Source organism: Pseudomonas grandcourensis, assembly GCF_039909015.1.
GTDB lineage: Bacteria > Pseudomonadota > Gammaproteobacteria > Pseudomonadales > Pseudomonadaceae > Aquipseudomonas > Aquipseudomonas grandcourensis.
Genome location: NZ_CP150919.1, coordinates 2,621,272 through 2,677,947 on the forward strand (window position 1 = coordinate 2,621,272; position 56,676 = coordinate 2,677,947).

Below are 56,676 nucleotides of genomic sequence, written 5' to 3' on the forward strand. Positions count from 1 at the left end.
GCGACATCGGCCCCCAGGGCGGGGATCGGGCAGCCTTCGGTCCAGTTGCTCAAGTGGCTTTGGGTCAGGTAACCCTTGAGCAGTTCGGGGATGGATTTGGCGGCTCGCCAGTCTTCGATGTTGGTTTCGAACGTGCGGCTGACCGCCTCCGACGCCAGCTGCTCCTTGCCACCGGGGAACTGTCCGTAAAAGCCGCCATGGGTCAGGCCCACCGAGCGGGACAGTTCGCCGATACCGATGCCGTCGATGCCTTTTTCCCGGTACATCTTCGAGGCTGCGCCGAGGATCGCTTCCTTGTTGGCTGCTGCCTGGTCTTTCGTCACTTTCATGAGTGGGGTCCTGTCATCCGATGAGCGCCCTGGCAATTTTTTGCTGGGGGGCTGGTATTGATGATGATCATAATATAAATTCGCGGCAATGGCTTTGCAGGCCGACGAGCCCATGGCTCAAGTCAGAACACCTCACAGGGTGCCGCCCCATGAAACGTCATGATCTGCGCAGTATCGACCTCAATCTGCTGGTGATTTTCGAGGCGCTCATTCAGGAGCGCAATGTCTCCCGCGCCGCAGAAAAGCTTGCCCTGGGTCAGCCGGCAGTCAGCGGCGCATTGAACCGATTGCGTACGCTGTTCAACGACCCTCTGTTTAAACGCATTGGCCACAAAATGGAACCGACCACCCGGGCCTTGCAGGTGGCGCAAACCCTTGGGCCCGCACTGGACTGTATCTGCGCTGTCGTCAGTCTTACGTCCTCTAGTAAAAATCCTGTTGATTCAAAGGCTTGATCTGAGCATTCATTTTTTTGCCCTTAAACATGATAGTCATCATTAATGATGATAGCCAAGTTCACTCGGTTCAATTCGTCGCTGCCTCCTGTGCGGCCGAGAATTCTCCAACCCCTAACCCGTCAGGCGGACACTACCCATGCAACAGTCACTCAAACCTTTGCGTTATCCCCTTGCTGCATTGGCGTTGGCGACCCTCACTGCTTGCGGCCACGCACCCGATGCCGCCAAGGCGCCGGGTGCGCCACCTGTCACGGTCGCCAAAGTGCTCGAGCAACCCATTACCGAATGGGATGAAGTCACCGCCCGCCTGGAAGCGCCGGAAACCGTCGTGGTTCGACCGCGGGTGTCGGGGCAGATCGATCGTGTCGCCTTCACCGATGGTGAGTCGGTGAAGAAAGGGGATTTACTGTTCCAGATCGATCCACGGCCGTTCGAACACGAAGTGCATCGCCTCGAAGCGCAGTTGCAACAGGCTCGCGCCACGCTGGTTCGAACTGGCAATGAAGCACAGCGGGGCCAGCGCCTGCTGAGCAGCAATGCGATTTCGGCGGAACTGGCTGACACGCGCAACACCACCGCCCAGGAAGCCCGCGCCGCCGTCGATGCCGTGCAGGCGCAGCTCGATCTGGCACGCCTGAACCTGAGCTTCACCCGTGTCACCGCGCCGATCAGCGGCCGGGTCAGCCGTGCTGAAATCACCGCCGGCAACATCGTCACCGCCGACACCTCGGCGCTGACCAGCGTGGTCTCCACCGACAGGGTCTACGCCTATTTCGACGCCGACGAGCGCCTGTTCCTCAAGTACGGCCAGCTCTCCCGCCAGGGCCGACGCAGCCAGTCCACGCCGGTGTACATGGGCTTGTCGAACGAGGAGGGCAATAGCCACCTGGGGCAGATGAACTTCGTCGACAACCAGGTCAATCCCAAGACCGGCACCATCCGTGGTCGCGCGGTGTTCGACAACACCGACGGCCAATACACCCCGGGGCTGTACGCCCGATTGAAACTGGTGGGCAGCGCGGCCTATGCCGGCCTGCTGATCAAGGACGAGGCGGTGGGCACTGACTTGGGCAAGAAGTTCGTGCTGGTGATCGACCAGGACAACAAGGCCGTGTACCGGAGCGTCGACCTGGGGCCGAAGCTCGAAGGCTTGCGCATCGTGCGCAGCGGTTTGCATAAAGAAGACCGGATCGTCATCAACGGTCTGCAACGGGTTCGTCCCGGCGCGGTGGTCGCGCCTCAGGACGCGCCGATGGCCGACGCGCAAACCGTCGCCACCCTGGCTCGTCAACGCCAGGCCATCGAGGCGGGTAATCAGCCTGCCGCTCCGTCCCCGGCACTGGTGAAAACGGATACATCCGTTTCGCCTCGCGGATAAAGGAACACTGTCATGAAGTTCTCCCGGTTCTTTATCACGCGGCCGATCTTCGCCGCCGTCCTGTCGCTGCTGATCCTGATCGCCGGCCTCATCTCGCTGTTCCAGCTGCCGATCAGCGAATACCCGGAAGTGGTACCACCCACCGTGGTCGTCCACGCCAACTACCCCGGCGCCAACCCCAAGGTGATTGGCGAAACCGTGGCCGCGCCGCTCGAACAAGCCATCACCGGCGTCGAGAACATGCTGTACATGTCCTCGCAGTCCACGGCGGATGGCCGGCTCACGCTGACCGTGACCTTCGCCCTGGGCACCGACCTGGACAACGCCCAGGTCCAGGTGCAGAACCGTGTGACCCGCACCGAACCCAAGCTGCCGGAGGAAGTGACGCGCATCGGCATCACCGTCGACAAGGCCTCGCCCGAGCTGACGCTGCTGGTGCACCTGGTGTCGCCGGACAAACGCTACGACATGCTCTACCTGTCCAACTACGCGATCCTCAACGTCAAGGATGAGCTGTCGCGTCTGGAAGGCATTGGTGATGTGAAGATGTTCGGCATCGGTGACTACTCGCTGCGCATCTGGCTCGACCCGAACAAGACCGCGTCACGCAACCTGACCGCCACCGACGTGGTCAATGCGGTGCGTGAACAAAACCGTCAGGTGGCGGCCGGCCAACTGGGTTCACCGCCTGCACCCAACGCCACCAGCTTCCAGATGTCGATCAACTCCCAGGGACGGCTGGTCACCGAAGAAGAGTTCGAGAACGTGATAGTCCGCAGTGGTGCGGATGGCGAGATCACCCGCCTCAAGGACATTGCGCGGATTGAACTCGGCTCCAACCAGTACGCCCTGCGCGCACTGCTCAATAACCAGGAAGCGGTGGCGATGCCGATCTTCCAGCGCCCGGGTTCGAATGCGATCGACGTTTCCGACCAGGTGCGGGCGAAGATGGCCGAGCTCAAGAAGAGGTTCCCCGAAGGCATGGACTACGAGATCGTCTACGACCCGACCATCTTCGTGCGCAGTTCGATTGAAGCAGTGGTTCACACGCTGTTCGAAGCGCTGATCCTCGTGGTGCTGGTGGTGATCCTGTTCCTGCAAACCTGGCGCGCCTCGATCATTCCGCTGGTCGCCGTGCCGGTGTCGCTGATCGGCACCTTTGCCGTGATGCATTTGCTCGGGTTCTCGCTCAATGCGCTGTCGCTGTTCGGTCTGGTGTTGGCCATCGGTATCGTGGTCGATGACGCCATCGTGGTGGTGGAGAACGTCGAGCGAAACATCGAGTCGGGACTTGAGCCGGCCGAGGCCACCCAAAAGGCCATGGGCGAGGTGACCGGGCCGATCATCGCCACGGCATTGGTGCTGTGCGCGGTCTTCGTGCCAGCAGCGTTCATTTCCGGCCTGACCGGGCAGTTCTACAAGCAGTTCGCCCTGACCATCGCCATCTCCACGGTGATCTCGGCGTTCAACTCGCTGACCTTGTCGCCGGCATTGGCGGCGGTGTTGCTCAAGGCCCACGGCGCGCCGAAAGACCGTTTCTCCAAAGTGCTGGATCGGTTGTTCGCGGGCTGGCTGTTCAAGCCCTTCAACCGGATGTTCGAAAAGGCCGGCAATGGCTACGTGGTGGCGGTGGCCAGGGTCATTCGCGGCAGCAGCGTGGCCCTGCTGGTTTACGCTGGCCTGATCGCCATGACGTACATGGGTTTCAGCACCACGCCGACCGGTTTTGTGCCGACCCAGGACAAGAAGTACCTGGTGACCTTTGCGCAATTGCCCGATGCGGCCAGCCTTGACCGCACCGAGTCGGTGATCCGGCGCATGAGCACCATCGCCATGAACGAACCGGGCTTCGACAGTGCCGTGGCGTTCCCCGGCCTGTCGATCAATGGTTTCACCAACAGCCCGAATGCCGGCATCGCGTTCATCGGCTTGCGTCCTTTCGATGAGCGCAAGGATCCAGGCCTGTCCGCCGGGGCGATTTCCGCTTCGCTGAATGCCAAGTTCGGCGGTATCCAGGATGCCTACATCGCGGTGTTCCCGCCGCCACCTGTGCAAGGCCTGGGCACCATCGGCGGGTTCCGCCTGCAGATCGAAGACCGGGGCAACCTGGGCTACGAAGAGCTGTACAAGGAAACCATGAACATCATCGGCAAGGGGCGCAGTGTTCCGGAACTGGCCAACCTGTTCACCAGCTACACGGTCAACGTGCCGCAAGTCGAAGCCGCCATCGACCGCGAAAAAGCCAAGACCCATGGCGTGGCGATCAACGATATCTTCGACACCTTGCAGGTGTACCTCGGTTCGCTGTACGCCAACGACTTCAACCGTTTTGGCCGTACCTATCAGGTCAACGTCCAGGCCGAGCAGCAGTTCCGCCAGGAGCCGGAGCAGATCGGCCAGTTGAAGGTCCGCAACGACCGTGGAGAGATGATTCCACTGGCCACGTTCGTCAAGGTCGGCCCGACGTCGGGGCCTGACCGGGTCTCGCACTACAACGGCTTCGTCACCGCGGAAATCAACGGCAGTGCAGCCCCCGGCTACAGCTCCGGCCAGGCACAAAAAGCCATCGAGAAACTGCTCAAGGAAGAACTGCCCAACGGCATGACCTACGAGTGGACCGACCTGACCTACCAACAGATCCTCTCCGGCAACACCGCGTTGCTGGTGTTCCCGCTCTGCGTCCTGCTGGCGTTCCTGGTACTGGCCGCGTTGTATGAAAGCTGGAGCCTGCCGCTGGCGGTGATCCTGATCGTACCGATGACCCTGTTGTCGGCGATTGCCGGGGTGATCATCTCCAGGGGCGACAACAACATCTTCACCCAGATCGGCTTGATCGTGCTGGTGGGCCTGGCGTGCAAGAACGCGATCCTGATCGTCGAGTTCGCCAAGGACAAACAGGACCAGGGCCTGTCGCCGCTGGACGCTGTACTGGAGGCTTGCCGCATGCGTCTGCGGCCGATCCTGATGACGTCGTTCGCCTTCATCATGGGGGTGATTCCACTGGTGACTTCCACCGGGGCCGGTTCGGAAATGCGCCGGGCCATGGGGGTCGCCGTGTTCTCCGGGATGCTCGGGGTGACCTTCTTCGGGTTGCTGCTGACGCCGGTGTTCTTTGTCCTGATTCGTCGCTACATCGAACGTAAAGCCGCGCGCAAGGCGGCCCGGGTTCAAGCGCTTAACGTTATTGATTCGGAGGCACATTGATGAACGCTTTCAAGCTCTTCCTTCCCAGTCTCCTGGTCGCGGCATTGGCCGCCTGCACTGTAGGGCCTGATTACAAGACCCCCGATACGGCGCCGGCGAAAGTCGTCTCGGCACAAGGCGCCAACTATGATCAGTCGCGTTTCGAAACAGTGTGGTGGCAGCAATTCGACGACCCCACGCTGAATCAGCTGGTCGGCAAAGCGCTCAATGGCAACCGCGATCTGCGCGTGGCCTTCGCCCGCTGGAAAGCCGCCCGGGCCATCCGCGATGACGTCAGCAACGACAACCTGCCGGTGGTCACCAGTCGGGTCAGCAGCCAGCAGGGCAAGTCGCAAGTGCCGGGGCAGAGCGTGAATCGGGTCAACACCGAGCGCTACGATCTGGGCCTGGACATGGCCTGGGAGATCGACCTGTTCGGGCGCATCCAGCGTGAACTGGAATCCAGCGATGCCCGGGAAGACGCCACGGCGGCAGACCTGTATCAACTGCGGGTGACCATGATCGCCGAGTTGGTGGACGCCTATGGTCAGCTGCGCGGTGCGCAACTGCGGGAAAAGATCGCCCTGGCCAACCTCAAGAACCAAAGTGAATCGCGCGCCGTGACGGTGAGCCTGCGTGATGCTGGCGTGGGCAACGAACTCGACGTGGTGCGTGCCGATGCGCGGTTGGCGGCGGTCGAGGCGAGTGTGCCGCAGTTGCAGGCGGAGCAGGTGCACCACAAGAACCGCATCGCCACGCTGCTGGGCGAACGCCCGGACACCCTGAGCATCGACCTGAGTCCGAAGGACCTGCCGGCCATCGCCAAGGCATTGCCGATTGGCGATCCCGGCGAACTGTTGCATCGGCGTCCGGATGTGCTCGCGGCAGAGCGCCGGTTGGCGGCGTCAACGGCGGATGTCGGCGTGGCCACCGCCGACCTCTTTCCACGGGTGAGCTTGAGTGGGTTCCTCGGGTTCACGGCGGGGCGTGGTTCACAAATCGGTTCCAGTGCCGCCCGCGCCTGGAGCCTGGGGCCGAGCATTACCTGGGCCGCGTTTGACCTGGGCAGTGTGCGGGCGCGCATTCGCGGCGCAAACGCCGACGCCGAGGGTGCATTGGCAACCTATGAGCAACAGGTTTTGCTCGCACTGGAGGAATCGGAAAACGCCTTTAGCGACTATGGCAAACGCCAGCAACGCCTGCTGTCGTTGATCAGGCAAAGCGAGTCGAGTCGCGCAGCGGCCGATCTGGCGGCGACGCAATACAAGGAAGGGGTGGTGGACTACCTGGTGTTGCTGGACGCGCAACGTGAGCGGCTGAACGCCGAGGATGCCCAGGCACTGGGGGAGACCGATCAGTACCGCGCCATTGTGGCGATCTACAAATCCCTGGGCGGTGGTTGGGACAGCGGCGATACCAGGCTGGCGAAAAACAACTGATCGAGCAATAGATGACCTGTGGCGAGGGAGCAAGCTCCCTCGCCACAGAGATTTTCGTTCAATGACCATCCACAAGGCGCGGCAACCCCAACGGATTACCCTCGCGCAGAGGCTCCGGCAGCAGGGCATCGGGAAAGCCCTGGTAAGCCACCGGGCGCAGGAAACGCTCGATGGCGGTCATGCCCACCGAAGTAAAACGACTGTCCGAGGTGGCCGGAAACGGCCCGCCATGCACGGTGGCGAAACACACCTCCTGCGGATGGGCAAAGGCATTGACTACGATGCGCCCGGTGCGTCGCTCCAGGGTTGGCAGCAAGCGACGGGCCAGCGGCAAATCGTCCTGTTCAAGATGCAGGGTCGCGCTGAGTTGCCCCTTGAGTGAGCGCGCGACCCGCAACAGTTCATCTTCATCCCGGACCTTCACCAACAGCGCGGACGGGCCGAATACCTCCTGCGAAAGCAACGTCTCGGCGAGAAAGTGTTGGCCATCGACCTCGAACAGCGCCGAGCGGCCATCGACTTCTGCAGTGGATGCCGAGCCAACGGCGACGAGGCTCGCGCCGGCGCTTTCCATTGCGCACAGACCCTTCAGGTACGCCCCATGGATGCCCGGTGTCAGCATCGTGCGTGCCGGTGCTTCGCTCACGCGCTTGCTCATGGCGTGGCGCAGTGCTTCAAACCCCGCACCTTCGACGGCAACCAGAATCGCCGGTTTGAGGCAGGCTTGCCCGACGTTGACCAGCATGCGCTCGACAAAGCCATCGCCGATCTGCGCGCCCCGTTCGGCGAGGGCCCGGGGCAGGATGAAGGTCGGGTTGACGCTGGTCATTTCGGCGAAGACCGGAATCGGATCGGGCCGCAACTGCGCACGCCGATACAACGCCATTCCGCCTTGTTCGGAACCGGTGAAGGTCACGGCCTTGATCAGTGGATGATCCACCAGTGCTTCGCCGATGGCATTGCCGGAGCCGCGCACCATGGAGAACACGCCTTCGGGCAATCCGCTGTCTTGCACCGCTTGGCGAATGGCGCGGGCCTGGATTTCCGAGGCACCGGGATGCGCATTGTGCGCCTTGAGAATGACGGTCGAACCCGCCGCCAGCGCCGAGGCGGTATCGCCGCCGGCCACCGAGTAGGCGATGGGGAAATTGCTCGCGCCGAAAATCGCCACCGGGCCGATGGCGATTTTTTGCAGGCGATGGTCCATGCGCGGGCGTGGCTGACGCTCCGGTTGTGCAGGATCTATGGCCAGTTGCAGGAAGCGCCCCTTGCGCACCACATCGGCGAACTGGCGGAACTGGGTGGCCGCCTTGATTGCCTCGCCTTCCAGTTGTGCCTCGGGTACGCCGGTTTCCAGGGCGGCCCGTGCAGCCAGTGCTCCACGAACGCTATCGAGATTGTCGGCGATGCGTTCGAGAAACGCCGCACGCACGGCGAGCGGGGTATGGCTGTAGACATCGAATGCTTCATCGGCCAGGGTCGCGGCCCGGTCGACGTCGGCCACACCACCCAGTGCGAACGCCGGTTCAAGCGGCTGGTTGGTCGCGGGATTGAGCGCTTTCAGGGTGCCTTCGCTGGCGGCGACATCGTGGTTGCCGATCAGCAGCTTGCCGGTCAACTGCATTACGCACCTGCCTGTGCCAGCGCGGCAACCAGTTCGTCGGTGGTCAGGATGGCGTGAGCGAAGGTCGGGCCGTTCAGCTCATGGGCCGAATGCATCATCTCCGGCTTGAAGGCGGCGGTCGCATCCCGTACCAGAGTGACGTGATAGCCAAGTTCCTGAGCGTAACGGGCGGTTGCCTCGATGCAGGTATTGGCCAGCAGGCCGACGATGATCACGTGGGTGATACCCTTTTGCTTGAGACGAAAATCGAGGTCGGTATTGGCAAAACCGCTGGAGCCCCAATGTTCCTGCACGACGATGTCGCCGTCCTTCGGCGCGAAATCGGGGTGCCATTCACCGCCCCATTCGCCCCGTGCGAAGTGGTGCATGTGCATGACCTTGCACTGGGTGGGACTCGGGTGATCCCAGTTTTCGTAGTCGCCTTTTTCCCAGCGGCGGTGCGGTACGATGACCACCGGGATGTTGAGCGCGCGAATGGTGCGATCAAGCGTGCGCAGGTTGTCGAGCAGGCCGACTTGCTTGGCAATGGGCTCGATCAAGGGGTAGATCTTGCCGCCATCCGACAGAAAGTCGTTGTAGGGGTCGACCAACAGATAGGCAGTCCGGTCAAGAGGGTAGGTGGCTTTGGACATGACGGTTCTCCGCAAAATAATCCGTGGATGGTGAAGTGTAGTTGCTCGAAATTTACGTTGATATGATAATCATAGTAACTAGGAAAGAGGCAATACCGCATGTCGGTGAAAACAACCGTTTCTGAAACCCTGTGTCCGATTTCCCGGGCCGAAGCCGTCGTGGGCGACCGCTGGACGGTGCTGGTCTTGCGTGAGTTGTTCATGGGCAGCCATCGTTTTGACGACATCCAGGCGCAGACCGGCGGCACGCCGCAAATGGTCGCGGCGCGCTTGAAAAGCATGGAGGCCGACGGGCTCGTAGAGCGCCGCGCTTACAGCGAACGGCCAAAACGCTACGAATATCACCTCACGGAAAAAGGCGACGCGTTCTACTCGGTGGTCCTGGCGTTGCGCGCCTGGGGCGAAACCTGGTGCAAGTCGCCCGAGGAAGGCCTGGCGGTGGTCTATACACACCGCAGTTGCGGCGGGCCCGCCGGGCTCGGTCCGCTTTGCGCCCATTGCGGGCAGCCCTTGCGCCGCGCCGACCTGATCAGTGAGCCGAGTGCCGCCTATGTCGCCGAACGCAGCGCCCGGCGCGAAGTGTTCAAGGGCAGTCGCGGAGCGGCGGGGGAATAAGGCCAACGAGGTGCCCGCAGTTGCGGGTTTGTATCCGCAGGTATCCGCAACGCCCGCCGTTACCCAGGCATACAAAACCGCCGTTTCCCGACACCCGGGCGATACACGGCGGCCTTCCAATGGAACCACCGGCATCGCGCCACTTTCGGCGCGGCCCGGCGTGGTTCAACTGGAGGAAAGACAATGTTGCGTACCCACACCCGTCACACCCTCGGCAAGCTTGGTCTGGTCCTGGCCGCCGCAGGGCTCGCCACCGTAGCGAGCCTCTCTCAAGCCCAGGAAACACAGCCGGCCCCGGCGATGAAAAGCTGGCAGCAGGGCCTGCATCGCACCGACCTGGTACACGAAGACCTGGGCGCCGCTAATCGCGAAGTCCTTCAGGTGCTCGTGGATTTCGATCCGGGTGTGACGTCACCCAAACATGCTCACCCCGGTGTCGAGGTGGCGCACGTGATCAGCGGCACCTTCGAGTATCAACTGGAAGGGCGGGCACCGGTGACGCTCAAGGCCGGTGATTCGTTGTACATCCCCGAAGGCGTCGCCCATGTGGCGAAGAACGTGGGCCAGGGCAAGGCCTCGGAGCTGGCGACCTACATCGTGAACAAAGGCGAGCCGCTGCTGATCCTCAAGCCGTAGGCGAGTGTTTGTAGGAGCGAACTCGCTCGCGATGGTCTTGAGAGCGTCGCGTTTAGCCATTAAACACGCGTTATCGTTAACGACCATCGCCGGTGCGTAATTACATTACTACTGACCAGGCATTTGCGTTCGTGGTGATCACCGTTTGCATTCGGTTGACCAATGCCCGCACAAGAGACGAGCGGCAGAGAGCGGCCAGCAGGAGTCATTCAAACAAAACCGCTCGGTGGGGGAGCCTACTTCTAACTCAGAGGAAGTAAGCCCCCAAAGTACCCACAGCAACGAGCCAAACTAATACAACGATCACTGCAGAAAACCTGTTCACTGGCCGCTTAACATGGCTTTTCTCCCACTCACTCGCTTTGAGCTGACATTCCTCGAGCACCTGCGCAGGCATCAGCCGAATAGCGAGCAGAATGCCAAGCGGCAAAATGATCACGTCGTCCAGGTATCCAAGCACAGGAATGAAATCAGGAATGAGGTCGATTGGACTCAGCGCATACGCCACGACAAAAATCGAAATCCATTTGGGTAACCAGGGTGTTTGTGGATGCTGATAGCAAAACCAGAGAACCATGGTTTGCCGTTTTAGCTTTCTGGCCCAGCCACGTAAACGATCAAGTATGCGTTTCATGTCGTAATTGTCAGCACCTGAAGGAGTGTGCCTGCGAGCGTAGCGCCTTAGGTGATTGACTGCTATGGGTCCAGGCTGTGTGAAAACGCCAGTGTTTGTCTAACCTTCTGATCGTCTAGATCGTATTGGGGGCGATCATGAAGCGATTCATTGAAGGTGAGGCTCGGACGCAAGTCACGTTGCTGCCTGAGTGCTTGGACGATTACGTAGCCGAAGAAAATCCAGTGCGAGTGGTCGACGTTTTCGTCGATGAACTCGACCTGGGTGCACTTGGGTTTGAAGGTGTTGATCCTGCTGCAACGGGGCGTCCGGCCTACCATCCAGCGATCTTGCTGAAGATCTATATCTACGGCTACCTGAATCGGATTCAGTCCAGCCGCCGGCTGGAACGGGAGGCCGAGCGCAATGTCGAGTTGATGTGGCTGACGGGACGTTTGGCTCCGGACTTCAAAACCATTGCCGACTTTCGCAAAAACAACGGCAAAGCCATTCGCAGCGTCTGCCGGCAATTCGTAGTGCTTTGTCGCAACCTCAATCTCTTCTCCCAATCAATCATCGCCATCGATGGCAGCAAATTCAAAGCCGTCAATAATCGCGACCGTAACTTCACCCAGGGCAAAGTGAAGGCACGCATGCAGCAGATCGAACAGAGCATTGACCGTTATCTAACGGCGATGGATTCGGCGGATCGGGCAACACCCGAAGTAGCCGAGGCCAAGGCCGAGCGGTTGAAAGAAAAGATAGAAACGCTGAAAAAGCAGATGCAGAAACTCAAGGACATCGAGGCGCAGCTCCACGACAGTCCAGACCAGCAAATCTCTCTTACCGATCCAGATGCACGCTCAATGGCCACGAGCGGCCGAGGCACCGGAACGGTTGGTTACAACGTCCAAACAGCTGTCGACGACAAACACCATCTGATCATTGCCCATGAGGTGACCAATGTTGGTAATGATCGTGGGCAACTGAGCAATATGGCGAACCAGGCGCGTGAAGAAATCGAGGCTGAATCGCTAACGGTGGTGGCCGACCGAGGCTATTACAAAGGTCTGGAAATCCTTGCTTGCGAGCAAGCCGGCATCACTACCTTCGTACCGAAACCCCTGACATCGGGCAGCAAAGCCGAAGGCCGATTTGGCAAGCAGGACTTCATCTACGTTGCTGCATCGGACGAGTATCGATGCCCTGCGGGACAGTTACTGACCCGGCGGTATTCGTCGGTGGAAGACGGCATGTTATTGCATTGTTACTACTTCTCGGGCTGCCAGTCCTGCGCAATGCAAAAGCAATGCACCACGGGTAAAGAGCGCCGGGTAAAGCGCTGGGAACATGAAGCCGTAGTCGATGCAATGCAGGCTCGGCTGGATCATGATCCAACGATGATGAGGCGTCGCCGCCAGACCGTTGAACATCCTTTTGGAACGCTCAAATACTGGATGGGAAGTACCCACTTCCTGACCAAAACCCTGCCGAGGGTAAGCACCGAGATGAGCCTTCATGTGCTCGCCTACAACCTCAAGCGAATGATGAGCATCTTCGGCATCGCAGGATTGCTTGAAGCGATCAGGGCGTGAGTCTAGCCGCTTGCTCGCCCGTTAGTAGCGATTTGGGCCGCTGGCGCGACCCAAACCGCATTTACGAACACCTATGTAGCTGACTAAGGTAATTCGCGCTTCCGTCTGCTGTTTCGCAGGCAACGCACGCAACTCTCCGTTATCGACGTACTCAGTGCGTTTTCACACAGCCTGGGTCGACTTCTGCCCTTCGTGACAGGCAGAAATCGGCCAAAAGCGGCCCTTACGCGTCCATGTTCAGGCCGTTTTGCACGTCAACCAGGCTCCCCAGAAAAGGCTACTGAAGAAACGGGTAGCGTTCCCGAATCCTGCTTCATTCAGCAGCTTTTGAACCGCTGCCTCGGAATGTGGAGGGTCGGCGCCTTGAAGGATTTTCCCAAGTTTGACCTTCACTTCGTCCGGGCTGGCTCCATGCTGCCGCCACCGTTGCCCCCAGGCAGCGAGGAGTAACGGCTGGCTGGCATACGCATATTGATTCCCTGCGACAATCAGCGGCGCCCCCGGCTTTAGATGAGCCTGAATGGATCGTAATATTCTTCGCTTGGCATCATCCCCATCGAGATGATGGAGTACACCGATCAAAGTGGCTGCGTCGTATGCCTCACCTGCTGCCAAGTCTTCAACATGCCCAAGATGCATGGCCGTTCTTCCGAGCAAATTATTTGCGTCTAACTGCTGTTTCGCTGCTTCCAGCATAGGCCCGGATGGATCAACGGCAGTGAAACGCCAGCCCGGCTCAAGCTTGGCCATTGCAACGATCTCCTGCGCGGTACCGCCAGCGCCCACCACAAGTATTTTTGCCGATCCCACATTGCCAAGGCTTGCCGCCAGCATGCACGCCGCCAAGTCTTGGCAAGCGTCGTATCCTGCTAGTGCAATGCGGCTCTGACGGCCGTACTCATTGGCCCGTGAGGTATCAAATTTTTCAGCTGAGTTGAGAGAGGATGATTTCAAGGCGGTTCTCCATGTCCTCAAATCAAGCTACGCCACCTTCAGAAATAATAAAAATTCATTAATTTTATATATTGCATTCCTACAAGGAATGCAGGGTTCAAATCAACTCACCTCTCTCAGACTGGTTCCGCCTTGTAATGACAGTCAGCTAAGGGTCGTTCTCTGCCGGTCATGGCCATGCGGCTTGCTGGTCAAATCCGATGCAAATAAGTGGTCAGGTGGAATGCAAATGGATGGGGCCGTCAGTGCCGTTACCCAGTCGAAACGCCGCCCGGAACAAGCTCGCTCCCACAGCAATTGCGGTGTTTAAAAAGCCTGGCCTGACCGGAATCAAGACGTCAGGCCAGGCTTTTTTGCATCGGTCAAACCAGATTGATCTCGACGTCGATGTTGCCGCGGGTCGCCTTGGAGTACGGGCACGTCTGATGCGCCATTTCCACCACGGAGCGTGCGATGGTCGGGTCCAGGCCCGGCAGGCTGACATTGAGACGGGCTTGAAGGAAGAAAGCGTTTTCGGATTTGCCCAGATCGATTTCGGCATCCACCGCAACGTCGCTCGGCAAGGCCACTTTCAGCGCGACGCACGCTTTGCCCATCGCCCCGATGAAACAAGCCGACCAACCCGCCGCCAGCAGTTGCTCAGGGTTGGTGCCGGCACCCGAAGAGCCGGGAGGCGAAAGCTTGATGTCCAGACGTCCATCGGTGCTGCGCGCCTGACCGTCGCGGCCGCCGGTGGTGTGGGTCTTGCCGGTGTACAGCACGGTATCGATTGCATTGATCATGGTGTTTTTCCTGTCAGTGGGTCGCTGGAATGCTCGGAAAACCTGCGCTTTCCGATGTGCCCCACTTTTTCATTTCCATGTACTGCACATATGTCCTGAACCTGGCAGTTGTGTATCGCTGTGTAAGGTGGTCGGAGGGGAATACAGTGCGATACAAACCGTTTGAATGCCTTCGACCGGGGAGGATGTGGCGGTCAAGCCGGGCGTTCCATACTCGGTTTTCCGGTGGCGTTATTGACTGCAAACCTCCCACACACAACCGCGCAGCCAGCGATGGGCCGGGTCGGCGTCCATGCGCGGGTGCCACAGCATCGAAACCGTGATCGCCGGCGTGGGGAAGGGCAGGGCAAAGCAGTGCATCCCCTGGCACAGGTTGCCGACGTGCCGCTGCGGTACGCTGGCGACCAGGTCTGAAGCCCGTGCCAATGCAATCGCCGAAGAGAAACCGGCGACGATGGTGGCGATGTCCCGCTTCAGCCCCAACTCATTCAAGGCGTCGTCCATGACGCCTTTTTCGTGGCCCCGGCGCGAGACCAGGATGTGCCGGGCGTCGGCATAACGAACAGCTGTCATCTCGCCACGAGCCAGTGGATGGCCCTTGCGCACGACGCCCACGAACCGGTCGCGAAACAGCATCCGGGTCCGCACTTCCGGGCTGGTGGATTCGCCGATCACACCGGTTTCCAGATCCACAGAACCGTCGCGCAGCAGGGTGCTGTCCTTGTTCAGCTTCTGCACGAAATTCAGGCGGACGCCGGGTGCCTCTTCGTTGATGCGGGCGATCAGTGGCGGGCCGAAATTCTCCACGAAGCCATCGCTGGTGCGCAGGGTGAAGGTGCGCACCAGTTGACTGAGGTCCAGTGCCTCGGCGGGGCGCAGGACGGCTTCGGCGTCCTGCACCAGCGCGCCGACCCGTTCACGCAATTCCAGCGCCCGGGGCGTGGGAACCAGCCCACGCCCGGCCCGTACCAAAAGTGGATCGCCCGTGGTTTCGCGCAACCGCGCCAGCGCCCGGCTCATGGCCGACGGGCTCAGGCGCAAACGCTTTGCCGCGCGGGCCACGCTGCCTTCTTCGAGCAACACGTTCAGGGTGATCAGCAAGTTCAGGTCGGGCATGGAATCAATTCCTGTGGGAGCGAGCCCTGTGGCGAGGGGGCTTGCCCCCGTTGGGTTGCGAAGCAGCCCCAAAATCTCTGATGCACCAAAGATCTTGTGAGTGCTACGCACTCAAACGGGGCGGTGCGGCGTTCCGACAAGCCCCCTCGCCACAGGCTCCCACACTGGTTTGTGGATTAGATGGCGTTGTATGCACGTATAAAGTGCAAATGCTGCGTCTTCCGCCATGTTATGGCCAGGCTTAGTCTCGGGACAACTATTTGCGGAGTCGCGAGAAAATGAAGTCCATATCGATTCGGGGCGCCTTGGCCAGCCTGTCGTTATCCATGCTGCTGTCGTCCCTGGGCACCAGCATTGCCAACGTGGGTTTACCGACACTGGCCGAGGCGTTTTCAGCGTCGTTCCAGGCCGTGCAGTGGGTGGTGCTCGCCTATTTGCTGAGCATCACGGCGCTGATCGTCAGCGTCGGCCGGCTCGGCGACCTCATGGGGCGGCGGCGATTGCTGCTGATCGGCATTGCGCTGTTCACCGTTGCCTCGCTCCTGTGTGCCCTGGCGCCGAATCTGTGGCTGCTGGTTGCCGCCCGTGCCTTACAGGGCGTCGGCGCGGCGACCATGATGGCACTGACCATGGCGCTGGTGAGCGGGGCGGTGCCCAAGGAAAAAATGGGCAGCGCGATGGGCGTGCTCGGCACGATGTCGGCGATTGGCACTTCGCTGGGGCCGACGCTTGGCGGCGTGTTGATCGCCCAGGTGGGCTGGCAGGGGATTTTTCTGCTGAACCTACCCTTGGGTGTTTTGGCGATCGGACTGGCCTGGCGTTTTTTGCCGGTGGATCGCCACGAGATGACCTCCACTCGACCCGATTTCGACGCGCTTGGCACCCTGGTCTTGGTCCTGACCCTGTTGGCTTACGCACTGGCAATGACCCTTGGACGCGGCAGCTTCGGCCCGCTCAATACGGCGCTGCTGCTGGTCGCGATAATCGGCTTGATGGTGTTCGTATTCGTCGAGCAAACCGCCGCGTCGCCGCTGGTCAAACTGGCGATGTTGCGCAATCCGCTGCTCAGCGCGGGGTTCGCCATGAGTAGCCTGGTGACCACGGTGGTCATGGCCACCCTGGTGGTCGGGCCGTTCTATCTGTCGGCTGCGCTGGGTTTGAGCGCGGTGAGTGTCGGGCTGGTGATGTCGGCCGGACCGCTGGTCGCGGCATTTGCCGGCGTACCCGCCGGGCGGCTGGTCGACCGATGGGGTGCACAACGTTCGAGCACGGTCGGGCTGATTGCCATGTTGACCGGCACTTGCATCCTTCCCGTCGTGCCGATGAGCGTCGGCGTACTCGGCTACCTCGTTCCGCTGGTGGTCCTCACAGCCGGATATGCGCTGTTCCAGGCGGCGAACAATACCGCCGTGATGGCAGATATTGAGTCGCAGCAGCGTGGTGTGGTTTCCGGATTGCTCGGCCTGTCTCGCAACCTGGGGCTGATCACCGGCGCCTCGGTCATGGGCGCTGTGTTCGCCTTCGGCACGGCCAGTGACGATATTTTGCAGGCGCAACCTGAGGCCATCGCGCAGGGGATGCGATTGACGTTTGCGGTTGCTGCGGGGCTGATTCTCCTGGCTCTGGTGCTGGGAACCGTCAGCAAAATCGTTTCACGTCGCTTGATTGCGCCGTGCTGAAAAACGGCGCGACTGTCGTGAAAACGACCTGTTTGCGCTGAACGCGAAGCCTCGCGAGTTTTCTGTTGAACGAGTGTTCAGTCTGGACTATGTTGGGGGCCACCTTCCCCCGGCTGGTTGCGGGCTTGCGTTTCTTCAATTCGAACGAGGCACTGGCATGCGGTTTTCACCCTTTGTAGAGCGGATCAGTGGCCAAGGCGTTGCCGCCTGGGATATTCACTACGCGGCCAGCGCGGCACAGCGCAAAGGCGAGGACGTGATCATCCTCAGCGTCGGCGACCCGGATTTCCCCACCCCCGATTTCATTACCGATGCCGCCATCCACGCCCTGCGCGAAGGGGACACCCACTACACCGAGATCGCCGGCCGCCAGGCTTTGCGCGAGGCCATTGCCGGTCGTTACAGTCAACTGATCGACCGTGAACTGCAGGCGTCCAACGTCATTCTCACGGCCGGTGCGCAGAACGCCTTGTTCGCCACCTCGATGTGCCTGCTCGGTGCCGGCGACGAGGTGATTTCCTTCGATCCGATGTACGTCACCTACGAAGCGACGCTCAAGGCGTCCGGCGCCACGCTGGTGCGGGTGCCCTGCGCGGCGGACTCGGGTTTCCGCCTCGATGCCGCCGTGTTGGCCAAGGCCATCACCCCGCGCACCCGGGCGATTTTCTTCTCCAACCCGAACAACCCCACCGGCGTGGTGCTGGGTCGCGAAGAGCTGCAAGCCATCGCCGACCTCGCCATCGCCCATGACCTGTGGGTGGTGGTGGACGAGGTCTACGAGAGCCTCGCCTACGAGCGTGAACACCTGAGCCTGGCGGCGTTGCCGGGCATGGCCGAGCGCTGCGTGGTGATCGGCAGCCTGTCCAAATCCCATGCCATGACCGGTTGGCGCATCGGCTGGGTCGTGGCCAATGAAGCCCTGGTCAATCATGTCGAAACCCTGGTGCTGAGCATGCTGTACGGCTTGCCCGGGTTTGTCATGGAAGCGGCGCTCAAGGCCGTGCAGTCCCATGACGAAGTCACCCACGGCATGCGCGAGATCTATCGTCGGCGCCGCGATCTGGTGGTGTCCGGCCTGGCGGATTGCCCGGGCATCAGCGTGCTCAACCCCGATGCCGGCATGTTCGTGCTGGTGGACGTGCGCGGCACCGGCCTGACCTCGCTGGAGTTCGCCTGGCGCCTGCTGCGCGAAGCCGGTGTCTCGGTGCTGGATGCGGCGGCATTCGGTGAACCGGCCCAGGGGTTTGTACGACTGTCGTTCACCCTGAGCGACGAGCGTCTGGCCCAGGCCTGCCAGCGCATTCGCGGTTTTGTCCAGGTACTCAATGGTGAAGCGCCGAGGCCGGTGATCGGCACGGTGACCAGCACCGCGGCCGTCGAACCGGTTGCGGCCAAGACCATGATCGAGGTCGATGGCCTGCACAAACGCTTCGGCAATATCGAAGTGCTCAAGGGCGTATCCCTGACCGCCCGCGAGGGCGAAGTGATCTCCCTGATCGGTGCCAGCGGCTCGGGCAAAAGTACCTTGCTGCGCTGCATCAACATGCTCGAAGTGCCGGACCAGGGACGCATCCTGGTCGATGGCGAAAGCATTCACCTCAACCAGAATCGTCCCGGCGCACCGCTGGTGTCGGACGCCAAACAGCTTGTGCGCATCCGTTCCAGCCTGGGCATGGTGTTCCAGAACTTCAACCTCTGGCCCCATCGCACGGTGCTGGAAAACCTCATCGAAGCGCCGACCCAGGTCCTGCGTGAAAGCCGTGCGGAGGCCACTGAACGGGCCGAAGCCCTGCTCGAACGTGTAGGCCTTGCGGCCAAGCGCAACGAGTACCCGGCGTTTCTCTCCGGGGGACAGCAACAACGGGTGGCCATCGCCCGGGCCCTGGCCATGCGGCCCAAGGTCATGCTGTTCGATGAACCCACCTCGGCACTCGACCCGGAACTGGTCGGGGAAGTGCTGCGGGTGATCCGCTCCCTCGCCGAAGAAGGCCGGACCATGATCCTGGTGACTCATGAAATGGCCTTCGCACGCGATGTCTCTTCCAAAGTCGCCTTCCTGCATCAAGGGCTGATCGAGGAAACCGGTTCGCCGGACGAAGTGTTCGTACACCCACGCAGCGAGCGTTGCCGACAATTCGTCAACGCTCATCAGACTCGCTAACTCATCATAAAAAGACGGGAAAACAACATGGGAAATCGACGTTTTGCAAACTGGTTGACCGGTGCGGCCTGCGTAATGCTGGCCGGCATGAGTGCCGCCCAAGCGCAACCGATCCGCTTCGCGGTGGCAGCGGAACCCTATCCGCCGTACACCGAAAAGCAGGCCAATGGTGAGTGGAAGGGCTTCGAAGTCGACCTGATCCACAAACTGTGCAGCGAAATGAAAGCCGATTGCGAGATCAAGGAAGTGGCGTGGGACGGCATTATTCCGTCGCTGTTGGCGAAGAAGATCGACGTGATCTTTTCCTCGATGTCGGTGACCGAAGAGCGGGAAAAACAGATCGCCTTCAGCAAGGCTTACTACGACTCGGCGATTGCCGTCGTCGGCCCGAAAGAGGCGTCGGTGAAGAAGTACCCGGATGACCTCAAGGGCAAGATCATCGGCGTGCAGAACTCGACCGTGAGCGCCAGCTACCTGAAGACCTACTACGAAAAAATCGCCGACGTTAAGTACTACGACACCCAGGACTCGGCCAACGCTGACCTGATTGCCGGGCGCATCGACCTGATGATGGCCGACGGCACCGCCATGGCCGCGTTCATCAAGACCCCGGACGCCAAGGACCTGGCCTACCTCGGCACCGTGCCTTATGACCCGATCTTCGGCAAAGGCGTGGGGGCCGGTATGCGCAAGGACGACACCGAACTCAAGGCCAAACTGGACAAGGCCATCCAGGAATTGCTGGCGAGCAAAGACTACGACGAACTGTCCCAGAGCTACTTCGGCACCAGCGTGAAGCCTGCGTTCTGACTGAAAGGGCGAAGCGCAAGTCCTGAGGAAAAGCAGATCCCTGTGGGAGCGAGCTTGCTCGCGATAGCGGTGGTTCAGTCAGCATTGATATTGACTGGCATGGCCTCATCGCGAGCAAGCTCGCTCCCACAGGATCCGGCGGTGTGTTCACGACCGCATACTGGAGACTGAAATGCCGGCAATGTTCGATCTGATCAATTTCACCGAGCAGGGATGGGGCAGTGCGCTGTTGAAGGGGCTCTGGATGACCCTGCAGATTTCCGCCGGGGCCTTTGTGCTCGGGCTGGCCATCGGGTTGGTGGTGGCGTGCCTCAAGCTGGGCGCGCCGAAGCCGATTGCAGCGCTGATGCGCGGCTACACCACCTTGTTCCGGGCGGTGCCGGAATTGCTGCTGATTCTGTTGCTGTACTACGTCGGCTCCATGCTCCTCAATTCGCTGATGACCGAACTCGGCTACGGTGTAGTCAATGTCAGCGGACCGCTGGCGGCCATCGTGGTGCTGGGGCTGGTGCAGGGTGCCTACGCCTCGGAGATTTTCCGCGCGGCGATCCAGGCGATTCCCTTCGGCCAGATCGAAGCGGCCAAGGCGTTCGGCCTGAGCGGTTTCGGGCTGTTCCGCCGGGTCACGCTGCCGATCATGGCGCCTTACGCCATGGCCGGGATGGCCAACCTTTGGATCAACCTGATCAAGGACAGTGCGCTGATCAGCGTGGTCGGCACCAACGAGTTGCTGTACACCGCCAAGCAAGGCGCGGGATCGACGCGCCACTATCTGTTGTTCTACCTCACGGCTGCCGCGTTGTATTACGCAGTGACCTTGGCGTCGAACTATCTTTCGGGACGGTTGGAGCGACGCATTCGTCGCTGGATGCCTCTTGTTGACTGAACCGGCAGAGTGAATGAAATGATTCCAGCGTGGATAGTTGAATACGCGGCACTGTTGGGCCGGGGGCTGCAAACCACCCTCGTTATTCTGTTGGTATCGAGTGTGTTCGGTTATCTGCTGGCGGTACTGGTGGCGCTGGCGCGGATCTCGAAAAACAAGGTGATTGCCAAGGTCAGCCTGTTCTACACCAGCGTCACGCGCGGTACGCCGTTGCTGATCCAGATCTACATCTACTACTACGGATTGGGCAGCCTGTTTGCCCAGTTCCCGCTGATTCGTGGCAGTTTCCTCTGGCCGTATCTGCGCGACGGCTACTGGTACATCGTGTTCGCCCTGGTGGTGTCGATGGGGGCCTATGTTGGCGAAGTGATTCGTGGTGGCCTGCTGGCGGTGCCCAAGGGTGAGATGGAAGCCGCGTCAGCGTTTGGCATGACCGCGCGCCAGTCGTTGTTGCGGGTGCGCTTGCCCCGAGCCTTGCGCCTGCTGTTGCCGACGCTTGCGGGGGAAACCGTGATGCTGCTCAAGTCCACGGCGCTGGCCTCGACCATTGCCGTGATCGATCTGCTCGGCGCCGCCAACGTGGTCCGCGCGCAGACCCTGCAGGTGTACGAACCCTTGTTGCTGGTGGCCGGGGTGTATGTCTGCCTGACGTTCCTGATCGAGGCGTTGTTTGCCTTTGCCGAACGGCGCGGGACGCCCGTGCGCAGGTCGGCCTGATGAGTTCGCCACGGGTTGACCGCTCGCTGCAGGGCATTGGCCTGTGCACGTTGGGTTACGCATTCCTGTCGTTGCAGGATGCGGTCATCAAGTGGCTGGTGGCTGACTATTCGGTGGTCACCATTCTGTTCTGGCGCGCCGCTGTGGTGGTCGTGGCAGTGTTGCTGGCGGGGCGCCTGCGCCTGATCCAGCGGGCCTGGCGCTCGCCGAGCCGGCGCCTGCTGGTGGTGCGCGGTTTGCTGTCGATTGTCGCCTGGGTGCTGTACTACACGGCGGCCCGCGACCTGACCCTGGCCGAGATGACCACCCTGTATTTTTCTGCGCCGATCATGGTCACGGTGCTGGCGGCGGTGATTCTCAAGGAGCGCGCCAGCGGCTGGCAGTGGTTCAGCCTGATCATCGGTTTTGTCGGGGTGGTCATCGCCTGTCGCCCCGACAACATGACCGATCCGTTGCCGATCGTCCTGACCCTGTTGGCGGCGATGTGCTGGGCGTTCACCTACATCCAGCTGCGCCAGGTGGATGAGCAGACCTCCGTGCTGGAGCAGATGCTGATCACCAACGTGGTGTTCGTGATTTGCATGGCGGTCGCCCTGCCGTGGACCCACACGCCATCACCGACGCCCGCCTGGCTGGGCATGCTCGGCGCCGGCCTGGTGGGCGGCATCGGCCAGTTCCTGTTGTTCGCCAGTTTCCGCCGCGCCACCGCGACCTTGCTCGCGCCGTTCGAATACACCGGGCTGATCTGGGCGTTTGCGCTGTCGAGCCTGGTCTGGGGCACGCTGATGGACATGTCACTGATGGTCGGCGCCGGGCTGATCGCGGTCAGCGGCACCCTGGCGATGATCTTCGGCCGACACCCGTCACAAGACGTCGTCGGTGCTGAATGCTCCGTGACGCAGCCCCTTTATCCAGCAGCGGCAGATATGCAGTCCGTTGGCGGCGCTGAAGGTCTCGGGGTTCAGGCACCACTCGAGCCAGAGACCGTCGAGCATCGCCGATAAGCCGATGGCGGCCAGGCGCGTGTCGTGAATCACGAAGCCTTCGCTGGCGGCCAGCCCGTCGAGCAACTGGCGGATCAGATCGAGGTAGGCGCGGTAGCTTTTTTCGTGGGACTGGCTGACGTGTTCGGAGTGACGGATCAGGCTCCAGAACACTACCCACACGCCGAGCAGTTTCGGGTCCATGACCCTGGGCGAGAACGAGCCTTCGAGGAAGGCATCGATCTTTTGCGCGGGTGTCTGGGCCTGTTCGATTTCCTGGAGCAGGGCGGTGGTCAGTTCGCTCGCGAGCCGCTGGTAGGTGTCGGCGATCAGTGCCTCGATGCTGCCGAAGTGATGGTTGAGCAACCCCACGGACACCCCGGCCTCGGTGGCAATGCGTCGCACGGAAATCCCGGCGTGACCGTCGCGGCCCAGGCAGCGCAGGGTGGCGGCCACCAGCATTTCGCGACGGTCCTCGGGTTCGGTGCGGCGGTTTTTCGGGGCATCGGTTGTCACAAGGCTGTCCTTGGGTGAGGTTCCACGATGCCGAGCTTAGTTGAACGTCTGTTCAATCACCAGCCACGGCAGCAGCGATACAACGTTTCTCAGCATTCATGACGGGAGGGAAAGCCAATGCCGCAGGATATTTCGTTCAGTGTTCGCAACAACAACGGTGATGCCGTGCAGGTCGGTGCCTGGCGCTATGCAGGCGACGACAGCGGGCCAAACGTGCACCTGCAGGCCGGCGTCCATGCCGATGAAATCGCGGGGATGCTGGTCCTGCACCTGCTGATGCAACGACTGCAAACCGCCGAAACCCAGGGCCGTCTCAAAGGCAACATCACCGTGGTGCCGCAGGCCAATCCGCTGGGCATCGGGCAGTTTCGCCAGGGGCGGATTCTCGGCCGTTATCACGACGCCACCGGGCAAAACTTCAATCGCGCGTTCGACCAGTCAGCGGCCATGGAGCGACCTTCGACCTGCGTTCAACAATGGCAAAAGCAACTGGTGCAACTGGCCGCCCCGGCCGATGTGATGCTCGACCTGCACACCGATGACGAGGCCCTGCCGTACCTGTACGTGCACCGCAGTTTCTGGCCCCGTGGCCGCGAACTGGCGGCGGCGATGAAGATGGACGTGGCGATCATCTGGGATGACGGCGGCGATGGCTCCTTCGAGGAAACCATCATTGCCCCGTGGATACGCGACGGAGTCACTGCAGGGCGAATGGCCGCGACCCTGGAACTGCGCGGGCAGGGCGATGTCAGCGATCGTTTCGCCGAACAGGATGCAGAAGGGCTGTACAACTGGCTGTGCGGTTGCGGTGTCATCGATGAGTCAGTGGCGCCCGCGGACTGGCCCGTCGAAGCCGTAGAAATGGGCCACATGGAAACCATCATCGCCCCGCAACCCGGGGTGTTGATCTTCGAAAAAGAGCTGGGGGATTTCGTCGAGGAAGGCCAGCGCTTTGCACGGATACTCGGGCGCCCGGGTGATCCATCCTCCGAAGTGGTGTTGCACGCCGAACAAGCGGGGCGCCTGGTGACGCGCTATCGCGATCACCTGATCCCCCAGGGCATGGGGGTGGCGAAATTCACCGGTAGCCGGGTGTCGAGAAACTGGAGTGGTGGGTTGCTGGATCCGAACTAGTGATAGCCCAGCCAACATCAAAAACACAGGAACTGAGGTGAGGGCGCAAACTCCCTCGCCTCAGGTAACCGTATTTATGCGGGCGGGTCGATTTGGTCCAGCACCCGATTCGCCGTGATCTCCGCCAACATCACACTGTTGGAAATCCCCAGCAGGGCATTGCGTGAGCCTCCATCCAGATGATCCACCAACTGGTGCACCATCACATCGACCGAGGCCAGCGTTTCGACCAGATAAACCACCAGGGTTTCGGTCGTGGCTTCGGGATCAACGGTAAACAGGTGGCTGGGTCTGCGCGGTGTGGCTTTGATGTCGGCAGTTGAGGGGAAGTGGAAGGCGAGCGCGCGTTCGGCGGCCTCGTTGAGCTTGTTTGAATCGGGTTCGTATGGGGATGTCGGATCGGTGTCCGGCGGGTTGGGGGTGACTTTGAACATGGTTATCTCCGCTTCATGGTTGAAGCTGCCACGTTCGTTTCCAGGCGAAGAGGTGGCAGCTGTACGCAGGCTGGAAACCCGGGGAAACGGCAACCCGGTAGACCCGAAGGTCTCCCGCGCACAGCCGCCATAACGGAGTGCACACTTAAAAGCGCGCAAGCATAGGTTATGAAGGGCGCAGTTGCGCCATTTTCATTTCGGGGTTTCCAGACCCGGCCGCTGATGGGCAGTGGCGCGGAAACGATAGAGACCAGGGGCAAGGCGCACAAGCCGGCGGATTCTGGCGTAACCGTAGGCAACGACGCAAGGTGTCGTAGCTTTCAGGAAATAACCTACAGCCTTTTTAAACAAGTGCTATTGCTCAGATGCAGACGCTCTGCGCGGACCCCGTGATCAAGGCATGCTCAGGGTAATCAAGTAGTTTCCGGAACGGACCGGCGAGCCTGCATCATCCACCAACACATACTGCTGATCGAAATAGCGACCTTCTTGACCACTGTCAGCGAGCAGTTTGACGTGGGTACGGGATTGACCGACAGCGCTCACACTGGCAGTTGGCGTGAGGGTGTTTGCCTCAACCCCCATCGCGCGACTCTGGGCAGAGCATTGGTAAAGATCGAATGTGCCATCCGTCCCCACGCGTGACTGACAGCCCGGCTCCACAATGCTGCCTTGAAACCTGATGGTGCCCGGCGCCGCCAGGCACGCACCACTGAATGCGAACAAAAGACTCAATCCCGCTGCTATACGTTTACCGTTCATGTCTGACGCTCCTTGAGTTGTAAGGTCTAGGTCGTCAATGAAGGGTAGTAGCTTGAGGCTTTTGTTGTATCGCCGTGTATCAAGGCACCACATCTTCGTACAGCCATACAAAACCAGCTCCCCACGGATACAGCCCGGATACACCACTGGGGCCAAATAGACCTGCCAAAGCGAGATGCATCCCGCACCTCGCAACCAGGTTTATCAACCCTTGCGGTACGACCAATAGAGGTCCCGCCGCGCTATTGAACCGGAGTATCAACATGACTCGTATCCAGTCGAACAAAACCCGCATTGGCCTGATCGCTGTTGCACTGGTCGGCGGTATCAACTTCGCGTCCACCGCTTTTTCGGCCGAAGCCTTGCCTCAGGGCTATCAGCTGGCTGCCGCAGAAAAGACCAGCGAAGGCAAATGTGGCGAAGGCAAGTGCGGTGCCGAAGCCAGCGCGCAAAAGACCCAGGCCGAGGGCAAGTGCGGTGAAGGCAAGTGCGGCGATGCTTCTTTCGCGCGTACCGACGCCGATCATGACGGCCGCGTTTCGCTCAAGGAACTGCTGGCGGTAGCGCCAAAGGGCACTGAGGAATTCAAGGCGATGGACACCAACGGCGACGGTTTCCTGTCCGAAGGTGAGGTGTACAAGTTCCGCACCAACCAGTTCATCTCCAACGGCAAGAAAGTGCCGACCGAGCTGTTCACCAAGTTGAGCCAGGCTAAAGACTGATCGGCCGCAAACAAAAAAACCCTTCCTGGGTTGAAACGCAGGAAGGGTTTTTTGCGTGGGCAGTCGCGAAGGGCCGCAGTCGACCCATTGCTGCCGGTCAGCATCAGCGGAAATTGGGCTAGTGCTGACCATCCCGAAAAACTCATTCAGACATCATTAGTGCGAGCCTGTTTTATGCCAATTTTTTGCTTGTATTCTTTTAGGCAAAGACTGCCATCACCAAAAGCAGGCTTGGGACATGCTGACTACGTCCGCCTTGGCCGGTTGCTTGCGGCAGCATCAGAAGACTTTCAACGCTCACATTGAAGCGCAGACTCGACAGCGCTCAGCAAAGCTTCCCCGCTGAAGGGTTTACGTAAACATTCGATGGGCTCATAACGGCTGGTTTCGGCCAGTGTTGCGTCATCCCAGTGTGCCGACATGCAAATCACTGGAAATTTTCTGTGTTTGAGCGTCAGTGCGTGCATGACCTCTATCCCTGACAGTCCGTTCATCTTTAAATCCAACAGCAGACACGCGATGTCGTCGAAGTTTTCGAGGGCTAGGAACTCCTCTCCCGAAGTGAATACCCGAGAGCGGTATCCCACCGACCGCAGCAGATTGGCCAGGCTTTTGCGAACGGACGCATCGTCGTCCACGATACAGACGATGATCATGGCGCTGACGGATGACCCGGGCGCGGCGCAGTCATTGTTGGTAGTCATGTAGGACTCTGCGCGCCAAACGTCGGCTCTGAGCTAATCAGCCCATACAGGTTGACCAGGCTCACCAGCGAGCGCGTTTGCATCTTCTCCATGATGTGTTTGCGGTGGACCTTGGCGGTGATTTCGCTGGTACCCAGCCGGTTGGCGATGTGTTTGTTGGACAGCCCCTCCACGACCAGTGGCAGCACTTCGCACTCACGAGGGGTCAACAGAGCGGCTTTTTTACGGGCGGCTTGAATGCGCCGCCATTGCTCGAATGCCATCGCTGCACGTTGACGGGTGATGCGCAGGGTATCGAGCAACTGCTCGTCGTTGAAAGGTTTGGTCATGAACTCGACCGCTCCCGCTTTCATGGCCTGCACCGACATCGGGATGGTGCCGAACCCTGTCATGAAAATCACCGGCCACGGATGTCCGCGTTGTCCGAGTGCCGATTGCAGTTCCAGACCTGTCGCCTCGGGAAGGCTGATGTCCAGCAATAGGCAAGCCGGGCCAATGTCGAGGTCAGCGCTGAGCACTTCTTCGGCCGAGGTGAATACCCGGTGCGCGATGCCTTCGGCCCGCAGCAAACGACTGAGTGCTGTGCGTACGGATGCTTCGTCATCCACGATGTACACCGGCACGCTGTCAGGATCGATCGTCTCCTGATCCTCGGATGCAAAGGTGCCCGGTGATACCGGATGGAACAGGGGCTGGGGCGATTCACGTTCTTTCAATAATCGGTAACCTCGGCGCGGGACCGTCTGGATGAACTCTTTTTCTCCAAGCAACTTGCGCAGCGAGGAAATCTGCACCTGGAGATTGTTTTCCTCGACGACGGTGTCAGGCCAGACCTGCGTGATCAATTCATTCTTGCTGACGATTCGGCCATCTGCTTGCAACAGCACCGACAGGATTTCGAATGCCCGGCCCCCCATACGCAGCGGCCGTCCATCAAGAAAGGCTTCACGCCGTTCCAGGGAAATAGTGGCTTGGCCGAGTCGGATCATAGGTTCCTCTGCACTGCGTTGACGGGGAGTGACGCCAAAACGTCGTTTCATCAGGGCTACACGCTATGGGACGGCCTCGCATAATGCAATTATCCCGAGGGATAACACGCCGCGATTTCAGTGCACAAAAATCACAGTGCGCCAGGGTCCTAAACTGCCACCCTGATGCCGATAACGGACAGGATTACTCGAGCGCAGCCATCGGACCAGAGCCTTGCGTATACTCACCGGCTCAGCCCGAAACGAATCTTCAGCGGTGATTGTTCATGCCCAGCAGCTCTCTCTCAGCATCCGGTTCCCACAGTCTTGATGTCTCACACGATGAAGCCTGGCTTGAGCGTTGTGCCTTCACCCTCCTGCGCCGGGAAAACGACCTGACCTGGTTCACGCTCCAGGATCGGGCATCGGGCACACGCTGGCTCGCCGCCCGGGCGCCGATTCAGCGGCCTTTCCTATGTCAGCGGCTGGAGCGCGATTTTCACTTGCGCCTGGATCCGGCCTGGGCGATTGCGCCTGTCGCGTTCATCCGCTCGGCCGAGGGGCCTTTGTTGATCTATCCCGCGTCCGGGGTGCCGCTGACTGATTTGATCAGTGACACAGGGCTGCCACTGGCACGCTTGCTGGCCATCGCCGTAGCCGCGGCCAACGCGCTGGCGAGCGCCCAGAAGACGGGTGTGCGACATGCCAGCCTGCTACCCCACCACTTGGTGGTGGATGCGGCGGACTCGGTCAAACTACTGAGTGTTCACAGCCATGCCGGGGAGGCGCCCGCCGTAGAACTGCCCCACCTGGAGCAATGGCCTTATCTGGCCCCCGAGCAGGTACGACGCGATGCCGCCAGTTTTGATTCGCGCAGCGATATCTACGCGCTGACCGCGATTCTTTATCAGGCACTGACCGGCCGCCTGCCGCTCACCGCCCGCGATCCGTCCCAATGGCTGCACGCGCATGCCGCCGTCCAACCGCAATCACCGGCGATTTATGTCACCGATCTGCCGGAAGGCATCTGCCGAGTGCTGCTCAAAGGCCTGGCGAAAGAACCGGGTGCCCGCTACCAGAGTGCCGAATCAATGGCCGTAGATCTCGCCTGGTGCCAACAGCAGTGGCTGGAACATGAGCGTATCGACGCGTTCCGCCTGGGCGCTTTCGATGTGTTGCCTTCCTCGGCCCGCGGCGATGTGCTGTTCGGGCGAGAGGCCGAGCGCACGCAGTTGGTCGAGCTGATGGATCAGGTGGGCAGCGATGGTATTGCCCGGGTCCTGCTGGTCGGTGGCGCGCCGGGCGCCGGAAAGTCGACGCTGATACATCGGGGTGTCCGGCCCCTGGCGCCAGGTTACTGGGCCAGCGGCAAGAGCAATCTGTTGCAACAGGAAATTCCCTTTGCACCCTTGGCAGAGATCTTCAAGTCGCTGTTGACACAGTTGCTGGGCAAGCCGGCTCTGGAGCTGCGGACGCTGGGCGAGCAACTGGCCGAACGGCTCAAGGGACGGGGCAGGCTTCTGGTGGAACTGGCGCCCGAGGCCGAGCTGGTCATTGGGGTCACACCTGAGCTGCCGAACATGCCGGCCCGACATGCGCTCGATCGCGCCAACCGGACCCTGCTTGATGTATTGGATGTCTTCGCTCAGCCGGGATGTCCCCTGGTGCTGTTCGTGGATGACGTGCAATGGGCGGACGATTCGACGCTGTCGTTTTTGCAGGCATTCGTCGACCGGCGGCCCCGGCATCTGGTGCTGATCCTGGCGTATCGCGAGGCGCAGACGCAGGCCCTCGAGCGCGAGGGGGGAGTGCTGCAGATGCTGGCCCGCGAGCAATCGTTGCCTTGTGCAAGCGTCATGCTGGGGCCATTGTCCGTGGCCGCGGTCGCGCAGCTGATCGCCGCTGAACTGGACACCGAAGCCAGGGAGATAGCGGCGCTCGCGCAACTCGTGCATTACAAGACGGCCGGCAACCCTCTGTTCGTCAGCCAAGTGTTGCGCGCATTGATCGATGAACGTCTGGTGCGCTTTGATGTGCAGGATCGCCGCTGGGTCTGGAATCAACGAGAGGTGGACGGTTATCGCTACGCCGACAACGTCGCGGACTTGATGGTATTGCGACTCGAGCGCCTGTCACCGATGGAGCGCGAAGTGCTGCGCACGGCCAGTTATGTCGGCGGACGCTGTGATGAATCGCTGCTGCATCGGCTGTTGCCGTGTGAGCCACAACAAACCACCCATGATGTGCAAAGCCTGGTCGATGCAGGTTTTCTGTTGCGTGATCGTGAGCAACTGGTGTTTCCCCATGACCGTGTGCTTGAGGCGGCCTGTCAGCTTGCGGCGTCAGCGGGACGCGCCGCCGAGCATGCGCGTATCGCTGGCGCCATGCTTGATCATTGGGGTGAGAAGATCCATGAGCGTGTGTTCGAAGTCGCCAGTCAGGTCCAGCGCATTGACGCCGATGAACTGGAAGCGCATCGCCGCGCCGCGTTCGTCGAGCTGTTGATTGAAGCCGCCGAACGCGCCCGCGACACCGCCGCTGTCGAGCAAGCCGTGGGCTATCTTCGCACGGCCGAGAGTCTGCTCGGCCAGACAGGTTGGTCGAGCCTCTACAGCCAGACGTTTGCCACCCAATGGCTGGCTGCCGAGTGCGACATGCTCCTGGCCGATCTAGAAGGCGCTCAGCGCCGCCTCGACGAATGCCTGACCCAGGCCACCATAGTGCTCGACCGCGCGAAGACCTATCGGTTACGGGCCACTTTGCGCACGCTGCACTCCGATTACGAGGGGGCGATCACCGAGGCGCTGAACGGTCTGGCCTTGCTGGATATTCCCCTTCAGCGCAGGCCCTCGCAGGACGATTTAACCCTGGGCTTTACTCAGGTTCGTAGGCTTGTCGGTGCACGCCGCATCGCCGATCTCGTGCATTTGCCTAAGGCCGATGACCCGCCTGTCGAAGCGGCCATGGAATTGCTCAGTACGTTGATTTCTTCGTTCTTCATCGACGACGACATTCGTTTTCTGCATTTGGCAAAAATGGTCGAACTCACGCTGCTGCATGGCACCACGCCAGGCAGTGGTTACGGTTTTGCCTGGTTTGGCGTGATGATTGCCGAACGCTTTGGCGAGTATGTGGATGGGCAGGCCTTCGCCGAAGTGGCTCTGGAGCTCACCGACAAGCACGGCTACGAAGCAGGGCGCACAGGCACGCTGGTGGCGCTTGATCAGGTTAGCCCCTGGACTCGACCGATGGCGTACGCTCGAGAAAAGGCCTTCGCCGCATTCGAGTGCGGCCAGGCCGGCGGCGACCTGGGCATGTCCTGTTACGCCTGCAACCACATAGGTTCCGACCTGCTGTTCATGGGCGAACCTTTGCCAGGGGTGTTGAGCGAACTGGAACATGGGTTGGCGTGGGTGCGGCAATTCCATTACATCGATATCGAGCGCATCCTGCTGGCGCAACAGGCATTCGCCACCGATCTGCGTGACGGGCGCGTGCATCGGCCATTGGCCGAACTGGATGGCATCGAACATGACCATTTCGGTCCCATCGACCGTACCCGTGTGTCGCAGCCGACGCTGTTCTGGTCGTGGCTTTATTCAGGCATGTCGGCGTTTTATTTCGGCGATATCCCTTATGCATTGCGACGTTTCGAAGAAGCCGCCGCGCTGACCTGGTCCATTCCGGCGCATATCAATCTTGCCGATTACTACCTGTTCTACAGCCTGACGCTGGGCAGTGCGCAGGCGCCGGGCGCGGTGGCGGAAAAACTGCAAATACTCGAGCGGCAACGCTTGCAGTTTTTGCCGTGGGTCGAGCTCAACCCGACAACCTTCCGCAACAAACTGCTGCTGATCGAGGGGGTCATCGCCCGTTTGCGCGGTCAGGAACTGGTAGCTATCCGTTGTTTCGATCAGTCTCAGATCGCTGCGGCGGCGGCAGGTTTCATCCATGAGCAGGCGCTGGCCAATGAACAGCTGGCGGGTATCTGCCTACCCAACGGGCTGGTGTCGGGTGCCAACCACCACCTGCGTGTCGCGCGCGATTGCTACAAACTGTGGGGCGCCAACAGCAAGGCACGCCTATTGGAAACCTTGCACCCTTTTCTGAGTGATGAGCCATCGTTCGAACCGGTCCTGCCTTTGACCCAGGTCCGTCTCGATCTTGAAGTGGGAATCGAAGCGGCGCGTGCACTGTCGCAGGAGGTTCTGCTCGAAAGATTGGTCGAAACCCTTATGAATCACTTGATGATTCAGGCCGGGGCCGACAATGGCATGCTGATGATCGTCAGCGGTGCCGAAATGCAGTTGGCGGCGACGGCTTCGGTTGAAGCCGGTAATGTACGGGTCGCTCTGGATGCCGGGCAACCGCTCGAACAGATCGCGCCGGCCTCGGTGCTCAATGCCACGATGCGTACGCGCACGCCCTTGGTGCTCGACGATGCCTGGGCCGATTGTCCCGAGGCCTACAGCGCCGATCTGCAACCGCGCCAAGTGCGGTCAGTGTTATGCCTGCCATTGCTCAAACAAGGCACGTTGATCGGCCTAATCTATTTGGAAAATAGCCTGGTCCCCAAGCTATTCAGCGCCCCGCGCCTGACCATGCTGGAGATTCTCGCCTCTCAGGCCGCAGTGTCACTGCAAACCGCCAAGCTGTATGAACAGCTGGTCGAGGACAACAAGCTACGGGCGCAAATGGAAGCGGACTTGCGCAGTTCCCGTGCGGAATTGGCCCGCAGCTCGCACCTCAAGGTCATGGGCGAGCTTTCGGCTTCGATTGCCCATGAAATCAGCCAGCCGTTGCTGGGCATCGTGTCCAATGCCTCAGCCAGTCTGCGCTGGCTAAAGCGTGATCAGCCCGATCTGGAGGAGGCAATTCAGGGACTGGAAGACATTCGCTCGGACAGCGCGCGCGCCGCGGACATAGTCCAGGCACTTCGTGCACTCGCCAAACAGGCTCCGTTGCAACGGTTACCGGTGCAAATCGATCACTTGATCGCAGAGGTCCTGCGCCTGACCGCCACCGATCTGGCGAACCGCAATGTGAGCCTGGAGACCCGGCTCGAGGCGCAATGCCCGGTGTCGGTCGACGCGGTGCAGATCCAGCAGGTGGTGTTCAACCTGATCACCAATGCGCTGGATGCCATCGCCGGTGCAGGGTTGCCCAATGGACGCATCATCATCAGCTCAGTGGTAAAGGACGCTCATGTCCAGGTCTGCTTCCAGGACAACGGCCCCGGCATTGACGCGCACCAGCGCGAGCAGATCTTCGATGCGTTCTACACCACCAAAGGCAGCGGCATGGGCATGGGCCTGGCCATCTGCAGGTCGGTGATCGGTGCACACGGCGGGACAGTGGCGGTTCAGGACAGCGAGCAGGGCGCGCGGATTTGCTTCAAGCTGCCCCTGGCACCGGCCAGCTCCGGATGAAAAAAAGGCCGCATGAGCGGCCAAAGGGGAGGAGTTCGTTTTGTTGATCTCGATCATTTCACGCGTGTAGTTCTTGCGTGTGCGACTGTCCCACGCCTACGCCCCGGCTGTCGTGAATTCTCCAGTTGGGTATGTCCCGATCGATCACTGGCATCTGGAGAGGGTGGCTCGTTGCAAAAACAACGGCCCGGCGCCATGCCTTGGGTGTCATTCCTTCCAGGCGGCTGAAGGTGCGGGTGAAATGCGAGTGATCCGCGAAACCGCATTCATAGACGACATCGGTAATCGGCATCGAGGTGATAAGCAGGCTTTTGGCTTTTTCGATTTTCATCATCATCAACCAGCCTTGCGGCGACTGGCCGGTAACCTTTTTGAACGCTCGGGAAAAATGGCTGCGGGACAGATTGCACTGTTCGGCAATCGCGCTGATACGAACGCAGCTGCCCATGTCACGCAGCATCAGCTCCTTGGCACGGCGCTCCTGCCAGCCGGACAGGGCGCCCAACGGCCGTACACGGGTGCATGGATGGTTTGAATTCACCGATTGCGGGTTCATGGTGGCTCTCCTGATCGTTCAGGAAAGTCTGTCCCCCGGCGACATTTAAAGTCCTTAAGCAAACCTTAAGAGTTATGAAGTGAGCTGTCTCACACGCGCTCGACAGCACACCGTTTTGGGCGGGCGAACCCTTGAAAACTCTCTGCAGGTCCTATTATCAAAGTCCATTCATATGCAGTGTCATACCACTGCGCTAAATCAGCACATCGCTGCAATTTCACGGTATTGGGCAGGTGCATGATCGAATTTACTCGGCTTACTTGATTAGCCGTTTTCTGACTCGATCAAAGGTGAGGCATGAAGCATTCTCTGGTTTGCATACTGCGTGGATTCGGCCTGGCATTCGTGCTGACTTCTGTTGGCGTCCAGGCTCAGGCGCCGATTCAGGCCACTCAGGTCCCCGGCTACTATCGGTTGGCGGTGGGTGATTACGAAGTGACGGCGCTGTTCGACGGTTACAACGATCTTTCACCGAAGCTGCTACATGGCATGAGCCAGAGTCAGATCCGCGCGCTGCTCGCCCGTCGTGCGATTGAAACACCGGGCGTGCAGACGGCGTTTAACGCCTTCCTGATCAATACTGGCAAACAACTGATTCTGGTCGACACCGGGGCCGGGCAGTGCATCGGCGCTACCGCAGGCCAGCTCTCGGCCAACATACAAGCCGCCGGCTACAAGCCGGAGCAGGTCGATGCCATCCTGCTTACGCACTTGCATCTGGATCATGTCTGCGGTCTGGTGGATGGTCAGCAGCAGCCGATCTTCGCCAAAGCCTCTGTGTATGCCGCCAAGGCCGAGGCCGATTACTGGCTAGACCCGCAGGCGCTGGCTAAAGCTCCGGAGGCGGCCAAAGGCTTCTTCAAGATCGCGCAGGACTCCACCGCACCTTACATCGTAGCGGGGCGCTTCAAAACCTTCGCCCCGGGTCAGTCGCCATTGCCGGGTGTGGTGGAGGCCCAACTGGAGACCGGACACACGCCGGGCAGCAGCACGTACCGCTTCGCCTCCCAGGGGCAGAGCATCCTGTTCATGGGGGACCTGGTGCACAACCTCGCCGTGCAATTCCTGCACCCGGAGGTGTCGATCGGGTTCGACGTTAACAATCAGCAAGCGATCAAGAGTCGCAATCAGGTGTTCAGTGCCGCTGCCGCGAGCAAGACCTGGGTGGCGGCCGCGCACTTGCCGTTCCCCGGTATTGGACATATCAGCGCCGTGGATAAGCATTTTGAGTGGGTGCCGGTGGAATACGGGCCGTACAAACGAGCGGCCAACGTTCCGTTGATCGAGTAACGCCCGCTGTACCACGCCTGACTCCAGACACAAGGAAAGGCGCCGAACAGCGATCACTCCGGTTTTTGGGATGTCTTCGGCTGTTCGTATTTTTCCTCGCGAAAATCAATAAAAAGCGCCGGCCGAACTTGCCGGCGCCGTCTGTAGATATTCAATCTCAAATAACTAAAAAGGATTACCCATGGACATCATCCAGAAAACGCTGGCCATCACCCTCCTGGCTCTTTCCATAGACAATGCCATTGCCTCAGGCAGCCCGGGTGTCGAACACACGACCCAGGCCTTCCTCGAAGCCCTGGAGGCAGGTGGTGGCAAACCACTGGAACAACTGAGCCCGAAAGACGCCCGTGCGGTGCTGACTGGTGCACAAACCTCAGTGAAAGTGGACCTGTCCGGTGTGGAGGTCAGCGACAAGGCGATCACGGTCGATGGCCACCCCCTCAACCTCAAAGTGGTGCGCCCGGCCAAGGTCAAAGGCGAGTTGCCGGTGTTCATGTTCTTTCACGGTGGCGGCTGGGTACTGGGCGACTTCCCGACTCACCAGCGTCTGATTCGTGACCTGGTGGTGGGTTCCGGTGCCGTTGCGGTATATGTCGACTACACACCATCGCCCGAAGCGCATTACCCGACCGCGATCAACCAGGCCTACGCCGCGACCCGCTGGGTGGCCGAACATGGCAAGGACATCGGTGTCGACGGTAAGCGACTGGCGGTAGCCGGTAATAGTGTCGGCGGTAACATGGCGGCGGTCGTGGCATTGATGGCCAAGGAACAGAAAGCCCCGGCCCTGCGTTTTCAGTTACTGATGTGGCCGGTGACCAACGCCGGGTTCGACAATGGCTCGTATCAGCAATTTGCCGAGGGCCACTTCCTGACGAAGGGCATGATGCAGTGGTTCTGGGACAACTACACCACTAATCCGGCCGAGCGCTCACAGATCCACGCCTCACCACTCAACGCCAGCGCCGAACAACTTAAAGGGCTACCGGCAGCCCTGGTGCAAACAGCCGAGTTCGACGTCTTGCGTGATGAAGGCGAAGGTTATGCCCTCCATCTGGATGCGGCCGGTGTGCCGGTCACCTCAGTGCGCTATAACGGCATGATCCATGACTTCGGCTTGCTCAATCCGCTGAGCTCGATTCCCGAGGTCAAGACTGCGGTGCGTCAGGCAGCACTGGAGCTCAAAACGCATTTGAACTGAGCCGCCAAAATGAAGCCTGCCTTGCGGCAGGCTTCTCATTGATCTGACCTCACTCAATTCAAAGCACAAGGATGCAAGCCTGGCAAAACTGAACACTTCAAAGTGAAGGGGTAGTTACCCAACCACAATGGAGCGATAACCATGCCTACCGCATCTGCCGTACCCGGCAAGACTCTGCTGAACCCTGTCGATCACACCCTTATCATGATCGATCACCAGTCGCAAATGTCCTTCGCCACCAAATCCATCGACGCGACGACACTACGCAACAATGCTGCCCTGGTCGCCAAAGCAGCAAAGGAGTTCGAGGTCGCTACCATCCTGACTACGGTCGCAGAGAAGAGCTTTTCCGGGCCTATCTTTGACGAGATCAAGTCGGTTTTTCCCGATCAGCACGTCATTGACCGCACCAGCATGAACACCTGGGAAGATCCGCGTATTGCGGTAGAGGTGAACCGTCACGGCAAGGCCAAGATTGTGCTGGCCGGTCTATGGACGTCGGTCTGTATTGTTGGCCCGGCGCTCTCTGCCCTGGATCAGGGTTTCGATGTGTATTTCATCGCTGACGCTTGCGGTGATGTATCAGTCGAGGCTCATGAGATGGCGATTCAGCGCATGGTACAACTTGGCGCTCGCCCGATGACATCCCTGCAATATTTGCTTGAATTGCAACGTGACTGGGCCCGTACCAATACCTACGACGCCACGGTGAAAACCTCCATTGAAAATGGTGGCGCTTATGGTTTGGGACTGATCTACGCGAAAACCATGTTCAACGCTTCCGAAGGCCACTGATCGCATCGTTATTGGGACCGGCCAAGGTCAGCAACGCATTCCGAATGCCACCTCATGAGTAAGAAAAATGGCGAAATTACTGGTTCTCTATTATTCAATGTACGGCCACATCGAAACCTTGGCCCAAGCTGTCGCTGAAGGTGCTCGCAAAGTACCGGGTGTTGAGGTCACGCTCAAACGTGTTCCGGAAACCATGGATCCCGACATCTTCAAAGCAGCGCACGGCAAGACAGGGCAACAAGCCGCAGTCGCCTCGCCAAGCGAGTTAGGTGACTATGACGCGATCATTTTTGGAACGCCAACCCGCTTTGGCAATATGGCCGGTCAGATGCGAACGTTCCTGGATCAGACCTGTGGGCTTTGGGCCAAAGGTGCGCTGGTCGGCAAGGTTGCCAGCGTTTTTACTTCAACAGGTACTGGCGGCGGTCAAGAATCTACGATCACATCCACCTGGACTACCCTGGCGCATCATGGAATGGTTATCGTCCCGATTGGCTATAGCGATCAGGCACTTTTCGATATTTCTCAAGGGGGCGGCGGCACACCATACGGTGCGTCAACCATTGCCGGTGCTGACGGCTCACGTCAGCCAGATGCCCGCGAAACGGGCATTGCTCGACACCAAGGTGAGTATGTGGCGAAGATCGCCGCAAAACTTGTTGCGGCTTAATGACATTGTCATAGCCAGACTGAAAAGTTGGTGATAACGCCCCTGAATGGGGCGTTTCTAGAACCCTCTGAATGAATCGTCTCGGGTTTCCTAGCTGATCCAAGGGTCTATTTTGGCCGATGTTGAGTAGGCATGAACGTCTGCATTTGGCCGTTTTCTGCCTCTCGCCAAGGGCAGTATTCGGCCAGTGCCAGACCTTGAGATCGTGCCGCAAATCTGCAAGAACGGGCTAAGCTCTGGGGACATCAACGTCAGTTGGGCTGGGGGGGCTGGCTCTGCGATATGTCGGTGCAGCAGATCCAGTTCACAACGGCAATCAATCTCCGGTCAGTCCGACAAAGCCTGCATTCAAGCCATGAAGGGAAACATGACTTGGCGTTTCTGTTTTTCAGTTGACTGAGCACGACTAAATCGTGGAGTGAACCCACAATGTCCATGGACCATAAACTGTTTGTTGGCGTCGCACTGACATACCTGCTACTCGGCGGTTGCACCTCCCAAGTCACTGAGCGCGAGCAATATTCGGGCTTCCTGTCCAACTACAACAACCTGCAAGAAGTGACTACCGCCACGGGTGAGAAGGCAATGCGCTGGGTGAGCCCGTCGTGGAACCCGAATGCGTATGACACCATAGCGTTCAGAACGCTGGAGTTTTATCCCTCGCCCAAACCCAATGAGCAGGTCAATCAACAGACGCTGGCCGACTTGCAGGACTTCATGTCCAGAAAGGCCAAAATCGTGCTGGGCCAGAAATACCAGAGGGTGTCTAACGCCGCCGCCGCACCGGCCAGGTCACGCCCCCTGATTCTGCGGGCGGCAATCACTGGCGTCAGCGCTTCGAACGAAGGCATGAAGTGGTATGAAGTGATGCCGATTGCGGCCGTTGTCGGAGCGACACAGGCAGCTACCGGTCACAGGGATCAAGACACTAATCTATTCATTGAAGCCGAGTTCATTGACGCAAGAACCAATCAAACAATGGCCAAAGTGGTGCGTAAGGTATTCGGCAACCAGCTAGAGAACGAAAGTCAGAAAATCACCACCAAGGACTTTAAAGACGCTATTGAAAAACTGAATACCGATCTCTGGACGTTCATCCACAGCTGACCGCTAATGAACATTCAGTTTCTCTCTCCCCTTGCGTCCTGTCAGCCAATGCACGCCCCTGTATATGTTAAGGCGGCGATCCGACTTGCCCGGGATCACGACGACACACTGGCCGCTTCACGCCTTAACCCAACGCTGCCGACTCCAACTACTCAACCCATCAACAGCAAACACCAGCACCAACATCGCCAAAATCACCGTACTAGCCTGAGCCTCCTGAAACAGGCTAAGACTCACATAGAGCATCTGCCCCAAACCCCCAGCACCAACAAATCCCAGAACGCTAGCCATACGGATGTTGTTTTCCCAGCGGTACAGGATGTACGCCAACAGCTGCGGAAACAGGTTGGGCAGGGTGCCGTAGCAGAAGGCCCAGACGACGTTTCCGCCTTGCAAGCGGATCGCTTCGGCAGGTTGCGGCGGGGTGTTTTCCAGTGCTTCGGCGAAGAGTCGACCGAGCACTCCGGTGGTGTGCATGGCCAGTGCCAGGGTCCCGGCGTTGGGGCCGAGTCCGGCGGCCAGCACCATCAGCGCGGCCCACACCAGTTCGGGAATGGCGCGCAGGGCGTTCAGCACCAGGCGCGATGCACTCTGCAATGGCCAACCGAAACGCCCGGCCGCCGGCAGTGCCAGCACCAGGCCGAATACCGCCGCGAGCAGGGTGCCGAGGGCCGACATGGCCATGGTTTCCACGGCGCCACGGCCGATGGCTTGCAGATGGCCGGCGCTCAGGTCCGGGCTGAGAAAACGCAGCACGTAGGCGCCCATCTGCTTCAGGTTACCGCTGCCCGTCAGTTCGCCGAGGTCGATGCCCAGATAGCGGAACGAAGCGACGACCGCTGCGCCAATGCACAGGATCAGCAGCAGGTTGATCAGGCGATTCATGCGAACCTCCAGCGCAGCAGGTGGCTGATCTGGTCGGCGAACAGCACCAGGACGAAAAAGGTCAGCAACATGCTCGCCACTTCACCGCCGGCGAACATGCGCAACGACAAGTCGATCTGCTGGCCCAGCCCGCCGGCGCCGACGAAGCCCATCACCACTGACGCGCGGATCGCGCATTCCCAGCGATACACGGTGTACGACAGCAACTCCGCCGCGACATTGGGCAGGATGCCGTAGCAGAACGCCGCCAACCGGCCACTGCCGGCTTGCAGCAGTGAGTGGGCGGGACGCTGGTCCACCGACTCGAAGATTTCCGCGTAGACCTTGCCCAGCATGCCGCTGTAGGTGATGGCGATGGCCAGCACCCCGGCCGTCGGGCCAAGGCCGACGGCGCGCACGAACAACAAGGCCCAGACGATTTCCGGCACGCTGCGCAGGAAGATCAGCAGCCCGCGCACCGGCCAGCGCAGTAGTCGGCCCAAGGCACTCGGGCGACCGCTGCGAGAGGCGGCGGACAACGACAGCGCGCGGCTGGCCAACAAGCTGGCAGGCACGGCCAACAGCAAGGCCAGGGCCATGCCGGCGGTGGCGATGGCAAGGGTTTGCAGCGTGGCTTGCCACAGCAGTTGAAGGAACTCTTCGTCATGGGCGGGTGGCCAGAAGGCTGAGACAAACCGGCCCATCTCACTCTGGCTGTCGGCCTTGAGCAGTACACCCAGGTCCAGTTCGCTGAAATGAATACCGGGCCACAGCAGGGCAAGTGCCAACAGACTGAGCAGCAGGCGGGGCAGGGTGGCCGGGTCTCGTGTATCGCGCGTCAGCATCGTGGAATCTGCAGGCTCAAGGGCGCCACCGGAACGGGTGGCGACAGCAGTTGTTCGTTGGCGTAGAGCTTGTCGAGCAAATCGTGGTCGACGTCGCTGGCGGGAAGGTCGAACAGGACCTGACCGTCGCGCAAACCGATGATGCGTGAAAAGTGCGTCAGGGCCAGTTCCACCGCATGCAGGCTGGCGACCAGGGTCACCTTGTGTTCCTGCGCATGGCGGCAGAGGACTGACAGGGTGTGCCCGGCCAGCACCGGGTCCATCGCCGACACCGGCTCATCGGCCAGCAGCACTTCGGGCGCCTGGTACAGCACCCGGGCAATGCCTACGCGCTGCAGTTGGCCGCCGGACAACTGCTGGCACTGGGCGAACAGCTTGTCACCCAGGTCCAGCTTGGCCAGTGCCGCCCGCGCGCCCGGAACATCCACAGGATGCAGCAGGCTCAGCAGGCTCTTGGCAAAACCCCATTGGCCGAGCTTTCCGGCCAGCACCGCGGTGACCACCCGTTGCCGCGGTGGCAGGGGTGGTGCCTGATGCACCAGGCCGATGCGCGCCCGCAGCTGCTGACGCCGATGGGCGCCAAGCTGCCAGGCGTGCTCGCCGAGTACCTCGACCGCACCGTCGTCCGGGCGCAAGGCGGTGGCCAGCACGTTGAGCAGGCTCGACTTGCCGGCGCCGGACGGGCCGATGATTGCGACCTGCTCACCGGCAGCGATGTGCAGGTCGACCTCATGCAGCGCACGCACGCCGTTGCCGTGAGTCAGGCTGACCCGGTTCAGATGCAGTGTCATTTCAGCAGGTCGGCAGCGCGCGCGGCTTCCTCGATGCCCTTGTAGTTCTCAGGCTTGGTCTCGATGAAACGGCTGGCGGCTTGCAGGTCCAGAATCGCTTTTTGCTCCGGGTTGGCCGGGTCGAGCGCGAGGAAGGCCGCCTTGATTTTGTCAGCCAGGGCCGGGTCGAGGGTGCCGCGCACGGTCCAGTTGTAGTCGAAGTAGGCCGGTGTGGTAGCGAAGACCTTGACCTTGTCGGTGTCGACCTTGCCGGCCTTGACCAGTTTTTCCCAGACGCTGGCATTGAGTACGCCGGCATCGACCTTGCCCGCCTGAACCCAGGCGACGGTGGCGTCGTGGGCGCCGGAGTAACCGACGCGGCTGAAATAGGTTTCAGGCTTGATGCCGTCCTTGAGCATGAAATAACGCGGCATCAAGCTGCCGGACGTGGAGGACACCGAACCGAAGGCAAACGACTTGCCCTTGAGGTCGGCCAGCGACTTGACGGCCGGGTCGGCGGTGATGAATTTGCTGGTGAACTGGGCATCCTGCTCACGCTGTACCAATGGAATGGCATTGCCGGTTTTCAAGCGCGCCTGCACGAAGGTGAAGCCGCCCAGCCAGGCCATGTCGATACGGTCTGTGGCCAGCGCCTCGACCACCGCCGGGTAGTCGGACACCGGCACGAACTCGACCTTCATGCCCAACTGCTTCTCCAGATACTCGCCCAGGGGCTTGAACTTGCGCTGCAATTCGGTGGGGGCTTCGTCGGGAATGGCGCTGACCTTGAGGGTCTCGGCGGCCTGTGCCAGCAGGGTGGAAATGGATAGGGTCAGGCCGACGGCCAATGCCAGGGTACGTTTGAGCATGGAAGTTCTCCGGTTCAATAGCGGAAAAATGTCGATGCGCCCCGCACAAGCTGATTGCTGCACGACGCTTCGTGAGGGTAGACGAAAACGCCGCGATTATAGGGACTCTTGCGGGCTTGACCAGCATGGCAACGGGGGTTCGGTCCAAAAAAAGACCTGTGGGAGCGAGCTTGCTCGCGATAGCGGTGGATCAGTTGGCAATGACGATGACTGACACACCGCCATCGCGAGCAAGCTCGCTCCCACAGGTTTTTGCGGTGTCCCATAACTCAGGTGGTTTACATCCGCGCCAACGCTTGCGCCAGATCGGCCCGTAAGTCTTCGACGTCCTCGACGCCGACGGACAACCGCACCAACCCGTCGCCAATCCCCAGTTCAGCGCGGGTATCGGGTGGAATGGTGGCGTGGGTCATGATTGCCGGGTGTTCGATCAGGCTTTCCACGCCGCCCAGGCTTTCGGCCAGGGCGAAGATCTGCACGTTCTCGAGGAAGCGTTTGGCGCCGGCCAGGTCGCTGTTGAGGTCGAGGGAGATCATCCCGCCGAAACCGCGCATTTGCCGTTGGGCCAGTTCGTGTTGCGGGTGCGACGGCAGGCCGGGGTAGTAGACCCGTGCGACTTGCGGTTGGCGCTCCAGCCACTGCGCCAGGTCCAGTGCGTTGCTGCAATGCCGTTCCATGCGCAGGGCCAGGGTCTTCACCCCGCGCAGGGTGAGGAAGGCGTCGAAGGGGCCGGCGATGGCGCCGACGGCGTTTTGCAGGAAGCCCAGACGCTCGGCCAGTTCGGCGTTCTGCCCGACCACGGCGATGCCGCCGATCACGTCGGAGTGACCGTTGAGGTACTTGGTGGTCGAGTGCAGCACGATGTCGAAGCCCAGCTCCAGCGGGCGCTGGATCCACGGGCTGGCGAAGGTGTTGTCGGCCACGCAGATGATGCCGCGGGCGCGGCAGGTGCGGGCGATGGCGGCCAGGTCCGTGAGGCGCAGCAGCGGATTGCTCGGGGTCTCGACCATGACCATGCGGGTGTCGTCTTGCAGGGAGGCTTCGAACGCCGCCAGGTCGGTCAGGTCGACGAAGCTGAAGCGGTGCCCGGCGCTGCGCTGGCGCACCTTGTCGAACAGGCGGAAGGTGCCGCCGTACAGGTCATTGCCCGAGACGATGTGCGAGCCGGCGTCGAGCAGCTCGAGCACCGTGGAAATGGTCGCCAGCCCCGAGGCGAAGGCAAAGCCCCGGGTGCCGCCTTCGAGGTCGGCCACGCAGCGCTCCAGGGCCCAGCGCGTCGGGTTGTGCGAACGCCCGTAGTCCAGGCCCTTGTGCACCCCGGGGCTCTGTTGCAGGTAGGTGGAGTTGGCGTAGATCGGCGGCATCAGCGCCCCGGTGGATGGGTCCGGCGCTTGCCCGGCGTGGATCACCCGGGTGGCGAAGCCCTGTGGCGGGGCGTTTTTATCCTGTTGACTCATGGCAGGGATCTCCGCAAATGGTTGAGCATGTCGGTTCGGGTAATCAGGCCGTGGAAGCCCGAGGCATCCTGGATGATCGCCACCAGCCCACGGCCCAGCTCGGCTTCCAGCTCGGCCAGGGTGGCGTCGGGGGACAGGGTTTGCAGTTTGTCGGTCATGGCGCTGGAGACGGCCTTGCGAAAGTGCGCAACGTCTTCATGCACGCCCAGCAGGATGTCGGACTCGTCGATCACGCCGACCAGTTGTTTGCCGTTCACCAGTACCGGCAGTTGCGAGACATCTGCCAGGCGCATGCGTTGAAAAGCCGTCAGTAGCGTGTCATCCGGGCCGACGCTGATCACCCGTCCATCCTCGAAGCGCCGCGCGATCAGGTCGCGCAGGTCGCCGTAGTGCTTGCGTTGCAGCAGGCCCTGATCGTTCATCCACTGGTCGTTGTAGACCTTCGACAGGTAGCGCGTACCGGTGTCGCAGACGAAGCTCACCACCCGTTTCGGCTGGGTCTGTTCGCGGCAGTAACGCAACGCCGCCGCCAGCAAGGTGCCGGTCGATGAGCCGCCAAGAATCCCTTCGGCGCGCAGCAGTTGGCGGGCATGGTCGAAGCTTTCTTCGTCGCTGATCGAATAGGCGTGACGCACGCTGGACAGGTCGGCAATCGACGGAATGAAGTCTTCGCCAATGCCTTCCACCGCCCAGGAACCGGGGGTGGGAAGGGTGCCGCCGCGGCTGTATTCGGCCATCACCGAACCCACCGGGTCGGCCAGGACCATTTCCAGGTCCGGTTGCACTCGTTTGAAGAAGCGGGTCAACCCGGTGAGGGTGCCGGCCGAACCGACGCCGACGACGATGGCGTCCACATCATGCTGGGTTTGCGCCCAGATTTCCGGCGCGGTGCTGCATTCGTGGGCCAGCGGGTTGGCGGGGTTGTTGAACTGGTCGGCGAAGAACGCATCGGGAATTTCCGCCGCCAGCCGCGCAGCGACGTCCTGGTAATACTCGGGATGGCCCTTGCCGACATCGGAGCGGGTGATGTGCACCTCGGCGCCCATGGCCTTGAGGTGCAAGACCTTCTCGGTGGACATCTTGTCCGGCACCACCAGCACCACCCGATAACCTTTGGCGCGGCCGACCAGGGCCAGGCCGAGGCCGGTGTTGCCGGCGGTGGCTTCGACGATGGTGCCGCCGGGCCTGAGGCGACCATCGCGTTCGGCGGTGTCGATCATGGCCAGACCGATGCGGTCCTTGATCGAACCACCGGGGTTCTGGGATTCGAGTTTGAGAAACAGCGTACACGGGCCGGTATCGAATCGGCTGACGCGCACCAAAGGCGTGTTGCCGATCAGTTCGAGCACGGCGGGGCGGGAGTTGTCAGGCATGTCGTCACTTCCTTGCGCTATTCGCACTGGGTGGACATCGGCCGGCGCTGTGCCATCAGGCGTCAATCGCCGGCATTGCATCGCTAGGACCATAGGCCGGGATCGGCCCCCTCGCAACCTTCCACAGCCGACCGGTCGGCTCGACGCTTTTTCCTAGCCAGCGACCACAAAAAACATAATTTCGCTAATCCCCGCCTCCGAACAGAATGCGACCAACACCCTGACACCGATAGCCCAAGCAAAAGAACAACAGTGATCAGAATCGAGGCGGCAGCCATGACCGACCTGAATCAAACCACCTTTCAGAAGTGCACAGCCATGACAGTTGATAAAACCGCAATTGATACGCTTGTTGTTGGCGCCGGCCAGGCCGGCGTGGCCATGAGTGAACACCTGAGCAAGCTCGGTGTGCCTCACCTCGTTGTGGAGCGCAATCGTATCGCCGAAGCCTGGCGCACCGGTCGCTGGGATTCGCTGGTAGCCAACGGCCCTGCATGGCACGACCGTTTCCCGGGGCTGGAATTCGACGGTCTGGACCCGGATGCCTTCGCCGGCAAAGAGCAGGTGGTTCAGTACTTCGAAGCCTATGCCCGCAAGTTCAACGCGCCGATCCGTACCGGCGTGGACGTGAAGAAAGTTGAACGCAATACCGACCGTCCCGGTTTCACCGTTGAAACCTCCGATGGCGTGATCGAGGCCCGGCATGTGGTGGTCGCCACCGGTCCGTTCCAGCGTCCGGCCATTCCGCCGATTGCTCCCGAAATCGCCGGCATCACCCAGATTCACTCCGCCCAATACTACAACCCGCAGCAACTGGCCGAAGGCGCGGTGCTGGTGGTGGGTGCCGGTTCCTCGGGCGTGCAGATCGCCGATGAACTGCAACGTTCCGGCAAACAGGTCTACCTGTCGGTGGGCGCCCACGACCGTCCGCCCCGTGCCTATCGCAACCGCGATTTCTGCTGGTGGCTGGGGGTGCTCGGCGAGTGGGATGCCGAAGCCATGCAACCGGGCAAGGAACACGTGACCATCGCCGTGAGCGGTGCCCGTGGCGGCCACACCGTGGACTTCCGCCGCCTGGCCCATCAGGGCATGACCCTGGTCGGCCTGACCCAGGCGTTCAACGGCGCTGTGGTTTGTTTCGAAAACAACCTCGCCGACAACATCAAGCGTGGCGATGAAAACTACCTCGCGCTGCTCGACAAGGCCGACGCCTATATCGAACGCAACGGCCTGGACCTGCCGCTGGAACCTGAAGCCCGGGCCATGCTGGCGGACCCGGATTGCGTGACCAATCCAATCCTGGAGCTGGACCTGCTCAAGGCCGGCGTCACCACGATCATCTGGGCCACCGGTTACTCCACCGACTACAGCTGGCTGAAGGTCGATGCCTTCAAGGACAACGGCAAGCCGCAGCACCAGCGCGGCGTATCGGCCGAGCCGGGGGTGTATTTCGTCGGGTTGCCTTGGCAGTCCCGTCGCGGCTCCGCATTCATCTGGGGCGTTTGGCACGACGCCAAGCACATCGCCGATCACATCGTTAAACAGCACACCTATCTCAACTATCGGGATGCCACCCAGCGTCAAGCCGAAGCCGCCCGTGCACCTCTTCAGAAAGCCAGCCTCATGGGAGTTCGTTAATGCCTACTCATACCCGCATCCGCATGTTCAACACCAAAGACACTTACCCGAACCAGACGCTGGACAACGATTTGTGCCAGGCCGTGCGCGCCGGCAACACCGTGTATGTGCGGGGTCAGGTCGGCACCGATTTCAACGGCCAACTGGTGGGCCTCGGTGATCCGCGTGCCCAGGCCGAACAGGCCATGCGCAACGTCAAGCAATTGCTGGAAGAGGCGGGCAGCGACATGAGCCACATCGTCAAGACCACCACCTACCTGATCGACCCGCGCTACCGCGAGCCGGTGTACCAGGAGGTTGGCAAGTGGCTCAAGGGCGTGTTCCCGATTTCCACCGGCCTGGTGGTCAGCGCCCTCGGCCAGCCGCAGTGGCTGATGGAAATCGACGTGATCGCTGTCATCCCTGAATAAGGAATTCGCCATGACTTTTTCCATCGTGGGTCGCTGCGCCGAGACCGGCCAGTTGGGCATTGCCATCAGCTCTTCGAGCATTGCCGTCGGCGCGCGCTGCCCGTGGCTGCGTGCCGGTGTCGGCGCGGTGTCGAGCCAGAACATCACGCTGCCGGCCCTCGGCCCGCAGATCCTCGATGAACTGGCCAACGGCTCGGCGCCGCCCCAGGCGCTGGATCACTCATTGACCCGCAACGGCTACAGCCAGTATCGGCAGGTGGCGGTGGTCGATGCTCATGGGCGCACGGCGGTGTTCAGTGGCAACCATGCCCTGGGCATCAATAACGCGGTGGCCGGTGACCAATGCGTGGCGGCCGGCAACCTGCTGGCCAACAGTGGGGTGATCGAGGCGATGGTCGCGGCGTTCGAAAACAGCGAGGGCTGCCTCGCCACCCGGCTGATGAACGCCTTGCAGGCCGGGCAGGATGCCGGTGGCGAAGCCGGCGCGGTGCACTCGGCGGCGCTGTCGGTGGTCGGTGACCTGACCTGGCCGATTGTCGACCTGCGGGTGGATTGGGCCGATGAAAACCCGATTGGCGAGCTGGGCAAACTGTGGTCGGCCTACGAGCCGCAACTTCAGGACTACCTGACCCGCGCCCTCAATCCGACCCTGGCCCCCGCCTATGGAGTGCCCGGCGATGAGTGAGTTGCGCAGCCGCGCCATGCTCGCGCGGTTGATCGGGTTCGCCACGGTCAGCCGCGATTCGAACCTGGAGCTGATCGAGTTCGTGCGCGACTACCTGCACGAACTGGGCGTGGATTGCGAACTGATCTACAACGCCGAGCGGACCAAGGCCAATCTGTTGGCCACGGTCGGCCCGCGTGTGGCCGGCGGCATCGTGCTGTCCGGGCACACCGACGTGGTGCCGGTGGACGGTCAGGCCTGGACGGTCGAACCGTTCAGTCTGAGCGAGGCGAACGGCAAGCTTTATGGCCGTGGCACCGCGGACATGAAGGGCTATCTGGCCTCTGTGCTGGCGGCCGTGCCGATGTTTCTCGCCAGTCCATTGAAGCGCCCGGTGCATCTGGCGTTTTCCTATGACGAAGAGGTCGGTTGCCTCGGCGTGCGCGGCTTGCTGGAAGTGCTGCCCCAACGGATCCCGGCGCCGGCGCTGTGTTTGATCGGCGAACCGACCGAGCTCAAGCCGGTGCTCGGCCACAAGGGCAAGCTGGCGATGCGTTGCCACGTACGCGGCGCCGCTTGCCATTCGGCCTACGCGCCTTACGGGGTCAATGCGATCGAGCAGGCCGCACGCCTGATCGGTCGGCTGGGCGACATCGGCGCCACCCTGGCCCGGCCACAACTGCATGACAAGCGCTTCGATCCGGCGTTCTCGACCGTGCAGGTCGGGGTGATCCAGGGCGGTACGGCGCTGAACATCGTGCCAGCGGACTGCCGTTTCGATTTCGAGATCCGTGCCTTGCCGGACTTCGCCCCGCAAGTGGTCGTCGACGAACTGCAGGACTACGCCGAGCAGACGCTGCTGCCGGCCATGCAGGCCGTGGACACCGATACCGGTATCCGCTTTGAAAAAATCTCGGCCTATCCCGGCCTGGCGACGCCCGCCGCCAGCGCGGCGGCCCGGCTGATTGCCCAACTGTGCGGCAGCGACGAGTTCAGCACCGTGGCCTTTGGCACCGAAGGCGGGCTGTTCGATCAGGCCGGCATTCCTTCGGTGGTCTGCGGCCCCGGCAGCATGGACCAGGGGCACAAGCCCGATGAATTTGTCAGCGTTGTCCAGATGGCGGCCTGTGACCGCTTGATGGATCGCCTGGCGGCTTACTTGAGTGAATCCGAACACCCATAACAACAACGGGCCGACAAGCCCCGAGGAAGCGATCCATGTCCAGATCCTTGCGTTGCAGTGTTCCGTTTGCCCTGGCGTTGTTGAGTGCCAGTGTGTGGGCGGCCCCCCAGGACCTCACCGTGATTTCCTTCGGTGGCGCTACCAAACAGGCCCAGGATAAGGCCTATTTCCAGCCCTTCAACGCCAGCGGCGCGGGCAACATCATCGCCGGTGAGTACAACGGCGAGTTGTCGAAGATCAAGGCCATGGTCTCCGCCGGTCACACCAGCTGGGACGTGGTGGAAGTCGAAAGCCCCGAGCTGTTGCGCGGCTGCGAGGAGGGTCTGTTCGAGAAGCTCGACGCCGGGCGCTTCGGTGATGCGGCGAACTTCGTGCCCGGTGCGTTGACCGAGTGCGGGGTGGCCACTTACGTCTGGTCGATGGTCATGGCTTACGACCAGAGCAAGCAGGCCAAGGCGCCGCAGTCCTGGGCGGACTTCTGGAATGTCGCCGACTTCCCGGGCAAGCGCGGCCTGCGCAAGAGCGCCAAATACACCCTGGAAATCGCGTTGCTCGCCGATGGCGTCAAGGCGGACGACGTGTACAAGGTCTTGAACACCCCCCAAGGCGTGACGCGGGCCTTTGCCAAGCTCGACCAGATCAAGCCGAACATCCAGTGGTGGGAGGCGGGCGCCCAACCGGCGCAATGGCTGGTGGCCGGGGACGTGGTGATGAGCGCCGCCTACAACGGCCGGATCGCCTCGGCGCAAAAGGAAGGCATGAAGCTGAGCATCGTCTGGCCGCAGAGCCTGTACGACCCGGAATACTGGGCCGTGGTCAAAGGCACGCCGAACAAGGCGTTGGCGGAAAACTTCATCGCGTTCGCCAGCCAGCCGCAGACGCAAAAAGTCTTCTCGGAAACCATCCCCTACGGGCCGGTACATCGCCAGACCCTGCCATTGCTGCCCAAGGACGTGCAGGACCAACTGCCGACCGCCGAGGCCAACCTGGCCGGCGCCCGGGCCGTGGACGCGGAGTTCTGGGTCGACCATGGCGAAGAGCTTGAACAGCGCTTCAATGCCTGGGCTGCGCGGTAATACAGGCACCGCATAACCCTGTAGGAGCGAGCCTGCTCGCGATGAGGTCATCAGATCCAACATCTTCGTTGACTGATGCACCGCCATCGCGAGCAGGCTCGCTCCCACAAAAAAGCCTGGTGCAATACCTCGGGTCCAGGCTTTGCAGCCTGCGCGCAGTCGTGATGGCAGTCAGTTAAAACGCAGGACCCTGTAGGAGCGAGCCTGCTCGCGATGAGGCCATCAGATCCAACATCTTCGTTGACTGATGCACCGCCATCGCGAGCAGGCTCGCTCCTACAAAAAGCTGGGTGCAATACCTCGGGCGTACCGGGTTGAAGTGATTGTGTAATTCGGGATGGTCGTTTGCCGGGCGTATCGCTATGCTCAGCGAGTTTGCCAAACGCCAATGATAACAATCACAGTGAAACCATGAGCCAATCAGACACGCGTGCGACTGTTCTAGCGCTGTATCCAGAAGACTCCCGCGAGGCCGCGGCATTGCTCAAGCAGGCAGTGCCGCTGATGGTTCGTCACAACATTCCGCCCAACCCGGTGCACTACGCGCTCTGGTACACCTACAGCAAAGGTCAGGAGCCGGAGCTCAATCGGCACCTGGACCGGGTGGTCAACGACTTCGACTATTTCCCGCCGGAGTCGGCCGCCAAACTGTTTCGCGAGTACATCATCCGCGATGAACTGGCGGACGCCCGCTCCGGGCAGCAGGACGCAATCAACCTGGTTGACGACATGGAGCGCGATGTTTCGCGCAGCGTGAAAGGCAACCAGAACTTCCAGGCCAGCCTCGGCCAATACCTGCAAATGCTCGAAGAACCCGCCGACGAGCGCTTGCCGAGCATCCTGACCCAGTTGCAACAGAGCACCCGGCTGATGCAGGGGCAGCAGGAGCATTTCCTCGCCCAATTGCAGTCCGCGCAGCATGAAATCAAAAGCCTGCGGGACAAGCTGGAGCGCGCCCAACTGGCCGCGACCCTCGATGGCCTGACTGAATTGCTCAACCGCGCCACCTTCAACCGCCAGCTTGAACAGGCCATGGGCAACATGGCGGCGGGTGTGGCGTTGGTGATGCTGGATATCGACCACTTCAAGCAATTCAACGACCAGTACGGCCATCCCTTGGGCGACCGCGTGCTTCAGCATGTCGCCCGGGTGTTGCGCGATTCGCTGCCCGAAGAAGCGTTCGCGGCGCGTTATGGCGGCGAGGAGTTCTGCGTAGTGCTCAAGGACTGCCCGGACCTGGCCACCGCGTGCGCTTTTGCCGAGCGCCTGCGCCTGAAAATCCAGTCGCTGCGGGTCAAGGCCCGGGGCACCGACACAGTGCTGGACACCATCACCGCGTCGTTCGGCGTGGCCCATGCGCAAACTGGCGACACACCGGAAAGCCTGTTGACCCGCGCCGACGATGCGCTGTACCAGGCCAAGCGCAACGGGCGCAATCAGGTGCGTCAGCAGCCGGATGTAGCGGTCGGGGCCGTTTAGCCGAGGATGAAGTAGACCTTGCGCACCGTGGTGAGGTTTTCCCAGGTGCCATTGAATCCGCTGGCGACCACGAAGGAATCACCGGGTCCGAACGTGCGCGCGACGCCCTCGGCATCGGTCAGGCGCACGCTGCCTTCGAGGATGTGACACAGCTCGTCGTAATCGCACTGGCAACGCTCGCGGTGCGGTCCTGCCTCCCAGATCCCGGCCACGGCGTTTTTCTCAGGGCTCACAAAGTGCCGCCAACTCTTGCTGCGATAAGGCGCGTCGACCACGGCCGGGTCGTTGATTTCGGTTTCACGGGGGGCAAGGTCGCTGGCGAAGTCGATGACGTGCCGGGGTAGGGCTGTGGACATGGTGGTCTCCGGATCAGGAATCGAAACCGATGCCAAAGGCATCGAAGGTCTTGAGCAGCAGGTCGCGGTGACCGTCGCGGTCTTCGCGCGCCAGTGAGCGCTGGGCCAGTTTCACGCCGACATAACGCAGGGGTTCGGGCGGAAAGCGGAACGGCGCCTTGGAAGTCATCAGCAGCTCGGTGCGTTCGGTGCGCTCGCCGGCCAGCAGATCGAGCATGTTCAGCGCGGCAAAGCGGCTGGCGGACACCCCTTGCCCGGTGAAGCCCAAGGCATAGGCGACGCGGCCCTGGTGCTCGCAACCGGTGAACATCGTGGTGCGCGCGGAGGTGTCGATGATGCCGCCCCAGGCATGGCTGAAGTGCACGCCGCGCAGGGCCGGGAAGGTCTGCTGAAACTGTTCGGCCAGGCGCTGGAAGCTTTGCGGGCGCTGGGTCAGGGCTTCGTCGCGGCGCCCCCCGAAATGGTAGATGGCATCAAAGCCGGCCCACAGAATCCGGTTGTCGGCAGTCTTGCGCAGGTAGTGGAACTGGTTGCCGGCGTCGGCGATGCCGTAGCGGCCAGTCCAGCCGATGGCTTGCAGCTGCGCATCGCTCAAGGGTTCGCTGACCAGGCTGTAGTCGTAGACCGGGATCACGCTCGAAGCCAGATGGCCGAGCAGCGGCGGGGCGATGTTGGTGGCGAGGGCGATTTTTCCAGCGGTCACTTCGCCGCTTTCTGTACGCAGGCGCACGTTGTCCTTGTCTGCATTCAGTTGCAGCACCGGGCTGTTTTCGAACAGCTGAATCCCTTGTTCAAGGCAGACACGGCGTAGTTCAGCGGCCATTTTCGCCGGGTTGAGCAGGGCGTAATTGGGCTCGAACAGGCCGGCTGCATACGTCGGTGAATCAAGCTTGTGTGCCAGGTCGCTGCCTTCCAGCCACTGGCAATCAATGCCGAAGCGGGCGTAGTTGCGCTGCATGGAACGCAAGCCGTCGACCTGCCACGGCTGGCTGGCGACGTTGAGTTTGCCCTGGCGTTCGAACTCGACGTGCATATCAAAGCGTTGCAGATCGGCGGCCAGCTCATCGAGGTTCTGCCGGCCCAGGCGGATCAGTTGCTCTGCTTCATCCGGCCAGCGCTTGAGCGCGTTGGACACTCCATGGGAAATGCTCGGCGCGCAGAAACCGCCGTTGCGCCCGCTGGCCTCACCGCCACAGCGCCGGGCCTCGATGATCGCGATGCTCAGCCCGGGGTTGCGCTGGCGCGCCATTAACGCCGTCCACAATCCGGTAAAGCCACCGCCAACCACCGCCAGGTCGCATTGCACTGTGCCGGTAACGGAAGGTGCGGCGGGCGGCGGGGTGACGGTGTCCTGCCAAAAGGGGTGAGGCAGGGCACGGTCAAGCGCATCGAGACGCGATGGGGCATTCATGCTGAAACTCCGGCGGTGTGTCGGGCAGCGACGATTGCGTTCGGTGGCCCGACGGTTTTTGTTGTTATGGCTAGAGGTCTGGCAGCGCAAGAATGGCGCGGGCGGCAATGTCGGTGCCGCGGGTCGCCTGCATGCGCTCGCTGAACGTTTTGAGGCGTTGTTTCATCGCTTGGTCGGCCAGCAGCTGTTCAAGGGCGGCGGGCAGGGCGGCCAGGGGATCTGCAAAGCGCGGCAGGTAGCGGCCGACGCCGACTTCCTCGGCGCGGGCGGCGTTGTCGTGGCCGTCCCAGCAGTACGGAATGATCAGCGACGGCAGGCCGAAGTACAGCGCCTCGCAGAAGCTGTTGTTGCCACCGTGATGGATGAACAACTGGCATTCCTTGAGTACCGCCGGCTGGGCAAACCAGCTGTCGAGGTACACGTTGTCCGGCACGGTGGTGTACATGTCGCGGTAGGCGCCGACGTTGACCAGGAAGCGGTACGGCAAGGTTTCGATAGTGCTGATCAGGCGCTTCATCATCCCGGTGTCGGCGGCACCGAGGCTGCCGAAGCTGAGGTAGATCAGCGGCGCGTCGTTGTGCCGTGGAAAGTCCGGGACGATGTACGGCGCTTCGCGGCGCACGCAACCGTCGAGGTACACGTAGCGTTGCGGGTCCAGCGGTTGCTGGCGCGCATAGCGCACTGGCGTCGGTGACAGCAGCAGGTTCAGCCATGGCGAGTCGGTGAGGAACTGCCCCGCTGGGCACGGTGCGGTGCCGTTGCCGAGGAGAAACTGCGAAAAGCGTTCATGGGCTGGCGCGACGGCCTTGAGGTACTGCTCGGTGTAACGCTCGCAGGCCTGGGTGTCGCTGGCCAGGCACCCGGACAGGTAGGGCGGAACGGCCGCATCCGGCAGTTCGGTTTCGGCGCAGGACACCACCCGCACCCAGGGGCAGCCGGCATTGGCGATGGCCGGGAACATCACCACGTTGTCGAGCACGATCACGTCGGGCTTGAGGCGGCCGAGCAACTGCTGCAAGGCTTTTTCCGCTTCGATGGCGGTGTCGATGATGGCTTCCCAGGCCGGCGCCACGTAGCTGTCGATCTGTGCCAGCGGGGTCTGGTCGAAGTAGGGAATGCTGCGCTCGATGAAGCGCTCCCAGTAGTGCTGGTGTTCTGCCGCCGACAACGGGCTCGCTTGCGGAATCGGGTATTCGTCGAAACCGTATTCGGCGAACAACCCCTGGAAATGCTCATGGCAGATGAATACCGGTTTGGCGCCCAGCTCGCGCAGCGACTGAGCGATACCAATGCAGTTCAAGGCCGCGCCGAAACTGGCTTCCGGAAACAGGGCGATCAGTTTTTGTTTTTGCATGACGAGGGACTGTCCATGGCGGGTCAGACCCGCCGCTCCTGAAGGTGTTTTTGATGCTGTCTTATTTTCAAAAAAAAATCATCATTTTTTTGCGAGGTGTTTAACGACGCCCGAACAGATGGCTTTGCGGGATGCCACGGTTAGCGGTTTGCGGACGCTGCGCGGCGCTCAGGCGCAGGTGCAGGCGCAGCAGGTCGGCGGCGATCTCCATCTGCCCGCGTTCGATCTGCGCGATGATTTGCAGGTGCTCGCGCAGGGCCTCCTGCAGGCGGTGCACGCTCACCGATGGCAGCAGGTTCGGCAGGCGTCGCAGGCCCTGGTGCTGGAGCAGGGCGTCGCTGATGAAGCGGTTGCCGCAGCTCTGGGCCAGCAGTTCGTGGAAGCTGATGTCCAGTTCGCGAAACTGTTGGATATCGAAATCTTCCACGGGGCGGGCGAGCAGGCTTTGCGTGGCGCTGCGCAGCAGGGCAAGGCGTTGCGGGTCGGCGTTGAAGCTCGGGCTGAGCAAGGCTTCGGGTTCGAGAATTAGACGGAATTTCAGGCTTTCTTCGAGAGCGGCCAGGCTGTTCAGCGACGGGCGAAACAGCCAGGACTGGCCGGGGCCGCGCTCGATGGCCTGGTTTTCGCTCAATTGCTGCAAGGCCTTTTGTGCCGCTGGCCGGCCGATGTCGTAGCGACGCATCAGCTCGCTGATGCTGATGCTGTCGCCCAGGCGCCCGGCCATACGGTCGCGCAGTACCGAGGCGGCCAGTTCTTCTTCCTCGGCTTGCGGCAAGGCAGCGTTGAATGCCTGGCCCGTCGGCGAGGCCAACAATCGGTAGCCCTTGCCGGCTTCGTGGCTCAGCAGGTTTTCTTCGAGCAGCACTTTCAGCGCGCCGCGAATCAGCGTGCGCGAGACCTGGAACGTGCGGGCCAGGGCCTGTTCGGCCACCGGGTCGCCGGCCACCAGGCCGCTTTCCTGGGTGTGGTCGAGGATGCGCCGGGCCAGTTCCAGGTGATTGGTGCGCGGTTTTTTTTCGGCTGTCGTGCTCAAGCGTCTTTTCTCGTTGTGATCCGCTGTGGGACTCAGTTGCCCATCTTATGTCATGCGCCGGCGAAGCGTCAGGCTGGAAAAAAATGCGTTGACATCTTTTGATACTGGTCCTAATTTCTGAAAAAAAACACCAGCAATCGTTTCTCGTTTTGCCGTACTGCCTTCGAACACAACAATAAACAATCGTCGGGTGAGTATTTATGAGCAAGCTGAATGATCTTCTGTGCGTGGGATTGGCCGTTTCCCTGGCGATCGCTTCACAGGCTGCAAGTGCGAAAGACATGGTGATTTCCATCTGGGACGGCTACATGGCCCCGGATGCGCTGGAGAAGTTCAAGGCTTCCAGCGGTGTGGACGTCGACAAGGCGCTGCACGCCACCAACGAAGAAATCATGGGCAAGCTGATGGCGTCCGGTGGTGAAGGGTACGACGTGGTGTTCGTCTCCTCGCCTTTCGCCGAAGTCCTGCACAAACAGGGGCTGCTGGCGGACATCGATCCGGTCAAGGTCCCCAACCTGAAAAACCTCTACCCCGAAGCCACGCACCTGGAGTATGACCAGGGCAACCGGTTCTCCGTGCCTTACACCTGGGGCACCACCGGCATCTGCTACCGCTCCGACAAGGTGGCGCCGGCGCCACAGAGCTGGAACGAACTGCTCAACCCGAGCGATGCCCTCAAGGGCAAGGTAACGATGCTCGCCACCGACCGCTGGATGCTCGGCGCCGGGTTCCTCGCCAAGGGCTGGTCGGTCAACGACAGCGACCCCGCGCAAATCGCCGCCGTTCGCGACCAACTGATCGCCACCAAAAAACGCATTCTCTCCTTCGACGACACCACCTTCTATTCCAAGCTGGCCTCCGGCGAATCGCTGATGGCGCATGCGTGGGACGGCTGGTGCAACTACGGCACCCAGGCCAACGCGGCGATCAAGTTCGTGGTGCCCAAGGAGGGTTCCGACCTGTGGGTGGACACCATGGTGGTGCTCAAGAGCTCCAAGCACCAGGACGAAGCCTTC

At 61.0% G+C, this 56,676-nt stretch carries 50 protein-coding genes and 2 pseudogenes (2 of these 52 cut by a window edge); 28 read left to right on the forward strand and 24 right to left on the reverse strand.

Features of this window, described 5'->3' with window-relative positions; translation table 11 throughout:
• A protein-coding gene (locus AABM52_RS11790) for a helix-turn-helix domain-containing protein (RefSeq protein ID WP_347911914.1) crosses the window boundary here: on the reverse strand, positions 1–329 show its 5' portion. 238 nt of this gene lie to the left of the window's left edge; 329 of the gene's 567 nt are visible here — the first part of the coding sequence; it begins with the start codon at positions 327–329; its stop codon lies off the left edge, out of view.
• 149 nt (positions 330–478) lie between these two features.
• On the opposite strand from AABM52_RS11790, the gene AABM52_RS11795 reads away from it, so the two are divergent.
• The 4 genes from AABM52_RS11795 to AABM52_RS11810 all read left to right on the forward strand — a co-directional run bounded on the left by AABM52_RS11795 (position 479) and on the right by AABM52_RS11810 (position 6,787).
• Positions 479–784, forward strand: coding sequence for a LysR family transcriptional regulator (locus AABM52_RS11795; protein ID WP_347911915.1), 306 nt, complete (start codon positions 479–481; stop codon positions 782–784).
• Positions 785–923: 139 nt separating this feature from the next.
• The gene (gene mexE / locus AABM52_RS11800) at positions 924–2,165 is read left to right on the forward strand and encodes a multidrug efflux RND transporter periplasmic adaptor subunit MexE (RefSeq protein ID WP_347911916.1); all 1,242 of its coding nucleotides are present in this window, start codon (positions 924–926) and stop codon (positions 2,163–2,165) included.
• Between the two features lie 12 nt (positions 2,166–2,177).
• Positions 2,178–5,369 (forward strand): efflux RND transporter permease subunit, encoded by a 3,192-nt coding sequence (locus AABM52_RS11805; RefSeq protein WP_347911917.1) that lies wholly within the window; start codon positions 2,178–2,180, stop codon positions 5,367–5,369.
• Positions 5,369–6,787, forward strand: a complete 1,419-nt coding sequence (locus AABM52_RS11810; protein WP_347911918.1) for a TolC family protein — start codon at positions 5,369–5,371, stop codon at positions 6,785–6,787. Before AABM52_RS11805 ends, AABM52_RS11810 begins: the two co-directional genes overlap by 1 nt.
• Positions 6,788–6,845: 58 nt before the next feature.
• Here AABM52_RS11810 and AABM52_RS11815 read toward each other — a convergent pair whose 3' ends face one another.
• Both AABM52_RS11815 and AABM52_RS11820 read right to left on the reverse strand, forming a co-directional pair.
• Positions 6,846–8,411, reverse strand: a complete 1,566-nt coding sequence (locus AABM52_RS11815; RefSeq protein WP_347911919.1) for an aldehyde dehydrogenase (NADP(+)) — start codon at positions 8,409–8,411, stop codon at positions 6,846–6,848.
• Complete coding sequence (locus tag AABM52_RS11820; protein WP_347911920.1) at positions 8,411–9,043, reverse strand: isochorismatase family cysteine hydrolase; 633 nt, start codon at positions 9,041–9,043, stop codon at positions 8,411–8,413. The genes AABM52_RS11815 and AABM52_RS11820 overlap by 1 nt, the downstream gene beginning before the upstream one ends.
• Before the next feature lie 99 nt (positions 9,044–9,142).
• Here AABM52_RS11820 and AABM52_RS11825 point away from each other — a divergent pair, with 99 nt between their 5' ends.
• Both AABM52_RS11825 and AABM52_RS11830 read left to right on the forward strand, forming a co-directional pair.
• A complete protein-coding gene (locus AABM52_RS11825; protein ID WP_347911921.1) occupies positions 9,143–9,658 on the forward strand; it encodes a helix-turn-helix domain-containing protein in 516 nt (171 codons plus the stop codon).
• Between the two features lie 183 nt (positions 9,659–9,841).
• Positions 9,842–10,294 carry a cupin domain-containing protein gene (locus AABM52_RS11830; RefSeq protein ID WP_347911922.1) on the forward strand — a complete coding sequence of 151 codons (453 nt, stop codon included), beginning with the start codon at positions 9,842–9,844 and terminating at the stop codon, positions 10,292–10,294.
• A gap of 247 nt (positions 10,295–10,541) precedes the next feature.
• On the opposite strand, the gene AABM52_RS11835 is transcribed toward AABM52_RS11830, so the two are convergent.
• A complete protein-coding gene (locus AABM52_RS11835; RefSeq protein ID WP_347911923.1) occupies positions 10,542–10,928 on the reverse strand; it encodes a YkvA family protein in 387 nt (128 codons plus the stop codon).
• Between the two features lie 137 nt (positions 10,929–11,065).
• On the opposite strand from AABM52_RS11835, the gene AABM52_RS11840 reads away from it, so the two are divergent.
• Positions 11,066–12,502: an IS1182 family transposase gene (locus tag AABM52_RS11840; protein WP_347908065.1), complete on the forward strand. Its 1,437-nt coding sequence runs from the start codon at positions 11,066–11,068 to the stop codon at positions 12,500–12,502.
• Between the two features lie 237 nt (positions 12,503–12,739).
• Here the strand turns inward: AABM52_RS11840 and AABM52_RS11845 are convergent, their stop codons facing one another.
• The 3 genes from AABM52_RS11845 to AABM52_RS11855 all read right to left on the reverse strand — a co-directional run bounded on the left by AABM52_RS11845 (position 12,740) and on the right by AABM52_RS11855 (position 15,354).
• Positions 12,740–13,456, reverse strand: coding sequence for a class I SAM-dependent methyltransferase (locus AABM52_RS11845; protein ID WP_347911924.1), 717 nt, complete (start codon positions 13,454–13,456; stop codon positions 12,740–12,742).
• 362 nt (positions 13,457–13,818) lie between these two features.
• Positions 13,819–14,238: an organic hydroperoxide resistance protein gene (locus tag AABM52_RS11850; RefSeq protein WP_347911925.1), complete on the reverse strand. Its 420-nt coding sequence runs from the start codon at positions 14,236–14,238 to the stop codon at positions 13,819–13,821.
• Positions 14,239–14,469: 231 nt separating this feature from the next.
• Entirely contained in the window at positions 14,470–15,354 is an 885-nt protein-coding gene (locus AABM52_RS11855; protein ID WP_347911926.1) for a LysR family transcriptional regulator, read from the reverse strand.
• A gap of 278 nt (positions 15,355–15,632) precedes the next feature.
• On the opposite strand from AABM52_RS11855, the gene AABM52_RS11860 reads away from it, so the two are divergent.
• The 6 genes from AABM52_RS11860 to AABM52_RS11885 all read left to right on the forward strand — a co-directional run bounded on the left by AABM52_RS11860 (position 15,633) and on the right by AABM52_RS11885 (position 22,611).
• Positions 15,633–17,033: an MFS transporter gene (locus AABM52_RS11860; RefSeq protein ID WP_347911927.1), complete on the forward strand. Its 1,401-nt coding sequence runs from the start codon at positions 15,633–15,635 to the stop codon at positions 17,031–17,033.
• Between the two features lie 157 nt (positions 17,034–17,190).
• Positions 17,191–19,194: an aminotransferase class I/II-fold pyridoxal phosphate-dependent enzyme gene (locus AABM52_RS11865; RefSeq protein ID WP_347911928.1), complete on the forward strand. Its 2,004-nt coding sequence runs from the start codon at positions 17,191–17,193 to the stop codon at positions 19,192–19,194.
• A 27-nt stretch (positions 19,195–19,221) separates the two neighbouring features.
• Positions 19,222–20,004 (forward strand): transporter substrate-binding domain-containing protein, encoded by a 783-nt coding sequence (locus tag AABM52_RS11870; protein WP_347911929.1) that lies wholly within the window; start codon positions 19,222–19,224, stop codon positions 20,002–20,004.
• Positions 20,005–20,176: 172 nt separating this feature from the next.
• Entirely contained in the window at positions 20,177–20,890 is a 714-nt protein-coding gene (locus tag AABM52_RS11875) for an ABC transporter permease subunit (protein ID WP_347911931.1), read from the forward strand.
• 18 nt (positions 20,891–20,908) lie between these two features.
• Positions 20,909–21,607 carry an ABC transporter permease subunit gene (locus AABM52_RS11880; RefSeq protein WP_007999837.1) on the forward strand — a complete coding sequence of 233 codons (699 nt, stop codon included), beginning with the start codon at positions 20,909–20,911 and terminating at the stop codon, positions 21,605–21,607.
• The gene (locus AABM52_RS11885) at positions 21,607–22,611 is read left to right on the forward strand and encodes a DMT family transporter (RefSeq protein ID WP_347911932.1); all 1,005 of its coding nucleotides are present in this window, start codon (positions 21,607–21,609) and stop codon (positions 22,609–22,611) included. Before AABM52_RS11880 ends, AABM52_RS11885 begins: the two co-directional genes overlap by 1 nt.
• On the opposite strand, the pseudogene AABM52_RS11890 reads toward AABM52_RS11885, so the two are convergent.
• A pseudogene (locus tag AABM52_RS11890) lies at positions 22,567–23,052 on the reverse strand (TetR family transcriptional regulator C-terminal domain-containing protein); the annotation flags it as partial. The gene AABM52_RS11885 and the pseudogene AABM52_RS11890 overlap by 45 nt on opposite strands.
• A 171-nt stretch (positions 23,053–23,223) precedes the next feature.
• Between AABM52_RS11890 and AABM52_RS11895 the strand changes: the two are divergent.
• Positions 23,224–24,240, forward strand: coding sequence for a succinylglutamate desuccinylase/aspartoacylase family protein (locus AABM52_RS11895; RefSeq protein WP_347911933.1), 1,017 nt, complete (start codon positions 23,224–23,226; stop codon positions 24,238–24,240).
• A gap of 74 nt (positions 24,241–24,314) precedes the next feature.
• Here AABM52_RS11895 and AABM52_RS11900 read toward each other — a convergent pair whose 3' ends face one another.
• Positions 24,315–24,674 (reverse strand): hypothetical protein, encoded by a 360-nt coding sequence (locus AABM52_RS11900; protein ID WP_347911934.1) that lies wholly within the window; start codon positions 24,672–24,674, stop codon positions 24,315–24,317.
• Positions 24,675–25,067: 393 nt separating this feature from the next.
• The gene (locus AABM52_RS11905) at positions 25,068–25,436 is read right to left on the reverse strand and encodes a type 1 fimbrial protein (protein WP_347911935.1); all 369 of its coding nucleotides are present in this window, start codon (positions 25,434–25,436) and stop codon (positions 25,068–25,070) included.
• Between the two features lie 263 nt (positions 25,437–25,699).
• On the opposite strand from AABM52_RS11905, the gene AABM52_RS11910 reads away from it, so the two are divergent.
• On the forward strand, positions 25,700–26,158 hold the full coding sequence (locus AABM52_RS11910; protein ID WP_347911936.1) for a hypothetical protein: 459 nt from the start codon (positions 25,700–25,702) through the stop codon (positions 26,156–26,158).
• Between the two features lie 290 nt (positions 26,159–26,448).
• Here AABM52_RS11910 and AABM52_RS11915 read toward each other — a convergent pair whose 3' ends face one another.
• Together AABM52_RS11915 and AABM52_RS11920 are read right to left on the reverse strand one after the other, a co-directional pair.
• Complete coding sequence (locus tag AABM52_RS11915) at positions 26,449–26,814, reverse strand: response regulator (RefSeq protein WP_347912618.1); 366 nt, start codon at positions 26,812–26,814, stop codon at positions 26,449–26,451.
• Positions 26,815–26,858: 44 nt separating this feature from the next.
• Positions 26,859–27,851: a response regulator gene (locus AABM52_RS11920; protein WP_347911937.1), complete on the reverse strand. Its 993-nt coding sequence runs from the start codon at positions 27,849–27,851 to the stop codon at positions 26,859–26,861.
• A 266-nt stretch (positions 27,852–28,117) separates the two neighbouring features.
• Here AABM52_RS11920 and AABM52_RS11925 point away from each other — a divergent pair, with 266 nt between their 5' ends.
• Positions 28,118–33,259, forward strand: coding sequence for an AAA family ATPase (locus AABM52_RS11925; RefSeq protein WP_347911938.1), 5,142 nt, complete (start codon positions 28,118–28,120; stop codon positions 33,257–33,259).
• A 58-nt stretch (positions 33,260–33,317) separates the two neighbouring features.
• Here AABM52_RS11925 and AABM52_RS11930 read toward each other — a convergent pair whose 3' ends face one another.
• On the reverse strand, positions 33,318–33,719 hold the full coding sequence (locus AABM52_RS11930; RefSeq protein WP_347911939.1) for a helix-turn-helix transcriptional regulator: 402 nt from the start codon (positions 33,717–33,719) through the stop codon (positions 33,318–33,320).
• A gap of 393 nt (positions 33,720–34,112) precedes the next feature.
• Between AABM52_RS11930 and AABM52_RS11935 the strand changes: the two genes are divergently transcribed.
• The 5 genes from AABM52_RS11935 to AABM52_RS11955 all read left to right on the forward strand — a co-directional run bounded on the left by AABM52_RS11935 (position 34,113) and on the right by AABM52_RS11955 (position 38,878).
• Positions 34,113–35,105, forward strand: coding sequence for an MBL fold metallo-hydrolase (locus AABM52_RS11935; protein ID WP_347911940.1), 993 nt, complete (start codon positions 34,113–34,115; stop codon positions 35,103–35,105).
• Between the two features lie 181 nt (positions 35,106–35,286).
• Positions 35,287–36,306, forward strand: a complete 1,020-nt coding sequence (locus AABM52_RS11940; RefSeq protein ID WP_347911941.1) for an alpha/beta hydrolase — start codon at positions 35,287–35,289, stop codon at positions 36,304–36,306.
• A 141-nt stretch (positions 36,307–36,447) separates the two neighbouring features.
• Positions 36,448–37,101: a hydrolase gene (locus AABM52_RS11945; protein ID WP_347911942.1), complete on the forward strand. Its 654-nt coding sequence runs from the start codon at positions 36,448–36,450 to the stop codon at positions 37,099–37,101.
• Positions 37,102–37,168: 67 nt separating this feature from the next.
• A complete protein-coding gene (gene wrbA, locus AABM52_RS11950; RefSeq protein WP_347911943.1) occupies positions 37,169–37,771 on the forward strand; it encodes an NAD(P)H:quinone oxidoreductase in 603 nt (200 codons plus the stop codon).
• Between the two features lie 429 nt (positions 37,772–38,200).
• A complete protein-coding gene (locus AABM52_RS11955; protein WP_347911944.1) occupies positions 38,201–38,878 on the forward strand; it encodes a DUF3313 domain-containing protein in 678 nt (225 codons plus the stop codon).
• 117 nt (positions 38,879–38,995) lie between these two features.
• On the opposite strand, the gene phnE is transcribed toward AABM52_RS11955, so the two are convergent.
• The 7 genes and pseudogenes from phnE to AABM52_RS11990 all read right to left on the reverse strand — a co-directional run bounded on the left by phnE (position 38,996) and on the right by AABM52_RS11990 (position 45,056).
• Positions 38,996–39,763, reverse strand: a complete 768-nt coding sequence (gene phnE, locus AABM52_RS11960) for a phosphonate ABC transporter, permease protein PhnE (RefSeq protein ID WP_347911945.1) — start codon at positions 39,761–39,763, stop codon at positions 38,996–38,998.
• Entirely contained in the window at positions 39,760–40,587 is an 828-nt protein-coding gene (locus AABM52_RS11965; RefSeq protein WP_347911947.1) for an ABC transporter permease subunit, read from the reverse strand. Before AABM52_RS11965 ends, phnE begins: the two co-directional genes overlap by 4 nt.
• A complete protein-coding gene (locus tag AABM52_RS11970) occupies positions 40,581–41,378 on the reverse strand; it encodes an ATP-binding cassette domain-containing protein (protein WP_347911948.1) in 798 nt (265 codons plus the stop codon). Before AABM52_RS11970 ends, AABM52_RS11965 begins: the two co-directional genes overlap by 7 nt.
• On the reverse strand, positions 41,375–42,226 hold the full coding sequence (locus AABM52_RS11975; protein WP_347911949.1) for a putative selenate ABC transporter substrate-binding protein: 852 nt from the start codon (positions 42,224–42,226) through the stop codon (positions 41,375–41,377). The genes AABM52_RS11970 and AABM52_RS11975 overlap by 4 nt, the downstream gene beginning before the upstream one ends.
• Positions 42,227–42,379: 153 nt before the next feature.
• Positions 42,380–42,451 (reverse strand): annotated as a pseudogene (locus tag AABM52_RS11980) (DUF4381 domain-containing protein); the annotation flags it as partial.
• Between the two features lie 53 nt (positions 42,452–42,504).
• The gene (locus tag AABM52_RS11985) at positions 42,505–43,683 is read right to left on the reverse strand and encodes a PLP-dependent aspartate aminotransferase family protein (RefSeq protein ID WP_347911951.1); all 1,179 of its coding nucleotides are present in this window, start codon (positions 43,681–43,683) and stop codon (positions 42,505–42,507) included.
• Positions 43,680–45,056: a pyridoxal-phosphate dependent enzyme gene (locus AABM52_RS11990; protein ID WP_056727372.1), complete on the reverse strand. Its 1,377-nt coding sequence runs from the start codon at positions 45,054–45,056 to the stop codon at positions 43,680–43,682. Before AABM52_RS11990 ends, AABM52_RS11985 begins: the two co-directional genes overlap by 4 nt.
• Positions 45,057–45,332: 276 nt before the next feature.
• Here AABM52_RS11990 and AABM52_RS11995 point away from each other — a divergent pair, with 276 nt between their 5' ends.
• The 6 genes from AABM52_RS11995 (at position 45,333) to AABM52_RS12020 (ending at position 51,506) form a co-directional block, all read left to right on the forward strand.
• Positions 45,333–46,694: an NAD(P)/FAD-dependent oxidoreductase gene (locus AABM52_RS11995; protein ID WP_347911952.1), complete on the forward strand. Its 1,362-nt coding sequence runs from the start codon at positions 45,333–45,335 to the stop codon at positions 46,692–46,694.
• On the forward strand, positions 46,694–47,104 hold the full coding sequence (locus AABM52_RS12000) for a RidA family protein (protein ID WP_046042476.1): 411 nt from the start codon (positions 46,694–46,696) through the stop codon (positions 47,102–47,104). Before AABM52_RS11995 ends, AABM52_RS12000 begins: the two co-directional genes overlap by 1 nt.
• A 10-nt stretch (positions 47,105–47,114) precedes the next feature.
• On the forward strand, positions 47,115–47,789 hold the full coding sequence (locus AABM52_RS12005) for a DUF1028 domain-containing protein (RefSeq protein ID WP_347911953.1): 675 nt from the start codon (positions 47,115–47,117) through the stop codon (positions 47,787–47,789).
• Entirely contained in the window at positions 47,782–48,951 is a 1,170-nt protein-coding gene (gene argE / locus AABM52_RS12010; RefSeq protein ID WP_347911954.1) for an acetylornithine deacetylase, read from the forward strand. Before AABM52_RS12005 ends, argE begins: the two co-directional genes overlap by 8 nt.
• Positions 48,952–48,986: 35 nt before the next feature.
• A complete protein-coding gene (locus AABM52_RS12015) occupies positions 48,987–50,027 on the forward strand; it encodes an ABC transporter substrate-binding protein (protein ID WP_347911955.1) in 1,041 nt (346 codons plus the stop codon).
• Positions 50,028–50,438: 411 nt separating this feature from the next.
• Positions 50,439–51,506: a GGDEF domain-containing protein gene (locus tag AABM52_RS12020; RefSeq protein WP_347911956.1), complete on the forward strand. Its 1,068-nt coding sequence runs from the start codon at positions 50,439–50,441 to the stop codon at positions 51,504–51,506.
• On the opposite strand, the gene AABM52_RS12025 is transcribed toward AABM52_RS12020, so the two are convergent.
• From AABM52_RS12025 to AABM52_RS12040, 4 genes are all read right to left on the reverse strand, one after another.
• Positions 51,503–51,862 (reverse strand): cupin domain-containing protein, encoded by a 360-nt coding sequence (locus tag AABM52_RS12025; RefSeq protein WP_347911957.1) that lies wholly within the window; start codon positions 51,860–51,862, stop codon positions 51,503–51,505. The two genes, AABM52_RS12020 and AABM52_RS12025, sit on opposite strands and share 4 nt — an antisense overlap.
• A gap of 13 nt (positions 51,863–51,875) precedes the next feature.
• Positions 51,876–53,273, reverse strand: coding sequence for an FAD-dependent oxidoreductase (locus AABM52_RS12030; RefSeq protein WP_347911958.1), 1,398 nt, complete (start codon positions 53,271–53,273; stop codon positions 51,876–51,878).
• 70 nt (positions 53,274–53,343) lie between these two features.
• Positions 53,344–54,627 (reverse strand): glycosyltransferase, encoded by a 1,284-nt coding sequence (locus tag AABM52_RS12035; protein ID WP_347911959.1) that lies wholly within the window; start codon positions 54,625–54,627, stop codon positions 53,344–53,346.
• Between the two features lie 100 nt (positions 54,628–54,727).
• Positions 54,728–55,660 (reverse strand): GntR family transcriptional regulator, encoded by a 933-nt coding sequence (locus tag AABM52_RS12040; protein WP_347911960.1) that lies wholly within the window; start codon positions 55,658–55,660, stop codon positions 54,728–54,730.
• 200 nt (positions 55,661–55,860) lie between these two features.
• Between AABM52_RS12040 and AABM52_RS12045 the strand changes: the two genes are divergently transcribed.
• Positions 55,861–56,676, forward strand: partial view of a spermidine/putrescine ABC transporter substrate-binding protein gene (locus AABM52_RS12045; RefSeq protein ID WP_347911961.1) — the 5' portion only. Its footprint extends 240 nt past the window's final position; the window shows 816 of its 1,056 coding nt (coding positions 1–816); it begins with the start codon at positions 55,861–55,863; the stop codon falls past the right edge of the window.

Bases quoted from the DNA above. Each gene is read 5' to 3' on its own strand.
- AABM52_RS11795 (WP_347911915.1), top strand. From the start codon at position 479: ATGAAACGTCATGATCTGCGCAGTATCGACCTCAATCTGCTGGTGATT.
- AABM52_RS11965 (WP_347911947.1), bottom strand. From the start codon at position 40,587: ATGCTGACGCGCGATACACGAGACCCGGCCACCCTGCCCCGCCTGCTG.
- AABM52_RS11905 (WP_347911935.1), bottom strand. From the start codon at position 25,436: ATGAACGGTAAACGTATAGCAGCGGGATTGAGTCTTTTGTTCGCATTC.
- AABM52_RS12035 (WP_347911959.1), bottom strand. From the start codon at position 54,627: ATGCAAAAACAAAAACTGATCGCCCTGTTTCCGGAAGCCAGTTTCGGC.
- argE (WP_347911954.1), top strand. From the start codon at position 47,782: ATGAGTGAGTTGCGCAGCCGCGCCATGCTCGCGCGGTTGATCGGGTTC.
- AABM52_RS11895 (WP_347911933.1), top strand. From the start codon at position 23,224: ATGCCGCAGGATATTTCGTTCAGTGTTCGCAACAACAACGGTGATGCC.
- AABM52_RS11930 (WP_347911939.1), bottom strand. From the start codon at position 33,719: ATGCTGCGTGACATGGGCAGCTGCGTTCGTATCAGCGCGATTGCCGAA.
- AABM52_RS12020 (WP_347911956.1), top strand. From the start codon at position 50,439: ATGAGCCAATCAGACACGCGTGCGACTGTTCTAGCGCTGTATCCAGAA.
- AABM52_RS11840 (WP_347908065.1), top strand. From the start codon at position 11,066: ATGAAGCGATTCATTGAAGGTGAGGCTCGGACGCAAGTCACGTTGCTG.
- AABM52_RS11975 (WP_347911949.1), bottom strand. From the start codon at position 42,226: ATGCTCAAACGTACCCTGGCATTGGCCGTCGGCCTGACCCTATCCATT.
- AABM52_RS11875 (WP_347911931.1), top strand. From the start codon at position 20,177: ATGCCGGCAATGTTCGATCTGATCAATTTCACCGAGCAGGGATGGGGC.
- AABM52_RS11850 (WP_347911925.1), bottom strand. From the start codon at position 14,238: ATGATCAATGCAATCGATACCGTGCTGTACACCGGCAAGACCCACACC.
- AABM52_RS11865 (WP_347911928.1), top strand. From the start codon at position 17,191: ATGCGGTTTTCACCCTTTGTAGAGCGGATCAGTGGCCAAGGCGTTGCC.
- AABM52_RS11825 (WP_347911921.1), top strand. From the start codon at position 9,143: ATGTCGGTGAAAACAACCGTTTCTGAAACCCTGTGTCCGATTTCCCGG.
- mexE (WP_347911916.1), top strand. From the start codon at position 924: ATGCAACAGTCACTCAAACCTTTGCGTTATCCCCTTGCTGCATTGGCG.
- AABM52_RS11935 (WP_347911940.1), top strand. From the start codon at position 34,113: ATGAAGCATTCTCTGGTTTGCATACTGCGTGGATTCGGCCTGGCATTC.
- AABM52_RS12025 (WP_347911957.1), bottom strand. From the start codon at position 51,862: ATGTCCACAGCCCTACCCCGGCACGTCATCGACTTCGCCAGCGACCTT.
- AABM52_RS11970 (WP_347911948.1), bottom strand. From the start codon at position 41,378: ATGACACTGCATCTGAACCGGGTCAGCCTGACTCACGGCAACGGCGTG.
- AABM52_RS11910 (WP_347911936.1), top strand. From the start codon at position 25,700: ATGACTCGTATCCAGTCGAACAAAACCCGCATTGGCCTGATCGCTGTT.
- AABM52_RS11855 (WP_347911926.1), bottom strand. From the start codon at position 15,354: ATGCCCGACCTGAACTTGCTGATCACCCTGAACGTGTTGCTCGAAGAA.
- AABM52_RS11870 (WP_347911929.1), top strand. From the start codon at position 19,222: ATGGGAAATCGACGTTTTGCAAACTGGTTGACCGGTGCGGCCTGCGTA.
- AABM52_RS11955 (WP_347911944.1), top strand. From the start codon at position 38,201: ATGTCCATGGACCATAAACTGTTTGTTGGCGTCGCACTGACATACCTG.
- AABM52_RS11915 (WP_347912618.1), bottom strand. From the start codon at position 26,814: ATGATCATCGTCTGTATCGTGGACGACGATGCGTCCGTTCGCAAAAGC.
- AABM52_RS11885 (WP_347911932.1), top strand. From the start codon at position 21,607: ATGAGTTCGCCACGGGTTGACCGCTCGCTGCAGGGCATTGGCCTGTGC.
- AABM52_RS11925 (WP_347911938.1), top strand. From the start codon at position 28,118: ATGCCCAGCAGCTCTCTCTCAGCATCCGGTTCCCACAGTCTTGATGTC.
- AABM52_RS11940 (WP_347911941.1), top strand. From the start codon at position 35,287: ATGGACATCATCCAGAAAACGCTGGCCATCACCCTCCTGGCTCTTTCC.
- AABM52_RS12000 (WP_046042476.1), top strand. From the start codon at position 46,694: ATGCCTACTCATACCCGCATCCGCATGTTCAACACCAAAGACACTTAC.
- AABM52_RS11900 (WP_347911934.1), bottom strand. From the start codon at position 24,674: ATGTTCAAAGTCACCCCCAACCCGCCGGACACCGATCCGACATCCCCA.
- AABM52_RS11810 (WP_347911918.1), top strand. From the start codon at position 5,369: ATGAACGCTTTCAAGCTCTTCCTTCCCAGTCTCCTGGTCGCGGCATTG.
- AABM52_RS12005 (WP_347911953.1), top strand. From the start codon at position 47,115: ATGACTTTTTCCATCGTGGGTCGCTGCGCCGAGACCGGCCAGTTGGGC.
- AABM52_RS11860 (WP_347911927.1), top strand. From the start codon at position 15,633: ATGAAGTCCATATCGATTCGGGGCGCCTTGGCCAGCCTGTCGTTATCC.
- AABM52_RS11995 (WP_347911952.1), top strand. From the start codon at position 45,333: ATGACCGACCTGAATCAAACCACCTTTCAGAAGTGCACAGCCATGACA.
- AABM52_RS11945 (WP_347911942.1), top strand. From the start codon at position 36,448: ATGCCTACCGCATCTGCCGTACCCGGCAAGACTCTGCTGAACCCTGTC.
- AABM52_RS11805 (WP_347911917.1), top strand. From the start codon at position 2,178: ATGAAGTTCTCCCGGTTCTTTATCACGCGGCCGATCTTCGCCGCCGTC.
- AABM52_RS12015 (WP_347911955.1), top strand. From the start codon at position 48,987: ATGTCCAGATCCTTGCGTTGCAGTGTTCCGTTTGCCCTGGCGTTGTTG.
- AABM52_RS11830 (WP_347911922.1), top strand. From the start codon at position 9,842: ATGTTGCGTACCCACACCCGTCACACCCTCGGCAAGCTTGGTCTGGTC.
- AABM52_RS11820 (WP_347911920.1), bottom strand. From the start codon at position 9,043: ATGTCCAAAGCCACCTACCCTCTTGACCGGACTGCCTATCTGTTGGTC.
- AABM52_RS11835 (WP_347911923.1), bottom strand. From the start codon at position 10,928: ATGAAACGCATACTTGATCGTTTACGTGGCTGGGCCAGAAAGCTAAAA.
- AABM52_RS11990 (WP_056727372.1), bottom strand. From the start codon at position 45,056: ATGCCTGACAACTCCCGCCCCGCCGTGCTCGAACTGATCGGCAACACG.
- AABM52_RS11985 (WP_347911951.1), bottom strand. From the start codon at position 43,683: ATGAGTCAACAGGATAAAAACGCCCCGCCACAGGGCTTCGCCACCCGG.
- phnE (WP_347911945.1), bottom strand. From the start codon at position 39,763: ATGAATCGCCTGATCAACCTGCTGCTGATCCTGTGCATTGGCGCAGCG.
- AABM52_RS11920 (WP_347911937.1), bottom strand. From the start codon at position 27,851: ATGATCCGACTCGGCCAAGCCACTATTTCCCTGGAACGGCGTGAAGCC.
- AABM52_RS11880 (WP_007999837.1), top strand. From the start codon at position 20,909: ATGATTCCAGCGTGGATAGTTGAATACGCGGCACTGTTGGGCCGGGGG.
- wrbA (WP_347911943.1), top strand. From the start codon at position 37,169: ATGGCGAAATTACTGGTTCTCTATTATTCAATGTACGGCCACATCGAA.
- AABM52_RS11815 (WP_347911919.1), bottom strand. From the start codon at position 8,411: ATGCAGTTGACCGGCAAGCTGCTGATCGGCAACCACGATGTCGCCGCC.
- AABM52_RS12030 (WP_347911958.1), bottom strand. From the start codon at position 53,273: ATGAATGCCCCATCGCGTCTCGATGCGCTTGACCGTGCCCTGCCTCAC.